This is a genomic window from Gimesia chilikensis, from assembly GCF_007744075.1.
GTDB lineage: Bacteria > Planctomycetota > Planctomycetia > Planctomycetales > Planctomycetaceae > Gimesia > Gimesia chilikensis_A.
Genome location: NZ_CP036266.1, coordinates 6,831,729 through 6,889,399 on the forward strand (window position 1 = coordinate 6,831,729; position 57,671 = coordinate 6,889,399).

The following is a 57,671-nucleotide window of genomic DNA, read 5'->3' on the forward strand; positions in this document are numbered from 1 at the left end:
TACCGTAGTCCAACTGGTTGAAACACGTATTACTGGCACTTTTGCGCGGCCTCAGAGCTCTTATATTTTATAATCTGGGGCAATCCCGACTGAAATTTGAGTTTTGATTCACTGACACCGGCCGGGGAGTTGAGAGCGACTGTTCTGAGTGCAATCAGTAGTGCCCCAGCAAAACCGAATAAGACTTATTCGCTGCCTTAAACTGCGAATCGAGTCTCTCCTGGTTGCATTTAATATTGTGGTCCATGGTTGATAAACCAACGAACTGGACCAATTCTGCATTGCGCTCGAACGTATGGTGTGGCGACTGTCAACTGGTAATACATTGCCTGATTCTATCGTTAGCTGCTAGAATCGAAGTCCGAGATTGATAAGGAAACCATTATGCCCACTAAAAAACAGATTCAACCCGGCGAAAAAGTGCCGCTCAAACTGACAGCCGCCGAGCGGAAGCTGATCTTGGGTGATCTGCCGTGCGTCGAACAGGATTACGAGCAAATCATTCAGGAAACTCCTGTCGGCAAACCAGTAATGATCACCCTCGACGCCCTCAACGACTTCGGCGATTACATCGCTGCCGAGTTTAACCACTGCGACGACGAGAAGCAGCAAAAGAAACTCAATAACATCTTCGACAAGATTCAGCGCTTGCTTGACGCGTACACGGATGAAGAGTCTCCGCAGATTCTGAAGATTGAGGACGCATACAGGGAAAAAATGCTCTCAGATCAGATTGTGGAGATCGTAGATTTTGTGGGTACGACGTTCGTGGCTGCTGAGCAACTTCGCATTAAAACAAAGCCGCTCGAAAACTTCTGGTTGGAACCTGACCAACGAGATATGCTTTTACTGGTTCCTGGTCTGTCAAAGCGCATCAAGAACAAACTGGTGAAGGAAAAGCCCCTTACTGTGGTGGAAGTTGCCAACATGACATTATCACTGGCAGAGGATCTGCCGAATGGTGAGATACAGAATCAGGTTGCACTGCTGCTGGTGGCCAGTCATCTGATGGATCGGCTTGAAGAGGGAATCATGGCGAGAGCCGAACAACTGGAGAACATGGAGGCACAGTCCAGGCCGCAGACAAACCCGGATCTGCTCTATCAGTTCAAGGTCACCCTGCTCGGACTCGAACCCCAGATCTGGAGGCGAATTCAGATTCAGGACTGCACTCTCGATAAACTGCACGAACATATCCAGACCGCTATGGGCTGGGGCAACATGCACTTGCACCAGTTCGAGATTAAGGGGGAACGGTACGGTGACCCTGATCTCCTGGACGATGGTTTCGGTGATTTTGTTTGCTTCGACTCAACAGCCACAGTACTCAGTCAAATCCTCCCCAGGACTAAAAAGCGGTTTTCCTTCAAATACGAATATGACTTTGGAGATGGCTGGGAACATGAAGTCTTATTTGAGGGACAGCCTCCGCTGGAAAAGAACAGGAAGTACCCACTCTGTCTGGAAGGAGAACGGGCCTGCCCTCCCGAAGACATTGGCGGAGTTTGGGGCTATGCGGAATACCTGGAGGCTCTGGATGATCCCAAACATGAGCGGCACGAAGAGTTCAAGGACTGGATTGGTCCGTTTGATTCTCACAAATTCGATCCCAAACAGGCGACCAGGGACATGAAGAAGGGGCTACCGGAGTGGAGAGAAATGTGAGCTTACATTAATGTGCCTATTATCACACCGATCCCCCCCCCTGCCGATCTCGCGAGCTTCGACAGTCTTCTCAACCGGTCCGTGCGGATTGAATGAGTTGTGTATGCCCGGCCGTCGTTCTACGGTCCCGAGTCGGCACTCAAATAACTCGCAAGCAGGCATTCAATCCCCATAGTCGAAAACGCTCCTGCGGTTCAGTCCAATAGATCATATGCCGCGTGTTGAGTACCCCGGAAAACCACTCCACCTGAATGCTAACACGCTGCATATAATCCTATTTATTATGACACGATTTGGGCCAAAATTTAGGTTCTTGAACGAAATCGATACTTAGGTCGCTACTTCTTTGGTGATTGACATGGAGAATCAGTCAAATATGAAAGCCTGCTTTTTTAATTAGACCGTAAGCAGTTAAAAATATGGTTATCCACAGAGGAACAACAAACGACTCTACTCATTTACGAACTAAATTCCGGAAATGGTTCTATCTTGGTCTTGTCTTGAACAAGAAAATGTTGGATTAAATCTGCCGCAATATTTATTATGAAGCACTCTCAAATAAGGGGACTTATAATGAGCGAAGACTTCATTAAATTGACGAGACAGCAACTCTATGAGCGAGTTTGGACAGAGCCCATGTCGAAGCTTGCTCCCCAGTTTGGACTTTCAGATGTGGGTCTCAAAAAGATCTGTCGTAAGCATCAGATCCCTACACCTCCAATTGGGCATTGGGCAAAGATTGAATTTGGAAAATCATCTCCCCAGCCTGAACTTTCCCAGATCGATGAAGAAGATCTCCAGGAAATACGACTGTTCCGCAGGCAATTTGATAAACCCGCAACCAGTTCTGTCCCAGCACCGGATATTAAAGTAAATGAAAAGCTGGTCCGTCCTCATAAACTAGTTGATCTCTCCAGGCAAAGATTGAGAAACGCGGAACCAGGATACAGGGATCGTGGATTGCAACCCGTACATGGCGAAGAATGCCTGGGGATCACGGTTTCAAAGAAATCACTCACGCGAGCTTTACGTCTGCTGGATGCTTTAATCAAGTACTGGGAATCGACTGGCGGAACGGTATCTGCTGGAAAGCCGGGAACTAGGTTTTCGCGTGGCGAAGACATAGTAGAACTCTGCCTGACGGAGCAGACCCGTCGGCACGAAATCCCAAATCGCTATAGCTGTAGCTACCAATATGAAGCAACTGGAAAACTGACCTTCAATATTGACTCATGGGGAGATGGGCTCCGTAGAACCTGGTCGGATGGAAAGAAGCAACGTCTTGAGGATGTACTGGGAAAGGTGGCGTTGCAATTGGATGTCTGGCTCGATGACTTCCGTGTTCGGCGACTTGATAGAGAATGTGAGGAACGCCAAGAAAAGCAGGCCGCTGTAGTTCGTCAATCACGAAAAGAGTTTTCAAAAAAGGAAAAAGAACGACGTGAGAATCTTGATTCCTGTGTAGACAGGTGGTCCAAATCACAAAGAATCAAGACGTATTTGACTACCCTGGATGATGCCGTGGAAAGTGGCCGTATTGAATATGATGATGAACAGTTTCATAAATGGCGTGAATGGGCTCAGTGGTATGCGATTGAGTTGTGCCCTCTCACACCCAACCTGCCCGCCCCATCAATCCATCATGTCCCCCCACCGCAGAACACTCCTATACAGGAACTCGATCTGACCTCAGATGCACGTTCCTGTTTTGAACAAGCCAGGATCATGGATACTGATGAATTGGATTCGCTCACGAAGGAGGAACTAAGAGACCGCTGTGGGAAAGATATCTGGAGTCTGTATCGCGAGGCCACACGAATTCTGGAAGGGCTTGGCTATGATGTTAGCGATCGTAAGAACGGCTATTTCTAAGCTGGCTGATTGGGAATAATATCAACATGTAAGCCTTCGGACACCCTTTTATATAAAATCACTTGATTTCTTTAGTGGTTTTTCTAGCTATTCAATTCAAAAAATCACATCCTAGTAAGACCTAAGTCAATGAATACGAGAACAAATGGCAATTCTTGTACTCTGGCTCTTTTTCCTTTTATAACGGATTTTCTTTAAACTCAGTAGCAATACTAGAATAAAGAACCATTCAGTAATGAAGTTGGAACAAATCAAAAAAGAAGTTGAAATGGGAAAATCTGTTTATTGGAAAAATCACTCATACAAAGTGGTCTTAACCTCGAAAGGGGAGTGGTTCATTAAGTGCCTAATAAATAATCATTGTATTGGTTTAACTTGGGCTGACGGTGTCACCCTCAATGGCAATGAAGAAGATTTTTTCATGCCAGATGTAAATTAGTAGAAGTACCTAGGTGGAAGCCCATTAGTCAAAGCCTTGCAGGTAATAGCTAACAATCTGATGTGAATTAATTGAAGAGCTATAGGCCTGCTTTATTTCGCAAAGTTCTGGAGGCTGAGTATGGTCTTGGAGGAAATAGATGAGTAACAGGGGCACAAAAAAAAAGAAAACTGGCTCACTTTATTCATCAATAAGTGCAGTGGACTTGTTTTGTGGTGCCGGTGGCTTAACTTGTGGACTCGAAAAAGCAGGCATTTCTGTCAATCTTGGGATAGATATCGACCCAGCTTGTATATATCCATACTCCACTAACAATGATGCAGAATTTCTCTTGAAATCTGTCGATGATGTCAAAGCCTCAGATCTATCAAGTGCGTTTAAAAATGCCGACTTGAAACTTCTGGCTGGTTGTGCACCATGCCAGACATTTTCTTTATACAACCAAAAAGCTGACTCATCGGACGGACGTTGGTGGTTGCTGATGCAATTTTCACGTTTGATACGAGAAACCGCTCCGGAACTTGTAACAATGGAAAATGTTCCGGGGCTGATGGAACAGGATGTTTTTAAAAAATTTGTGGACGATTTAGAAAAACAAAAATATCACGTCAATTTTCAGATAGTGAATTGTGCCGAATACGGATTGCCACAACAGCGAATTCGTTTGGTTCTTTTGGCATCTAAACTGGGAACAATCAAATTACTCAATACAAAGGAGTTTAAGCGAAAGCCCAAGACCGTCAAAGAAGCCATTGGTAAATTGCCATCTATTGAGGCAGGCACAATTGATACTAAAGACCCTTTACATCAGAGTGCCAGCCTCTCAGAAATCAACTACAAGCGAATTCTCGCTTCAAAACCAGGTGGAACTTGGCGAGATTGGCCTAAGAAGCTTGTGGCCAGTTGTCACAGCAAAAAAAGTGGTAAGACCTATCCGAGTGTGTATGGTCGAATGAGTTGGGACGAACCTGCTCCAACTATTACTACTCAATTTTTCGGCTTCGGTAATGGTCGGTTTGGTCACCCAGAACAAAACAGGGCAATTTCGTTGCGTGAAGGTGCCGTACTGCAGAGTTTTCCCAAAAAATACAAATTTACGGCTCCTGGTGAGCCTATTAGTAAAAAAACACTGGGGCGTCTTATTGGTAATGCCGTCCCAGTAAAACTTGGGGAAGTCATTGGTAAAAGTATTTTGAAACATGTAACGGAATATGACGCATCCGTTTAGAAAATTTAGACAGAGAGGACCATGACAAACACCATTGATCACTCAGAACAATTTAAGGACGCTTCTTTTGCTCTCCCTGAACCGGGGCAACTAGTGGAGGTCCGAAGGCGTCAATGGGTTGTCAGTGACATTCAAGGTCAATCATTTGAAGCCAAAATAGAGCAACATCTTGTAACACTGTCTTCCTTGGATGAAGATGCACTAGGGGAGGAACTGCAAGTCATTTGGCAGATAGAACCTGGTGCCCAAGTTCTCGAGAAAGCAGGGATGCCTCGAATTACAGGGGTCGATTCAGAAGCCAAATTGGACGCTTTTCTGGATGCCGTCCGTTGGGGGGCGGTGACCAATGCCGATAGATCGTTCCTACAGGCTCCGTTTCGAAGTGGGATAACCATCGAAGATTACCAGCTAGACCCATTGGTGCGGGCTATAGACATGGCCCGTGCCAACCTGCTGATAGCGGATGACGTCGGTTTGGGAAAGACCATCGAAGCAGGCCTTGTAGTACAGGAACTGCTTGTCCGTCATCGTGCAAGAACGGTTTTCATAGTCTGCCCAGCGTCACTGCAGGTCAAGTGGCAGCTTGAGATGTGGGAGAAATTTGGATTGGAATTCCGAATTGTCGATACCGGCTACATCAAGCATCTGCGACGCGAACGAGGGATACACGCCAATCCATGGACTTCTTTTCCGAGGCTTATCACTTCCATGGATTGGATGAAGAGCGGTGAAGGACTTCGACTTGTCAAGGACTGCCTGCCGCCGACCATTACCTACCCGAGGAAGTTTGATATTTTGATCATAGATGAAGCTCACAATGTCGCACCTTCGACCGCTTCCAAATATGCTCTGGAAAGCCAGAGAACTCGCTTAATCAGGACCATCGCTCCCCATTTCGAACACAGGCTGTTTTTGAGCGCTACACCGCACAATGGTTATCAGGAATCGTTTACCTCATTGCTGGAGTTATTGGATGATCAGCGATTCGCCCGATCAGTGATGCCGGACGAGAAGCAGTTGCAGCGTGTTATGGTCAGACGGCTTAAGACGGATCTTGTCGATGCTGACGGAAACCGATTGTATGCGGATAGAAAGTTGATGCTTCTGGAAGTCGATTATTCGGAAGAAGAACGCCAAATACACGACCTCCTGAGACAATTTACAGCCGCTCGTGCAAAGAGCGTAAAGGACAGTTCCTTTGAATTCAGCTCCGACTTTGTGCATAAGCTTTTGAAAAAGAGGCTTTTCTCTTCTCCGATGGCTTTTGCCGGAACTCTGGCCAAACACAGGGAAAGCTTAGAACGCCCCAGGTCTAAACAAAAAACTGGTGTTATGGACGACAGGATCCTCAAAAAGGCCATCCTGAAAGCGGAAGAGGATTTTACCAACGACCAACTCTACGAAGATGCCCAGAACGAAGCGGTGGAAGTTGCCGGTGAATTGTCGGTCCCTCTCGATCAGGATCAACGGCAGATGCTCGACACACTGACCGCATGGGCCGAAAAGTCAAAAAATCGAGTGGACGCCAAAGCGATGGCCGTCATTGACTGGCTCGAATCGCATCTAAAAACCAATGGTAACTGGAACGGAAAACGGGTGATTCTATTCACCGAATACCGAGCAACACATGTGTGGATGGAACAAATCCTGACCACCCATGGTTTCGGTGGTGAGCGTATGATGTTGATACATGGTGGTGTCGATCAGAACGATCGCGAAAAGATCAAAGCGGCTTTTCAGGCTCATCCAGATATTTCACCTGTCAGAATACTATTGGCCACTGACGCGGCCTCCGAAGGTATCGACCTACAAAACTACTGTAACTACATGATCCATATTGAGATTCCTTGGAATCCAAACGTCATGGAGCAGAGGAACGGTCGAATTGATCGACACGGTCAGAAGGAGTCGGAGGTCTTCATTTGGCATCCTGTGGGAAAAGGTTTCGAGTCGAATAAATCCATTCAGCAAAATAAGGTCGGTCAGATAGAAGGCGATCATGAATATTTGATGAGAGCGGTGCTCAAGATCAATACCATTCGGCAGGATCTTGGAAGTGTCGGTCCGGTCATCGCCCAGCAAATAGAGGAAGCCATGCTGGGCAAAATAACGGTTCTCGACACCGCCGACGCTGAAAAAAAGGCGGCAAAGGTTAGAAAATATATTGCGACCGAGCGACATCATCAGGAAAAAATAGGCAAACTGCATGAAAGGCTCATGGAGGCGAAGACCGATTTTCACCTTTCGGCCGACCATATACACAGATCCGTTTCAATCGCATTGGACCTCGCTGAAAAGCCCCCACTGAAACCATTCGCTTTACCGGGAGCACCCGATGGTAGCGTATTTGAGGTACCTATTCTTCCCGGTTCGTGGGGACGTGCTATAGCAGGGCTAGAACATCCCCATACAGGGGAAAGAAGGCCAATTACCTTTGATCACGAGGTCGCTAAAGACCGTGACGATGTCGTTCTGGCTCACCTGAATCATCGACTGGTCCAAATGTGTCTCCGGCTTTTACGGGAAGAACTGTGGAAGCTAGATGACGTAAAAAAACTGCACAGAGTGAGTGTCAAAGCCGTCACTGATAGCGAACTTTCGACCCCCGCCGTGCTTGTCTGGTCCCGTCTGGTCATTACCGGGGGTGACCACCACCGCCTTCATGAAGAGATAACGATTTCTGGCGGTGAACTCAAAAGCACGGGGTTTTTGAGAATTCCTCAGCAAGGACGATTACAGGAGTTGTTAACAAAGGCCGTGTCTTTCGATCCGAAAAATAGCCTTCTCGATATTCTTACCGAGCGATTCGAAAAACAGGAAAATAGTATTAGGGGAACCATGGAAGCCCGTTCAAGAGACCGACTTCGTTTCCTTGAAAACACGCTGGTACGCCGGAAGGATGGCGAAGTAGCCGATTTGATAAACATTCTCGATGAACTCGAAAAAAAAATACGGCATGAATTAAAAGAGGATACTCTCAAACAACAGATGGTTCTTCCCGGATTCGAACCCGAGGAACGAAACCAAATTCGCAAGGATATCGAAGCGCTGCGGATTCGACTGGCAAGAATTCCCGAAGAACGGGAGCTGGAAAAGGCGGCGATAGAGAAACGTTACGCAGGATTACCCGCTCTGGCCGATCCGGAACACAACGATAGAACCGAACCACTCGAAGCGTATGCCGACCTTCTCTGGTTTCCGACCGGTGGAGGTAAAACCGAGGCATATCTGGGTGTGGCGGCTTTCACCATGGCAGTCCGAAGGTTGCAAGGAGATTTGGGAGGCTTGGATGGATCACGCGGTCTCGCAGTGATTATGAGATACACCCTCCGTCTGTTGACTCTCCAACAGTTTCAAAGAGCGACCACCCTAATCTGTGCCTTGGAGTCGATGCGTCGTGAAGATCCCAGGAGATGGGGAACGACTCCTTTCACCATTGGACTCTGGGTTGGAAACCGGGTCACGCCAGGAACAACGGAGGAGGCCCATCAGGCCATTCAGAGTTTTAGAGACGGAAAACGTTACGGCAGTAATTCCCCGGCCCAGTTGACCACGTGTCCGTGGTGTGGTGCCGAGATTGCCGAGGGGCGGGACATCGAGGTGAAAAAAGATGTTGGGCGGACTTACATCTATTGTGGAGACAAGTTTGGACGCTGTGATTTCGGTAGAAGCAAGTCCAAGGATCTAGGAATTCCTGTTCTGGTGGTGGACGATGAAATTTATAGACATCCTCCTTCCATGCTGATTGCCACGGTAGACAAGTTCGCCATGATGGCGTGGCGTGGACAGGTGCGAACCCTCTTCGGCCGTGCCACACAGGAATGCGGCCGACATGGCTTACTCTGGCCCAATGCGGATTGCTCCGGCAATCACAACGCCAAAGGTAATCTGTCCAGGGTTACCGTAAAAGAGATTACTCCGATACGTCCACCGGACTTGATCATTCAGGACGAGTTCCATCTGATCAGCGGGCCGCTTGGAACTATGGTTGGTCTTTACGAAACGGCCGTGGATGAGCTCTCTACATGGCAGATCGGTGGCAAGGCGATTCGTCCCAAGATCATCGCATCGACGGCTACCGTTCGCAAGGCAGACGAACAGGTCAACAATGTATTCTTGAGGCAAGTTGCGGTCTTTCCGCCTCATGGATTGGATGTTGAAGACAATTTCTTTTCGGTCCAACGTCCTATTTTTGAAAAACCCGGACGTCGTTATATGGGGATTTGTTCTCCGGGAAGTTCCCGTCCCGCCGTATTGATTAGAGTTTATGTGGCAATGCTTACCGCTGCACAAGCATTGTTCGAACGTTTCGGTCAAGCTGCCGATCCATATATGACTGTTGTCGGATATTTCAATTCACTTAGGGAACTAGGCGGTATGAGGAGATTGGCCGAGGACGATGTCCAGACTCGTTCCTACAGGGTTCAGATGAGCGATGTCAGTCGACCGGGACTGGAACAGAGGTCGGTCAGGAATGTGGATGAGTTGACCTCCCGTGTTTCGAGCAAAGACATACCGAAAAAGTTGGATCAACTGGAAGTGAAGTTCAATGCCACTCTGGAAAATGGAAAATACGTCACGAAGTGGAAAAAAGATGAAACTCGGGCTATTGATATTGTTCTGGCAACGAATATGCTGTCAGTGGGGGTAGATGTCAATCGTCTCGGTATCATGGTTGTAAATGGACAGCCAAAGAATACGGCCGAATATATTCAGGCAACTAGCCGTGTTGGCCGCTCCTTTCCTGGACTTGTCTGTACCGTTTTGACATGGTCTAGGCCGCGTGACCTTTCTCACTACGAGAGCTTCGAGCACTATCATGCGACTTTCTATAAACATGTGGAGGCACAATCGGTAACCCCATTCGCTCCGAGAGCTCTGGATCGTGGTTTGACCGGGACGCTGATCAGTTTGATGCGTTTGGATAATTCTCAATTGAATCCAAATCTTGGTGCTATGGAACTCGATAATGTCGCTTCCACGGAAATAACAGACGCCAAAGAATGTCTTTCTGGTAGGTCATGGAAAGCGACCGACAAGAAATCCGTAAAGCAAAATGTCGAAGTCATGATCTCCGACCGTGCTGACCGTTGGGTTAAAGAAGCGGGAAAATCCGGAAGACGTTTAGGTTACGAAACTGAAAGACGACAAGGAGACATTGCCGCTTTGTTGAAAAAACCGGGAATGGTCTCTTGGGATGAATTTACGGTCCCCATGTCAATGCGCGAAGTAGAACCGGGGGTAAAATTGATAATGGATGTTGCGACAATACCGGAACTCCCAGAATGGAGAATAAGGAGATTGGATGAAAGCGACGGAGGAGAAGTATGAGCACACATGCTGTAGGACAAGTCAGGCCAAGCCAGCTACTATGGACCTATGGACCTGGAGCGTTAATTGACCTTCCTAATTTGTCTGTGATCACTATGGGATTAGACAGATGGGATATCGATAGATGCCCTCCAGTGGAAGAGGCGAGATTGCTGGATGCAGTAAGACGGGTTCTTGGAGCACAGGTTTCACATTTGAGAATGCCACCATTCTTGAATGATGAAGATGCAAGCCCGTTCTCTGCTGAGGGCAAGGTTGGTGTTCCTGTCAGACCATTTCCCCGCTGGCTGCGTTGTGTGAGATGTGGACTTCTATCCGAATATGACTTGGGGCTTTTCAGTATAAAGGCAAACCCTTACAGACCCGAACAGACGCATTTTGTTCATACCAATTGCGAAAAGGGAGCCAATGCGGATGCAGTGCCAGCACGCTTTCTTTTGGCCTGTCGCAATGGCCATCTGGATGATTTTCCTTGGCACTGGTTCGTTCATGCTGGGCCATCTCCGTGTATCGGATCGCTTCGTTTTTTTGAACGAGGCGCTTCATTACAAACCGAAAACCTGTGGGTAAAATGTGACACCTGTGGTCAGTCAAGATCTCTCGTTCACGCATTTGGACGTGAAGGACAAGATAATCTGCCTGCTTGCAGAGGTCGTCATCCACATCTAGACAAGTATGATTCTATCTGTGAAGAACAACCCCGGGCTGTTCTTCTTGGGGCGACGAATAGTTGGTTTCCAATTACACTTTCGGTTCTGGCTATCCCACTGGAAAAGAACCAGCTTTCACAACTGATACTTGATGGATGGGATTATTTCTACGAAGTCGAATCTGTTGACGAAGTCAAGATAGTCGTCAAGACTTTGACAAAAGCCAACAGTCTTCCTGGTATAGATAAATTCCCAGCGGAAGAAATATGGCTAGCGATTCAAGATCGAAAAGACGGTAATACTGCTGAGCATGTTTCTGATGGTGACATTAAGGGCCCCGAGTGGGATGTTCTTATATCTCCAAATCCACCGACGGATTGGCCCCATTTTTTGAGTAGCGAGGTCGCGAGGCCAGACGCATACAAGGATGCTCTAGATTCAGTCCTCTTGCTCGAACGATTGAGGGAAGTGAATGCATTGATTGGATATACTCGGGTTGAGGCCCCTGAAGAGTCTGCAGACGAGGATGAGAGACCTCCGATGTCCGATCTTTGCAAAGGAAAACCGAATTGGGTACCAGCCGGTGAAGTTCATGGAGAAGGGATATTCATCCGTTTTAATGAGAAAGCAATTTCTCAATGGGAGTCATCTGATGCAGTCTTGCTCAGAGACCAAAAAATCGAGCTAGGTCATCGTGGCTGGAGAAATGCACGAGGATTAGATCCTGAAATTAGCTACCCCGGTATTAGATATACGATGCTGCACACATTCTCGCACTTGCTGATCAGGGAACTGGCATTGGAATGTGGCTACAACGCCGCAAGTATCCGTGAACGGATCTATGCTGACAAAGATAATAAAATGGCCGGAGTTCTTGTCTATACTGCAGCAGCAGACTCGGATGGGACTCTTGGTGGACTCGTAGATCTAGGGAGACCAGAAAGTCTTGGAAGGTTGATAGAACAAGCGTTGAACAGGGCAAAGGTATGTTCGTCTGATCCATTATGTTCCGAGCATAATCCAAATGAAGACCGGTCTCTCCATGCATCAGCTTGTCATGCTTGTACATTCGTGGCTGAAACATCCTGTGAAAGAGGTAATCGCTATTTGGATAGAGCACTGTTAGTGGAAACATTCGAATGCAAAGACACAGCTTTTTTTAGTAAAGCCACTAAAAACACATAGTGCCAAACCGAGAATTGAGAGCAATTTCAGATGATGGGGAAATCTTGAATACTGATTTATGGAAAACCATAGCGGACATTGGGATCGAGCTTCATCCTGACCGGGTCAACACAATAGCGGACAAACTAGCTAATATTTCTTCAATAGACGAATTTTACCAGGTGAGCTCCAGTTTCGGCCCTGTTTCCAATAGAACGATGATGGACGCATTGGAGAAGGCATGGCGAAAAGATCCCGAGGTCTTGCCTTTGGAACTCGCTGCAGCATTGCGTGGGGCTTCTGGAACTGCCGCCATTATGGAAAAGCGTGAAGCGGTCGAGATGGTCTGGACTGGTCCGTTTACTGGTTTGGTAGCTTCTCGACATACTGAGCAGGTTCTGCTTGAGGTGATAGGTGCTGCCAAATGGAGACTTTTCATTGTCAGCTTCGTTGCTTATGACATTGATTCGGTCAAAAAGGCACTACAAGAAGCTATTGGCAGAAACGTAAAGATCAATATCTTACTTGAATCTTCAAAAGATCATGGAGGTAAGATAGATATTGATTCGATAGATGCCTTCAAAAAAGCTATACCGTCAGCAAATATGTATGCGTGGAAATCCAAATCAAAATCTTCAGATCAATGGAATGGTGCAGTTCATGCAAAATGTGCTGTTGCCGATGGATCTCTTGCTTTCATTACAAGTGCCAATCTCACCAGAGCGGCCATGGAGAAGAACATGGAACTCGGTGTCTTGGTGCGTGGAGGAAATTTACCTGAAAAGCTTGAATTACATCTAGATGCAATGGTGTCTACCAGAGTGATAGAGAAAATATGATGGACACCGTTGACAGAAATACTCGATCCAAGATCATGAAAAGTGTTCCACAAAAGAACACGAAACCCGAAATGCGTTTGAGAAAGGCATTGCATAGAATGGGGTTTCGATATCGGCTGCATGACAAGAGGTTGCCCGGCTCTCCTGATCTTGTATTTCCAAAACACAAAGCAATCATTTTTGTGCATGGCTGCTTTTGGCATCGGCATGGCTGTAAACAAACGACGACCCCCAAATCACGAAAAGAATTCTGGAAAGCAAAATTCAAAGCCAATATTCAGAGAGATAAGAAGAATATTCTAGAGCTTGAAAATGCAGGTTGGCGAGTGATAGTCGTATGGGAATGCGAGCTAAAAAACAGCGATCAAAATGATCTTTTCGAAAAGATACAGGATTTTTTGCTTAACGTAAAAACGGTATAACCAGGTAATCCTCTGGAGCATCTAAGTCAAAGTATCAAAAATCGGAAAAACACTTACAATGTGTGACTCATATCAAGAATTACTGCAATGCTCTCTTGGTGTTACTGCTGAAGCTCTATCAATCGCAAATCTCGGAAAGATGCTCAACGAACGCTACTTGCATCACCATATGTCTCACCAGCTGCAGGAACAGTGTGGTCTCCTAGAACTTCATAATCCTGGGATTAGACCTCTGCTGCATCCAGAGTGGCCCACTTGGAAGAAATCGACTGGATTGGAGTATGGTCAGTACCAGAGACGAAGTGGAGAAGGTGAATTAAAGACGAAAAAGACTTTTCCAGTAAAAAAAGAAAAAGGTGGGGCGGGTTTTATAGACTTTGCGCTGGGGGACTATGCGTGTCCGACTATTGCAATTGAAGTTACGACAAAATTTGGTTGGTGTCATGAAGAAGTTATTTACGACATGATGAAATTGATTGATGGAAGAAATAGCTCGTTCAAGGCTGTGATATCCTGTAATATCATCCTGAGAGAGAATGGGCTTGCAGAGAATGGGCTTGCAGAGAATGGGCTTGCAGAGAATGGCTATAAGACCCGCCTAAGACTAAGAATGAATCAGGCACTCGCAAAGGCAAGAGACAGGCTGTGGGGATATTTGTGCAATGACGGACGTAAAATATTCTTTTTTGCATCAGAAATTGCATCCGACAGTCGCAGATATTGGTTTTATGAAAGTCACTCAGACGAGTTTATAGAAAGCGAACAATTACCACCAATTTTATCAGACACCATAAATAATTAGACAATGAATAGCGGACCGCCTGAATTTTAGGGAAGACGCAATGATTGATTATACAGAAATCGACTTTAGAACGGATGGGTGGGAGCAGTTTGCAAGGGATTTCCTTGTGACAAGGGGTTTTTTCATAGAGTCTACCGTAGATCGTGGTCCGGATCACGGAAAAGACTTATTGGTAACGGAAAACCTAAAAGGAAACCTTAGTAGTTATCAATTTCGTTGGCTTGTTAGTTGCAAACACAATGCGACAAGCGGAAAATCAGTTTCCGAAGACGACGAACCGAACATTCTTGAGCGTCTTAAGCATTTCAAGGCCGATGGCTTCATCGGGTTCTATTCGACATTAGCCTCGTCTGGCCTAAATAGTCGACTCCAGGCGTTGCGCGAGAATAAGGAGATTAAAGACTATTCAATTTTTGATGGTCGTCTTATCGAAAATCTGCTCATGACTACTGGGTATTCACCACTGATGTTACAGTATTTCCCAAACTCATACAAAAATATTCGGCCTTTACATCTCATTCTAGACGAGTACCAACCGCTAAAATGTAAGGTGTGTGGTAAAGACCTGTTAATGGAGTTGTATTTAAAAGAACATGTTGGGAACCTTGTGCATGCCAAGGTAGGATCAGAATTCCACGAAGCCTACGTTGTGTGCAAAGTTGAGTGTGATGAAGTAGCGGAGAAGCAGCAACATGCACTTGAACGAATCACTCAATGGGCTGACCTAGATGATTTGGTTATGCCAATAGAATTTCTGAGGCACATATTTACAATGGTAAATCGAATTAGATCCGGACAAGACCGTTATACAGACGAGGCATTTGACCAAGCTAAAAACATACTTATTTCTCTGGCCCAAAGAGTTTTGCGTCACACAACTGCAGAGGAACGTCAACGGTTTGTTGAGTTGTCACAAATTCCATTCTAATGAGCAATTCCATGAAAACTCATTAGCCCCAAATGAAGAACCACCTGAAATTATTTTCTAATTTTTAATCACGACTTTTATGTATTAGATAGGATAGATAACTAATGAAATAAAAAGCACCTCAATCATAAATCTAGGTAATTATCGTTCGGATTTTAATACTTCATAGTGGTTCATCAACCAACCTCTGGCCATTGATATAGCAGGGCGAATTGACATTGCTTGAGAAAGTTGGATTCTTTTCGTATAAGGACGTGAATGGGTATAAGTTGCAGTCATTCCCAAACCATGGCTCGCTCCATTAGTCGCGGAAGTAGAATGTCCCATCAATTCACTACGGATCAAGGGATCTACGTTCCCATCCTGTAAGCTCGTGGCAAAAAGATGTCGTAGCGATTTAGGGGCGGTGAAATGGGGTAGTTCCAATAGCTTTGTCAGCTTGATGAATTCCGATCGTATCCGATCGGTTTTCAAAGCACCGCTATCGCGCCAGATTGTTCGTGAGATTTTCATCCACTGGTTTCTATTGATAGCTTTGCTGGAGGTGGTCACTTCTTGAACTACTCGTTGTTGGAGCGTGGCTTCAAGTTGGTTTTCAGTATGGTCATTCAGCTCAGGCCGTACAATGGCTGATGTATAACGGCGTTGCATAAAGACTGGACCAGTGACTCGATCACCAACTGTGATTTTCAGAACATCTCTCAGTTCATCGATCAATGGGATATCACGTTCATTACGTGTCTTTACTTGCCAGCCTAAATGAGGTTTGTTTCTGATGAAGAGCATTCCTGTTTTCAGATCGAGATCGTCTGGTAACAGCAAGTGCGTGAGCTCTCCTGGCCGTAGTCCCGTAAGCATAAGCGTGAGAAAGATAGGAAACTGCCAGTCGTCACAGGCTTCCAGAAACGCCTTTTCCTGATCGGGACTGAAGATGGAAACAGCTTTGGCATTTTCAATCGGGATACGGTCCAGGTCGAGACAGGAGAACGGGTTTTCGGCATAGGGAGACAGGTGCCGTCGTTTAATTGCGTAGCCGAACATGCTACGGCAGCATTGCAAAATATATTTGATGCCTTTGTCGAGCAGGGGACGCTTCTGTGAATTCTCATGCCCATTTGGAGCGACATCGATCGTCCGCAGATAATGCACAAACTCCTCAGCATGTCTAGCCTGGAACTGAGATGTTTTCGATGCGACCCCTTTCTCTCTGACGAAGTTGATGAGATGAGTTGTTGCCGCACGATAACGCCGGATGGTCTGTAGAGAAGAACGCAGAACCTGTTCGTGGTGGTTGAGCCATCTGGTTTGCAGTTCATCGATCTGGACCGGCTCAAAATTGAAAACGGAATGCGTGTGTGACTCCAGTTGAGAATTGATCTGGGCTGCCATTTGACGTGCATGGTCTTTGTCCGGACCAATCCGGGGACGTAAACGTTTTCCGTTTTCCTGGTAGGTGAGATACCAGATTTTACCACGCAGATCGCCGCGGACTTTGCCGATACGGAACGATGTCTTCCGATTTTGTTTTGATGATTGCTTCATCAACAGAACCTTTCAGAGAACCCCCATGCCACAAAACGCCACAAAAAGTGCCACAAATGGGAAGCTCTGGAGCGGTCCAGAAAAAGCAAATGCCGCTGAGTTATAGGGTTATAACTCAACGGCAATCAAATAAGCGGAGAGAGGGGGATTCGAACCCCCGGTACCTTGCGGCACACCGGTTTTCGAGACCGGCACATTCGGCCACTCTGTCACCTCTCCGGACGGACCGCGGTACCCATACAGGGACTGCGGAGCCAGCGTGTTTCACAGCATATAAGTAACGTGGCTCAGCGTCAAATTCCAGCCGGGACTGACTTTGCTTTTCCTGTAAAGACAAACCGAATCGCTTTGTCGTTCACTCTACAGTCGGTCGGGAGTCCAACTTTCTCCTCTTTTTTCACGTAGGAAACAGTGAATGTCTGCATTAAAAGGAAAGACCGGAAGGCCAGTCAGGCGCAGGAACAGCTTGAATTTGGACGATTCCGTGCATCTTTCTTGCAGACTCCCCGACGTCGGGATATGCTGGTATTCATAGAGATTTTCTGTAAAGAAAGGTTCCCTTTCATCTTGGAAAAATCATCTCTCGCAGAAAATAACTATCTGACAGCGAACATTTGATAAACGAAGTAGGTATGATGTATGCCGGGGTATGCCCATTCTGTGGGGTGCTTTCGACAGGCGTGATGTCACAGGTATCGATTCCTCATCTCTCACGACCTCGGTTCATCCGTTCATTAGCGATGGAATTTAGAATATGCGTCTTTTCCATTTTGTTTCGATCGTGACTCTGTTTACGGTTTTGACTTTCGCGTCCTCTCTCCCTGCAGAAGAACAGTATCTGGAATTTGTGCAGGGGTTGCGTGAGAAAAATTATCACGATATCGCACTCGATTACCTGAATCAGATCGAAGCAGCCAAGGAGACTCCTAAAGAGGTCCGCGAGCTGATTCCCTTCGAACGTGCCATGACGCTGATGCTGTTCTCGCGAACCCAGAAACTTCCCGAAGAACAGGAAGAGACGCTGAATAAAGCACTGGCGCAGCTGGAACTGTTCGCTAAGCAGAACCCGAATCACCCCAAAGCGGGTACCGCGAATACGGAACGGGGAAAGATTATTCTGGAGAAAGCGGAAGTCGAAGTCCGCAAGGCAGAATCCCCCTCAGAGCAGAACAACAAGAAGGCCCATCAGGAAGCAGCCCGCAAGCTGATTGCCCAGGCACGCAGTATCTTCCAGAAAGCATACGATCAGCACGAAAAGACCTGGAAATCGTTCCCGGCAACCTTTATCGACAAAAACAAAGAGCCGGAAAAATACGAAGCCCGCGCCAAAGCGGAAATACAATTCATGAGTGCGCAGCTGGACCTGGCTCAGTGTACTTATGCAGAAGCTCAAACATACGATCCCGGCAGTGCCGACTTCAACCGGCTGCTGAAAAAGGCTTCAGAAGAGTACGCCAAGATTCACGAACGTTACCGCAGTCAGGTGGGTGGTCTATATGCCCGCATGTGGCAGGGGAAATGTTTTGAAGAGCAGGGCGAACTGGGCCGGGCCCTGGGGATTTATAATGAACTGTTGGGGCACCCGGGTAAATCGCAGCCTATCCGGCAGTTAAAAGACAACATTCTGCAGTTCCGCCTGATCTGTCTGAATGATGAAAAGAAAAAAGACTATCAGCTGGTCATCAATGAAGCCGAGCAGTGGCTCAAGGAAAACCGGTCCCGCAGACGCACCGCCGTCGGCCAGGGAATCACCTGGGAACTGGCGCGGGCACAAGAAGCACTGGCCACCCAGGAAGGGGTGAAACCAGCGGACCAGGAACGCATCCTGCGTCAGGCACTGACCAACGCCCGCTTCGTGAATGCTTTCCGCGGGAAGTTTCGTGACGTTTCCCGCCTGATGATCGGCCGAATCAACGCTAAAATTCAGGGACGGGCAGGCGGCGATCCTGAAGACTTCGCCACCGCTTATGGCCTGGGACAGGATCGTATTCAGCAGACCAAAACGCTGAAGGAGAAGGTAGCCGCAGCGAAAACACCTGCCGACAAGAAAAAGGCGCAGGTGGAACTGGACCAGTTCATGGAAGAGACCGCACGTCTGCTGAAGCTGGGCCTCAAACTGGCAGACAAGAAAACCGATCCCAAAGAACTCGACCACGCCCGCTTCCTACTCTGCTACACCTACTATAACCTGCGGCGGAGCTATGAATGTGCAGTGCTCGGAGAATTCGTCGCCAACTACCACGACAAAGACAGCTCCCAGGTCGCCCTGGACGCCGCTTATCTGGCGTTGGCAGGTTATCTGCAGGCCTATAACGATTCCCCCAAAGAGCAACGTTACGTCGACAATCAGCACATGGAGAGTATCTGTAACCTGATCACGGAAAAATGGCCGGAAAGCGATCGGGCCAACGATGCGAAAATTCAGCTGGGTAACATCTACAGCCAGACTGAGCGTCCGGTAGAAGCAGCCAAATGGTATTCCAAGGTTCCTGCTTCGGCCCCTCAATATGTCGACGCCCAGATCAAAGCCGGACAGGCTTACTGGAACAGTTATCTGACGGCACTGGCCCGTCGTTCTGACGACAAACCCGCGAATCTGAATGAGTGGGCCTCACTGGCTGAGAAACACCTGCGAACGGGGATTGCTGCCACAGAGAAAAAGGTGCCGGCTAAAGATCCTGCTCCTGAAATCCTGACCGCAGCCAAGACTTCTCTGGCACAGATCGCATTGGACAAAGGCAACTACCAGGAAGCCATCGACATCCTGGGGAAAGATCCTCATTCGGTGCTCAAAGCAATTTACGTCGCTAAAGGCAAAAAACGCCCTGCCAGAGGAGTGCAGAGTTCCGAATTTGCCAACCTGGTCTACCAGTTACAGTTACGTGGTTATATTGGCCTGCAGCAGATCGATCTGGCCCGAAAAGCGATGCAGCAGTTGGAAGAATCCGCCTCCGGTTCCGGAGGAGAAGCGATTACCGACATGTATCGGCAACTGGGTGAAAAAATCACTGAAGAAATTGAACGGCTGAAAGCGACCGGCGATACAAAGCGACTGGCAGACGTACGGAAATCACTGGAAACCTTCCTGAACGATATCTTCAAGCGGAAAGATCAGACTTACGGATCACTGGTCTGGATTGGAGAGACTTATTATGGAATGGGACTGGGAGCCAGCGAAGATCCCGCCACGGCCCGCAAGTATTTCGATAAAGCGGCAGCCGCCTTCGAAGAAATTAAGAAACGGCAGGCAGCCACGGGCGATTTCATTCCCGGCAATTTCGAAGTCGGCATTACTCTACGACTGGTAAACTGCAAACGGGAACAGGATGAGTTTGAAGCAGCCCTCACACTGCTCACTCCTGTCTTAAAGGAAAAAGACAAGTCTCCCGAAGTTCAGTTTGAAGCAGCCAAGATTTTGATGGACTGGGCCGAAAGTGGACAGGGTAATTCCAACGAAAAGTATATGCAGGCAATCAACGGGATGCAGCTTGAGAATGGTGCTTTGATTCGTGGCTGGGCCTATCTGGCACGGCTGCTGTCAAAGTCCATGGCTTCCTCCGGGCGAGACGACCTGAAGAAGATGTATTACGACGCCCAGTACAACAGCATCGACACGCGTCGCAAATACGGTATTGCCAGCAATGATGTTTCACAACTGGAGATGGCCAAATCGGAAGCAAACGTCTTTGCTCAGATCAGCGTGGATCTGCCCGATGATGTCTACGAGCGATTTAATCAACTTTACCGACAGGTCCAGACCGACCTGGGTGAAGACCCGCAGGATCTGGAACGACGCAAAACAGCTACGGAAACAGTGGCCAGCAATCAGGCAGCTCAGCTGCAGGAAGCTCCTCCAGCGAATACTCAGCAGCAGGTGGCACAGCAGTCACAAGAGGAGGCTGCTGCCCAGGGAGGCTCCAGCACCATTCTGTTCCTGGTCGTGATTTTACTGGGAATCGGTGGTGCCGCGGCATTCTTCTTCTTTGGTCTCAAAGGGAAGAAATCGCGGCCCTCTTACCAGTTTGCTGCCAGTGGAACTGCATCTGCTGATATCAATATTGCTCCGCCTCCAGCGTCTCCTAAACCGAGTCGCTCCAAACCGGAAAAAGCCTCTCGACCGGCTCCTGTGATAGACAAACCACAGCCTAAGAAACCGGCTCCTGAGAAAACCGCGAGTAAAGAGACAAGCAGTAAAGAGAAATCTTCTTCCAGCAGTTCCGGAAAAGAGAAACGGAAACTGACTCCTGAAGAGATTGCAGCCCGCAAGGCCAAGTTGGCTCAGATGTCGCCCGAAGAACTGGCGGCACGCAAAGCCGCGATTGCCAAGAAAAAGGCGGCCCAGGCCAAACAGCAGAAGAAATCAAAACCCGGCTCAGACAGCGAATCCTAGAACCATGGTTCCAGGACCGCTCAGCGAAACCGGTCGTTATATTGACTGATTGATTTAGATAAGACAATTTGAGAAAAGTTATTTCATACCGTTGGGGAGTAATCAACTTATGAAACGTTCCATCTGTTTCAGTTTGATGGCGTTAGCAGGCTCACTGCTCTGGGGCACCGCATCCGCGTCTGCTGCAGATACCGTTTATACTAATTCAGGCAGTCCGCAGCTGGGTGATGTCAGTGGCTACACCAAGACGGAACTGTCACTCAAACGCGGTTCGACCACCGAAAAGATCCCTGCAAATGATATCGAACGGATTCGCTGGGACGGGGAACCGCCGCAGCTGAATATCGCCCGTAACCAGGAACAGAACGGCAACTATACTGAAGCCCTGGCCGAATATAAAAAAGCCGAGTCTGGCGCAAGCGAGAATCTGAAGAAGAACCTGCAGTTCATGATCGCCCGGGCCAGCCTGAAAAAAGCCCAGTCCAATGCTGCAGAGCTGGACAACGCGATTAAACTGCTCGACGCTTTTATCAAAGCCAATCCGGATCACTTCCGCTATTACCCCGCGGAAAAGCTCCTCGGGGAAGCCTATCTGGCCAAAAAAGATTATGCCAATGCGAACACCGCTTTTGGAAAAGTGGAACGGTCTCCCTGGAAAGACTACCAGATGGATGCCAAAAATATGAAGGCACGCGTCATGCTGGCCCAGGGGAACACCAAAGGTGCTCTGGACGCTTTCAATGCCGTCGCCAAAATGGATGGCAAATCCGAAGGAGAACTGGCCAGCAAAAGGGCTGCTCAACTGGGCAGCGCCTTATGTCTGGAAAAAGAGGGGAAACCCAAAGAAGCGATCCAGCTGCTGGATGACATGATTAAGAATGTCAATTCTCAGCAGAAAGCCCTGCTGGCAGAAGCTTACATCAAAAAAGGTGACTGCTACCAGGCACTGGGTGAATCCAAAGAAGCTCTGATTGCTTATCTGCATGTCGACGTCCTGTTCCCGTCAGAACCTGGTCTGCACGCAGAAGCGCTGTACCACCTCTCCAATCTCTGGGGAAAAGTGCAGAAGCCAGAGCGGGGTGCGGAAGCACGAGCCGTCCTGCAGCAGCAGTATCCGGACAGCGAATGGTCGCAAAAAGCCTCAGGAAGCTAATATTCGTTACGAATGTCAGTTTGCTGGCAAGAAACCGCATGTCTACCCTTTACAAGCCAAATTTGGCCAATAAATAATAACGACCACAAGCATTTACGACTTCCAGGTACAAAAACGAAATATCCACGATTAACACTCCTTTCAGTAGACCGGAGAACACAACGATGATGATGGGGAATTCCTTGGAACGGAATCAGACTTCACTGACTTACCGCAGCCTGAGCCTGTTTTTACTGCTAGCCGTCCTGATGACACCGCTGGGGCTGACCGCCCGCAGCTTTGCATACCAGGATGAAGCTGCTCCTGCCGGTGAAGCACCTGCCGCTAACGAAGCCCCCGCTGGTGAAGCACCCGCGGCTGGAGAAGCCCCTGCTGGCGAAGCACCTGCAGCCGGTGGAGCTCAGCCTGCTGCCAACGGTCCCGCACCTGCTGCTGCCTCTGAAAGCTTCCTGTCCTGGATGATTCGCGCTTCCGGTTTCTTCGGTCTGATCCTGTTGCTGCTGTCCTTCCTGATGGTTGCCTTGATCATGGCTAACGTACTTTCGATTCGTCGCGACAACCTGATGCCACCTGATCTGATCGGTGCCTTTGAAGAAAAGCTGAATAACAAAGATTACCAGGGAGCCTTCGAGCTGGCAAAAAGCGATGACTCATTCGTCGCCCGCGTACTGGCAGCGGGCCTGAGCAAACTGAACCAGGGTTACTCAGAAGCCGTCGAAGGGATGCAGGAAGTCGGCGAAGACGAAAACATGGCTATGGAACACAAGCTGAGCTACCTGGCTCTGATTGGTGCCATCGCTCCCATGATCGGACTGATGGGTACGGTGTATGGTATGATTTTGAGCTTCCAGACCATCGCTAACTCGGCAACTTCCCCCAAACCTTCCGAACTGGCTGACGGTATTTCGACCGCTCTGTTTACCACACTGGAAGGTCTGACCGTTGCGATTCCCGCGATGATTTTCTACAGCCTGTTGCGAAACCGGGTTGCCCGCTTCTCACTGGAAGTCGGCATGATCAGCGAAAGCCTGATGAACCGTTTCTCTTCCAGCAGTAAATAAACCGCTAATTTCCAGCAGAGTCACTGTCTCTTAAACTGAGCAGTGACTTCTGTCGGAGAAAAGAGTGAACCGATGAAAATCAAATCAAAGAAGCCGGCTGTGGCTGACGTTGACATGACCCCCATGATCGACATCGTCTTTCAGCTCATTGCATTCTTCATGGTGATTACCAACTTCGAGCAGATCCAGGCAGACGAACGGGTGAAACTCCCTTCCGACTCCCTGGCCAAACCGCCCGAAGTCAAAGCCGCTGATGAACTGGTTCTGAACATTGGCTTCGAACGTAATTCTCAAGGAGAAATTACCGACCCCGAAGCCTATATTTTTTATAACGGTGAACCAATTCCAGTACTGAAATTCGGCCCTAAACTGGAACAGGAAGCCCGTATCTACAAGCAGAAGAACCAGGATCCCAAAGAGGTACCTGTGATTCTGCGGGCTGATGCGCTCGTTAAAACGGGGCTGGTTCAGGATTTGATCAAGCTCGCCCAGGAGAACGGTTTCACTAAGTTTGCCTTCAAGGCGACGCAGAAGATTCAATAACGCTATCTTTCAACGCATCAATGCATGCAAGTATTCAATAACAGGAACAGGTTCCTATGAAGTTACGCAGCTCAGGCCGGGAAGCAGAAAAAATCGAGCCCCAGATGGCGCCGATGATTGACGTGGTTTTCCAGCTGTTGATCTTCTTCATGCTGACGCTGAACATTGTTGAACCCGAAGGGGATTTCAACGTCAACATGCCGATCACGGACAGTAATACTCCGGCTGAAGACCCGAATATTTTCCCGGATATCAAAGTTCGCCTGGTCGCCAATGAAGATGGCTCGCTGAATACGATCCGTCTGGGTCAGGTCAATCTGGGTAACGGTCCCAATGTCTTTGCCGGTCTGAATCATGAGATTTTGAAGATCATCGGCAAACCGGGTAACCCGATCACCAAGGATATGGAAGTCGAGATCGAAGCTGACTACAACCTGCATTACGAATACACCCTGAAGGCCGTCAGTGCCTGCACAGGGCGGCTCGATTCTTCGGGCAAGCATATCATTCGTTATATTGAAAAGATCAAATTTGCCCCTCCCGTCGGTGGTCCCGCGGCGGGCAGTTAAGCAGAGAATTTTTCGCTAAAATGCTTACAGATATCCAAATCTGTGAGCATTTTTTCATTGGTGGCGACTCTCTTTTTTAATGACACCAATGTCCAACTCAAGCCACACCTGAAATTCATGCAGGAAACGGTTCTAACCGAATCTTTTTCAGTAGCAGGTAATCTGGGGTTAGGCTATAGTGTACGATCATCCTTAACCCGTAATACGGGCGTAAGGTTTATAATAACAGCTTGATCTATGCCGGCTCACCAGCCGGAAACAAGCTGCAGCATGTTGTGTGTTTGGGAGATCACACAATGATTTTGTTGCCTCGGTATCTGTTACCGGGATGCCTGTTGAAGAACTTTTATTGGTTTCTACAAAATTTGATGAAGGAAGTGACGAGGTCCTGCATTGAAAATGAACCAGCACCAACCGGCCCATTCACGAACAGATTGCACCCCTCAGGACAGGGATCTTCTACGAGATCCTTCCCACCGGATGCGTTCTTCAGACGAGTTGATTAATCAACTGCATTGATTCAACCACTCTGATCACCGACTCAAAATCATTCCCAAACTCTCTGGATGTCTTACACCCGTTTCAGAGTTCAGGAATGTTTCTGGATCTACACCCCAGGCTGTCGAACAGTCCCCGGATGTGGAAGTATGCGATGCGTGTCAGCGTTCAGGAGTCATAGGGAACAACTAACTAGAAGTTTGCCTTATACCTGAAGTGACCTAATACCAATGTTGTTAATCAGTATTCGAGTGCTCTACGCCTTTGTCTGTGCGGGAGCCATCGCAACGTACGTCAGCTCTAACCCGCCCAGCCCCGTGGATCAGTACCCCCTGATCGCATTTGTGCTGCTTATGATGTTGACCCAGGGCGTCACCTGCCTGGACCTGCTCATCAGCCAGAAGCGAATCGAGGTGATGTCTGCCATTTATTTCGGCCTGCTGGTCGGCGTTCTGCTCAGCTATCTGCTGATCCAGGCATTAAGCCCGGTAATTTCCAAAACGCCATGGGGGGAAGGTGTGGTGATGATCTCGACGCTGACGCTCCCCTACCTGTGTATATCGTTTCTCTTACAGACGAAGGACGATTTCCGTTTCATCGTGCCTTACGTTGAGTTCTCACGGGAACTGAAGGGGGGCCGTCCCCTGGTGCTGGACAGTAGCGCCCTGATTGATGGTCGTATTGCCGACGTTGTGGAAACCAAGATCCTTGACTCAGAAATGGTAGTTCCTGACTTCATCCTGAAAGAGGTTCAGGATATTGCCGATAGCAGTGACAAAGTCCGGCGTGTCCGGGGCCGTCGCGGCCTGGATATTCTTTCTGCCTTGCAGAATAATCCGAACGTCGACATCTCAATGTACGATGCCAAAGAGACAGAAAAAGAAAAGGGACTCACCGTCGATCAGCGACTGGTGGTGGCAGCGAAAAAACTGGGGGGAAGAGTTGTGACTAACGACTTCAACCTCAACAAGGTCGCCAGTGTGCAGGGGGTCGATGTCATCAACCTGAACGATGTCGCCAACTCGCTGAAACCGCGTTACCTGCCTGGGGAACACATCCAGTTGAAAATCATCAAGGAAGGGGAATCCCAGGGACAGGGTGTGGGTTACCTGGACGACGGAACGATGGTGGTCTGCGAACAGGCCAATCACCTGGTGGGACGCGACGTGGATGCCGTGGTAACCAGTGTGCTGCAGAGCAGTGCCGGCCGCATGATCTTTGGCCGCGTCACCGAAAGCCGCTAACCCCATTCACAGCGGATGTCTGTTATGAATGAGCGCAAAACGAACCGGATCGGAATTGCCGTTGTGGAACACCAGCGGCAGTTCCTGATCGGTGTACGTGATCACTCGACAACTCTCGCAGGGCATCATGAGTTTCCAGGGGGGAAATGTGAACCCGGGGAAGCCCCGGACGTCTGCGCCGCCCGAGAGTGTCTTGAAGAGACGGGGCTTTCTGTTCGCCCCGCGGAGGAACTGCTCTACGTCGAACACGCGTACGATCATGCAGACGTGTTGTTGCATTTCTGGTTATGTCACCCGGAACCAGCTGTGCCCGCTCATCTGCTCACAGAAGACCTGAAAGGGTTCCGTTGGATCCCGGCTGAGGAACTGCCCGCCTTAAATTTTCCCGCCGCAAATGCGCCGCTGATCGATCTGCTGATCAACGCCTACGTTCGCAGCTGACAACTACTGAATTTACGCCTCGCTAGTGGAATTCCACCCGTCAGATCCGATTTGACAAGGCCGTTCCATGGCCTAAACTTCAGAGTCGTATTTAAACACCTCAATGGTATTAATCCCTATCTGAAGCGGGCTGGAATAGAATGGGCTATTCAATCACTCAGGCACAACCGAGTGACGATCAGGAAGAACTGATTTCCCTGATTAATCGGAATTTTGATAAAAATGATTCCCAGTGGTTCGACTGGTCGCATCGACAGAATCCCTTCGGGCAAAACTACTGCTGGCTCGCCCGGGAAGAAGGAGCCGGGAAGCTGATCGGTTCTACGGGGCTGCTCAGCCGACGTATGAATTATCAGGGAGAGCCTCTATATTTTGGTCAGGCCGAGGCGATTAACATTGATCCCGAACATCGCTCTGCCCAGGCTGCCATCAAGTTGCAACGAGCATTGGTTTCGCATCTTCCGGAAACCGACTTCAAGTTCGTGTACGGTATGACGGAAACCGCCGCTGCCGTGTTCCAGCGCTGTCGCTACAAAAAAGTCGGCACCTTCCAGCACTGGGTAATGCCGCTGCGAAGCGAGTATAAGCTCAAAAATAAAATCTCAAACCCGCTAGTGAGAAAAGGAGCAGCCACCTTTGTTGATCTGGGGCTGCGTCTCTATTCACTGGAGTCTCGAACGTTCCTGTCACCGCGACTCAACACCAATTTTGAAGCCCCCTTTGATGAACGGTTTCATGATCTGTTCACTCGGCATTCACAGGATTTGATCACAGTAGAACGGACGCGTGAATTTCTGGAATGGCGTTTCTGCCAGGAGCCGACTTCCCGATTCCAGATTATGACACTGGAAAACAGAGAGCAGGAACTGCTGGGATACATCGTGTATGTGATCGGCGAGACAGGCAGAAACGGAGACCACGCTGCCGGGATTCAGGACTTCTTCTACAAAGATGAATCGACTCTCAAGACCATGCTGGCTGCTTTTATTCAGCAGTGCCGACAGATCGGGATGGATTCGATCGTCATGAATTATTTCGGTCGACAGGAAATCGGGAAGCTGTTATCGCGCTTCGGATTTTTCCAACGCAAGTCGGCGACTCAGGTCTTCGTATATCAGAACCCTCAGTTCTCTGATTTACAGAAGGATACGATCCTCGACCCGGAACACTGGCATCTGACCAACGCCGAGCTGCTGTCTTAAGCAGCCACAGTCTTAGCAGTCACAAACTGGTTATTGTGCGTTATTGTTCCGTCTGCGCTGTTCGCGGGCTCGCATTTCGGCGGCCCCGGCCGAGTTGGTATGGTTACCAGCAGTCGCCAGGGTGGGGATACCATAACCGAAGCCTTTGAGGCCATTGAACCAGAGCTGATTCCCACTGAAGGGATCGAGACAGTAAGTGTATCCATCAATGGAGACAAACAGCTGTTCTTCATCCACCATGACCGCAACATAGCCGGAGCGACCTTTAGGCGCTTTCCAGCTCCAGATCAGAGCACCGGTGTCTCGGTCTAATGCCAGAACACGCGAGTTGAATCCGAGGAAGAGCAGATCGTTGATCTCGTAAGAGTCGGTTCTGCGTGGTCTCTGATCGGAGAACGCATTGTCATCCAGAAATCCGCCACTCATGGGAACAGTTCCTGATTGAGTTGTGAAACAGGTCTGGCTCCCGATTTTCTGCCGTTGTCGAAGCCACTCTGAGAACGGATTAATCGATGGGACGGATCACGGGTTTTGCAGCCGTTTTCTCTTTATTCAGCTTTTCCGGTCCCAGGGAAGGATCGATGGCAACTGCACGTTCGAAATCTTCAGCCGCCAGTTTATGCTTGCCCTGCTTCTTGTAATTTTCAGAGCGTTTCAGATATGCCTGGGCGACGACTTCGTCAATCCGGCGGGCACGTTCAAAATCGCGCAAAGCATGATCGAGATCGCCCCGTTGCATGAAGGCATCGCCGCGGACTGAATAAGCCTCGGGATTCGGCTGGATTTTGATGGAACGCGAACATTCCTGAATACAACGATCCAGCTCTTTCTCTTCAAGATAGAGTGCGCCCCGAATCAGGTAACCGCGGCCGGTATCCTGGGTCAGTTCGACGATCTTCGCGTAATCCTGCATGGCAGATTCGCGTTCTTCTGAAGCGAGAAAGAACTGTGCCCGTTCCAGCAGCAACTCGGTATTTTCCGGATCCTTAACCAGCTGCTCATTGATGGCAGCCAGTTGCTGTAACCAGACCAGCTTCTGTTTGTCCGCGTCTGCTTTTTTCTTGTCACCCGCTGACTCATAAGCCGTCATCCGTTGACGATAGAACTTCTGGTTCTGTGGGCTGAGTTCAATTGCCTTTGTGAAATCGGCAATCGCCTTGTCGTATTTTTCCTGCTTCTGCCAGGCCAGTCCCCGGTTATCATAAGCGTTCAGATACTTCGGGTTTTCCTGGATGACTTTGTTTAAGATCTTAATCGCCTCATCACCCTCACCCAGATTCATCAGTGTGAATCCCAGGTTGTTCATGGCGTCCAGGCTGTCCGGTTTGATCTTGAGCACCTGCTCGAAATCAGCACGGGCTTCCTTGAGCTTGCCAGACGTCGCGAAGAGCAACCCACGGTTATTGTAAGCATGGTGACTGTCGGGCTTGAGTTCGATCGCTTTGGTGAAATCGTTCAACGCGAGCTGTCCGCCGCCCCGGGTCATGAAAAACAGTGCCCGCGTATAATAATACTGGGCAACTCCAGGCTGCATGTCGATGGCTTTGGTCAAGTCCACGATGGCATTGGCGTCCTGCTTCAGGTCTGCCCAGGCGCTGCCTCGATGGAAATAGTATTTGGCGACCTGGGGATTCAGCGTAATGGCCGAGTTGAGTACCCGCGTCGCGTCAGGCAGCTTGCCCTGTTTAATCAAGGCACGTGCCTGCAGGAACAGCTCTTCCGCTTTCTTCTGAGCGGCCTGATCGACAGACGCCTGCTGTACCGCAGGTTCAGAGGCAGATGGTGTCTCGACTGGCTTCGCACCGGCCTCCGGTTTCACGGCGGCGGTGTCCTGCTGCGCAGCCTGCTTTTGCTCCACGGATTGTGCTTCATCTGATTTAACTGCTTGCTGTGCAGCTGGTTGCGACTCAGCACCACATCCACTTACCAGAAAGAAACCGACCAGCATCCCTGCAATCTGACGCTTCATTTTTGCTATCACCTACTTTGTGTATCCATACCTGTTGCATAAAATGCAATTAATCCTGCGAAGGCTTGTAAATCGACATTGAAAATCTGTCAATCCCAATTGATTTTCCGCCATTTTCATGAATGGACGTCGTGCTCCCGATCTTTTACAATCCGGGGACTACAATCCTGTCTTGAACTTTGATTTAACCTTAAAGGAACCTGTCACTTGCAGTTACCACGTAACCCGACCAGAGAAGTGAAAATTGGCTCAGCTGTCATCGGCAACGCGAATCCGATCGCCGTCCAGAGTATGACAGCGACCAAGACCAGCAACATCGATGCCACTGTTGCCCAGATTCACTCCCTGGAAGAGGCAGGGGCGGACATCGTGCGTGTGGCCGTCGATAATCGTCGCGAAGCAGCCGCCCTGATCGAGATTCGCAAGCAGACAACAGTTCCCATCAGCGTGGACCTGCAGGAGAACTACCGTCTGGCGGAAGTCATAGCCCCATACGTGAATAAACTCCGCTACAATCCGGGGCACCTGTATCACCACGAACCGGAAAAACCCTGGCAGGATAAAGTCCGCTTCATTGCCGAAATTGCCCGCGACAATGATTGTGCACTCCGCGTCGGAGTCAACTGTGGCTCGGTCGACCCTGCCAAGCTGGAAAAGTACGATCCTGCAGACTCGATCTCGCCTATGCTGGAAAGCGCCCTGGATCACTGTACGTTTCTGGAATCGATCGACTTCACTCGCTTCTGTGTCTCTCTGAAAGATTCGGATCCCGCAAAAGTCGTTGAAGTTAACACCCGTTTCGCTGCACAGCGGCCCGATATCCCGCTGCACCTGGGCGTCACCGAAGCCGGGATGCCCCCCGACGGGATCATCAAGACCCGCATGGCTTTCGAACAGCTGATCAGCAAAGGGATTGGCGACACGATTCGCGTTTCGCTAACTGTCCCCAACGACCGTAAGGGGGAAGAAATCGAAGCCGGCCGCGCGATTCTGAAAGACATCGCGGAAGGCCGGGTACGAACGGTAGTCGACTTTGATCTGAAGGGGCTGAACATCATCAGCTGCCCCAGTTGCTCCCGGGTAGAGAATGAAGTTTTCGTCGACCTGGCGGCTGACGTCAAGAAGATGACCGAGTACGCCAAAGACCACAAGCTGACGATTGCCGTGATGGGCTGTCGCGTAAATGGACCGGGCGAAACCGATGATGCCGACCTGGGACTCTGGTGTGGTCCGAATTATGTGAATCTCAAAAAAGGGAGTGAATCTCTGGGACGCTACTCCTATGATGAGATTCTGCCGCGACTCAAAAGCGAACTGGATGCCCTGATTGAAGAACAGACGGCCCAGATTTAAACTCAACGCGCGCGACACATATTGCTCATTTTTCCAATCTTTCTTCCCGGAAGGCATGAACGTCCATCATGGCCAATTCAAACTCTTCGAACGATCTGACCACCGCAACCATTCTTATCTTCGGAGCCTCAGGCGATTTGACCGCCCGTAAGTTAATTCCATCACTCTATGATCTGTGGAGTGAAGGTTACCTCTGTGAAAATCTGCCGATCATTGGTCTGGCACGTCGCTCTAAGACGGATGAAGAGTTCCGCAACGAACAGCGCGACACCGTCTCACAGTTCACCCGCACCGGGACAGTCACCGATGAAAAATGGGAACAGTTTTCGAAACGGCTCTACTACCGGGAAGTCGATATCACAGACGAGAGCGATCACGTCCACCTCAAAGACACGATCGAAGCGGTCGAACGGGAAACCTTAGGGGACACGATTTCGAAACGGGTTGCCTACCTGGCCACGGCCCCTTCACTGTTTTATCCCTCCGTGCAGGCACTCTCCCGCGCAGGGATGGTTCCCAAAAATACGAGCGAAGAGTGGTTGCGGGTCGTCATTGAAAAACCATTCGGTCACGATCTGGAATCGGCCCAGGAGCTCAGTACCCAGTTAAGTGAACTGCTCAGCGAAGATCAGATCTACCGCATCGACCATTACCTGGGTAAAGAGACCGTGCAGAACATTCTGCTCTTCCGGTTGAGTAACTCGATCTTTGAACCGCTGTTGAACCGTAATCATGTCGACCATGTTCAGATCACCGTAGCGGAGTCACAGGGGATCGAACATGGCCGAGGCGGTTATTACGATCGCTCGGGGGCCCTGCGGGATGTGTTACAGAATCACGTGCTGCAACTGCTCTGTCTGATCGCCATGGAACCGCCGGCCCTGTTCAGTGGCGAAGAAATTCGCGATGAAAAACTGAAAGTGTTAAAAACGCTGGCCCCCGGATCGAAAGGCCCGATCTCCGATTGGGCGATTGCCGGTCAATACACGGCCGGCCAGTCATTCGGACAGGCTGTTCCCGGTTATCGTGAAGAAGAACGTGTTCCCGCCGACTCCCGTCGGGAAACATTCGTAGCGATGGAAGTCATGGTTGAGAACTGGCGTTGGGAAGGGGTGCCCTTCTATCTACGCACCGGCAAACGACTGCCGGAACGTGTCAGTGAAATTGCCATCCAGTTCAAACACCCGCCGATGAACCTGTTTACGACCGTTGAATGTGATGGCGACATCTGTTCGCTGGTTGAACGCAAGCCGAACGAACTGATCTTCCGCATTCAGCCCAAAGAGTCGATCTCGATGAAGTTTTCAACGAAGCGGCCCGGGATGCAGTATCAGATCCAGCCGGTCACCATGGACTTTGCCTTTGAAGACGCCTATCACAAAAGTCTGCCCGAAGCATACGAGCGACTGCTAATGGATGTACTCCGCGGCGACTCCACGCTGTTTACCCGTAGTGACGAACTGGAGGCTGCCTGGAAATTCGTCACCCCCGTACTCGACCAGTGGGAGAAAGGTGATCATACACCAGAACCTTATTATGCAGGTACCTGGGGCCCCTCAGGTGCAACAAACCTGTTGAGCAAATCAGGCCGACGCTGGCGAACCCCTTCTACAAGCAAGAAGGAATAAGCAGACGCATCGTTAATCCGCGGAGTCAGTCAGCTCTGACTCCTGCGGTCCCGCTAACTTTTGCTTCAGTACCTGCAGTGGCTTTGAGAGCAGCAGGTACAGTACGACTCCCAGGACGGCTCCCAGCGTATCAGCAACCCAGTCCTTGACGCTCGGTTCCCGTTTTAATACTGGGATACCCTGTAACATCTCATCAACAATTCCAAACAGGCTCACGCCCACTACGATCAACAGCAGACGCTTCAGGGACAGTCGATCCCAGCGCAGTGACAGCCACCAGGTCAGTAGAAACGCCAGCCCTGCGTAAGCGATAAAATGCAGGGGCACATCGGTTCCCTGGGGGATCGTCCCTTTTTTCAAAGGGACGTGAGTCGCGGTAAACAGCACCATCAAGTATAGAATCAGCAGCGTACGAACCAAAAGTTGATAACGATGCATCACTTCCCTGCCCAATCGAGTGTCAACTGTTACCGAATCCCCTGCAGACAGATCATCTTCATCTGGAATCAAACCTTATAGGGGGCTTTCTGTCGTGCTTCCGGATGTGCTTCCAGATAGCTGGCGATTCGATCTTTGCGGGAGAGCGCTTCCGGAATGAAGTCGATGGCCTGTTCCAGACGATCGTTGGGTTCCGCACAGCTGAACCGCAGGAATCCATGACCGGCTTCGCCAAAACATTCGCCTCCCAGACACGCGATACCGAAATCATCATCGGCGCCTTGTAACAGATAGAGAGCCAGACCATGGCTTGTGATTCCCAGTTCGTTACAGACGGGAGCAACGTTCACGAACACATAAAATGTGGCATGGGGATCGAGGGCATGAAAATGCTCGATCTCATTCAGCTTGTTGGTCAGCAGCACGACTTTTTCGCGGAACTTCAACATGACCTCATCGCGTTCCTGCGAATCCTTGTTCAGCGCTGCTGCTCCCGCCAGCTGTACGATGGGGGGAGTACAGGAGAGGGTGGTGTTGACCATTTTGCCGATGGAGGTCGCGACCTCTTCTGAAGCGACGCAGAACCCAAGCCGCCAGCCACTCATGCTGTAAGATTTCGAAAAGGTGTAAGCAGACACACACTGATCCATCATTCCAGGCTGTGCCAGGATCGAATGATGTTTGCCCTGCCAGACCATATGACAGTAAGGCTCATCGCTGAAGACGGCAATGTTCTTGCCACGAATCAGGTCGGCAATCGCTTTCAGATCAGATTCCTCAATCACACCGCCGGTAGGATTGTGAGGTGAGTTCAGGAAGATTGCTTTGGGAGCAGGGTCTTCATTGATGAATTTCTCAATGTCAGCCAGATCGGGTCGGAACTCATTCTCCTGCTTCAGGTCGGAGAGCACCATCCGCGCGCCGCGGCGTTCAATGTTTGGCAGATAGGTCGGGAAGTAGGGACTGAAAACGAGTACGCCGTCCCCGGGGTTCAGAAAAGCTTCACAGAAGAACTGTTCGAAGACCTTAGCCCCTGGCCCGACAACAATATTTTCCGGCTTGGCATCAACCTGAAACTCACGGGAGACGAAATCGGCAGCCGCCTGACGGAACTCGGGAATCCCCGGAGAGGCACAATAGTGCGACTGGTTATTCTGAATGGCTTCAATTCCGGTGGCCTTCGCGGAAGCGGTACTGTCAAAGGGGCTGTCTCCCACTTCCAGTTCCACAACATCTTTGCCTTGCGCTTTGAGTTGTTTCGCAATTGCCAGAACACTGAAGGCGGTTTCCACGGTAAGAGACTGAGCAAAATCACTTAATTGTAAAGCCACGAAAGAATCCCCTTTGAGGTTGAAGTTATTCCGGAAGTGTTCTCAATGCTGACTACTTTAAAGGGGGCGCCCGTTTTTTGAAACTGGTTCGGCCCCCATTCTCTGAAACTGACTTTATTTCACGCGCGTTATTTCGTTGAGATCGCCTGCGCCAGCGGACGCAGAACCTGATCGATCACATAGTCTTTCATCAACTGATCCGATTTGGCTTTCAGATCATACATGGTGTCTTCGAGACGGGTGTCTGCCGACAGGCTACCGTACTGCCTGAGGGTAAAGAACACCGAGATCTGTTCGTCAGGAAAATCGTCACGGCGGACCTGGTAGGCGTTCGTACGGGTTTCGATCATCAGGCGTGCCTGGCAGCGACAGGAGTCATCCAGGCTGAGGGTAATCGAAGGTTCATAATTCAATGCCCGGGAACCGGGAATCTGCAACAGGCTGTCCACTGCCTGATTTGCTCCCAGCGCTTCCGCGACCAGCGCGTCGTGATTTCCCCGATAGGAAAAATCAAATCCGACGATATAGTCGAGTGCCTCACAGTCGAGCGGACTGACTGACAACATATAGGGCACTAGCTCCAGCATGAGCTGATGTTGAGTGAGGCAGTCGTCCGGGTCATTGGGATTAAAATAGCCACTGCAGACCCGTTGCGTTTCCAGGGACATCCACCGCTGCTGGCCGACCTCTTCCTTATCTTCCTCCAGAATGAAGCCGTTTTCTCCCCGGTTATAAAAATTGCGCATCGAGGGAAACGATTTCTGCACCCGCTCAAAAAAATTCAGTACTGTATCCCGTGAGGAAGGCAGCGTCATTTCCGTGCATAAATTCAGGTTCACGAAATAATCGTCGGACAGCATACTGTAAGGGTGCATAATCGTTCTATCATCTTGTATATTAGCAGCACGAGCCCAGTCAGGGTCCGAGATTCAGAAGCGCAACAGTCAGCCTATTCTACCGGAGGTTTTCAGATGGGTCAAAGAACAGTTGCAGATCCGCAGGGAGTTCGCAGTAGCGAACAGAAAACCAGTGTTGGTCAGTCATCTCCCCTGAAATGCTCCCTGTTTACCACCGAAACAGGCTGGTGTGGACTGTTGGGGAGGGATAATACGGTAACCCGACTCTGGATGGGACACCATTCCCGCGCTGATGCACTGGAATCACTGCAAAAAATCTGCGAGCAAAATCCTGAGCTTAAAGAGGAACAAATCGAAGAAGCCGACTGGTTTCCAGAACTACGAGAGCGACTTCAGGATTATTTTCAGGGAGCCCGGGTCGATTTTCAGGACATCGCTCTGAACCTGCCTCAACTGACGGCATTCCAGTCCCGAGTCATTCAGGCCCTGCAGCAGGTCGGTTACGGTGAGTTAATCACTTATGGAGAGCTGGCCAGTAAAGCAGGCTCACCACGGGCCGCTCGCGCGGTGGGAACGGTGATGGCCGGAAATCGAATTCCAGTGCTGATCCCCTGCCACAGAGTTGTTGCTGCGGGAGGAAAACTGGGAGGCTTTTCTGCTCCACAGGGAACTTCGCTGAAAGCGCATCTGCTGCAACTCGAATCCCGGGGATTCACAGAGTAAGCCCGCTTCCAGAGACTCTGCGAGCTATCGTCTCAGGCGGACTTTCGCAGTTCAGCTGATCTGTCTGACGCTGCGCGGGAGCGAGATGCTGCGGTTCGTTTTTTGCGTTCTGCTTCCTGCTGCTGATCGAGCATGGCCTGTTCAAACAGAAAGATCCGCTGCCCCAGGCGATCGATCCGCCGGGTGACGGAATTCGAGGTTTGTTCCATGCCTGCAGACACGAGCGTAATGACTCCCAGAAAGAGCAGCATTTGCCCGGCAGTACTGATCAACCAGCCGGTAGAAGCATAGTTGGCTGGTCCACCATAGTAACCCCAGAGCACGAGTGTCGTTCCAATCGTTAAGACTGCCACGCCACCATAGGCCATCAGCTGACCGACCAGTCCCAGCCAGTTCGGCTTCTGATCCTCTTCTTCGATCAGGCTCTGAATATCGCGAAAATCGGAATGCAGGCGCGGTGTTACTGGCTCGTATTCTTCTTCGACTTCTTCTGTGTTGTAAGCTTCCGTTTCTGAAGTTTCGTCTGTCCAGCTGGTAGAATCTTCCTGTACGAAAGCGGGTTCACTCTTCGGAGCCGCAACGGGGGCTTCCTTCACCTGCGGTGTTTCTGCTACTGGCGGTTTCAAATTTTCTGGCGGCTTCTGTTCTGTGGAAGCAAATAACGAAGAAGCGTCCTGCACGCGTGATTCGGCTTTTGTCAGAGGCCCGTAGGGGTCCAGAATATCGCGATTCGACCAGCGCGCCAGCAGTTCGCGGGCTTCTTTGGTTTTATCACTGATTCGAGCTGCAGCCGTACTTCCCATGTCATTTCCACAGATCGCGCAATGGATCCGCGTGGAATCGGAAGAGACTTCGGCAGCCACATCTGACTGGCAACTTGTGCACCACATAAGGCACCTGGTTTTGATAACTGAATAACTGGAGAGGACTTGAGAGTTCGCTGAAATGCTTTGTAGATGGGAGAGAGACAGGGATTATCAATACTTGGCCATTTGATGCAAGACCGTTTTTCATTTCCAGACCAGAGCTCAAGCAGGTCATGACCGCAGTTCACTTCGAGAATAGAAAAATATGCAGAGTGTGAAATACACCACAGATTGAACCCGGACCGCCTGCAATACTGAGGCTGTGATTCACCTGTTGTGATTCAAAACATGCCACAAGGGGACCGTCTGACACAGCCGCCCCCTGGTTCGAACCATGGCCCAACCTAAAAACGTCTGTTCGAGTAATTTTTCAGGAGAAACGAATGAATCTGGTCCGCGTATTTTTAACGGCAGCATTTCTGGCATCAACTGTCATGCTCAGCCATGCCGTGGAAGCCAAAGAAGCTCCCGTTGCATTAGATGGAAACTGTGCCGTCTGCCTGGTGAATGGAAAGAAAATTGTCAAAGGGAAACCGGAATTCAAAGTGGTCTTCGATGGCCAGACTTATCTTTTTCCATCTCAAAAAGTGAAACAGGAATTCGAGGCGAGCCCCGAAAAGTATGTGCCGGCACTCAAGGGTGACTGCACCGTCTGTTATGCCCATCATGATGGTCATCGCAATCCGGGAACCGTCGATCACATCAGCTTTTACCAGGGACGCGTCTTTCTGTTCCCCAACGAACAGATCAAAGCTGTATTTGATAAAGCACCTGCAAAATACTCAGACGTCGATCTGGCCTGTGACGGAAAATGCATCGTCTGCAAGGTCGATGGTGGAAAAGATGTGCCTGGTAAAGCGAAGTTTACTGCCATCCATAAAGGCATGCGTTACCAGTTTCCGAGTGAAGCTGTTATGCAGAAATTCCAGGCAAGTCCTGATAAATATATTTCCCAGCTTAAAGCTGACACCAGCACCAGTAGCACCACGGATGCTGCATCACAGCTTGTCTCAGTCACTGGAACCACCGGTTGTGCCGCCTGTCAGTTTGGCGTACATCCTAAACAGGATCCCGGAGAACTGGGACTCGCCGTTAAAAGTGAGGATGGAAAAATCTATGTGATCGAAGGTGCTCACAAATCCCATCCCAGCCTGTATGACAGCCGTTTTGAGAGCTTGAAGGTCAAAGTCAAAGGTAAAGAAATTGCATCTAAAGGCAAATTCGTCTGGCTCGCCCCTCAATCAATTGAAACCGTGAAATAAGCGAAGCAACAAAAAAACAGCCTGAGACCAATTGGTTTCAGGCTGTCTGAATACATTGATTATTGGCAACACCTGGCAGCGCCTGTTCTTCCTCTCTCTTCCAACCTGAGTTGAAGAACGCTGTCAGGTGTTTTTTAATTACCGGGCCAGGTAATAAGAAGGATTTGATGTAAAGCGCTCCCGCTCTGCATCACTGGAGAAGAACACCAGACGTTCCCGATAGACGCCTCCTGCGTAGGGATCACCTTCGACAGATTGATTTCGTTCCAGTTTCGATACACGACACTGTCCATCGAAAGCCGGCCAGTATTCCATCGGGTTCGCATCAAACTTATGTTTGTGTTCAAGAGAAGCGAAGCAAAGCTTACGTCCCTTGAATTCTGAAGTGAACTTCGCATTCCCTTCCCGCAGCTCCTGGTCGTCGAGCATGCTGACCAGACAGACTCCTTTGAATGCAAATTCGGGAACCACTTCCTTCTGGCTCATTTTCTTGATTTCTGCTGTCTGGGTTTTCGCAGGAGCAGCCTGCTCATGATTTACCAGGCAAATTTTCTGCAGGTGTCCCGACATTTCGCGGGCAGCCACATAACCTGACAGCTTTTTGACCACCTTCAGCTCGGGAGAAATAATGACCGTTGTAGGCAGACCGGCGACACCGATGGCTTCTACGAATTCCGGATTTTCATCTGCATCCACGCGAAGTGGAATGAAACAGGAATTGATGTGCTTAATCACCTTCTGATCTTTGAAGGTTTCTTTATCCATTTTATGACAGTAGCCACACCAGCTGGCTCCAATCTGAATGAACATTGATTTTTCCTGAGCGCGGGCCTGCAGGGCAGCCTGCTTCAGGTTGGTTTGCCAGCTGATTTCATCCGCTCTCAAGGCGGGAGTGAAAGACTGGAGAAAAACAAAACTTAATGTCAGAACGAGTAAGTTCCTGGCGCGCATAACAATCCCTTATGATAGTAGCCCAAAAATTCCTGCACGCTTTACATATCGGACAGATTTGATGATTCGTTCAGTTTGCAGGATTATTCTGGATCAGATTTTTGTAATTGATTTGAGGTTTAGAACGATTCGTAAGCTCAGATAAACACTGAGGATAACGCAGGGGATTTATCTCCCCCAGTTTCACAGTGCGACCGCTTTTGCAGGGTAGGTTGTGTCGGTAGTTTTTTCAGAGTTACCAACATACTTCATACGTAAAGTATTCATATTTTATTGGATAATTTTGTCATAAATCCGTCTGTGATGAAGATCGTCTTTCTGTGCGCCAGGGACTGTAAAGCAGCTTACAAAAGCAGTTCCAGCAGGCAGGACTTGCCTGTGACTTGAATACTCAAACTCTGAAATTCATGGAGTTTACAGCTCAGACTTTGAGAGCAGGAGAAGGGGGATTTTTCTTTGATTTGCCGTATCCTCAGTTTAAATTCAGAGTCAAATGTGAGATAACTCACAGAACAATTGAGGAGCGGGTTTTAGTCTTAACTCCTTGTCTGAAATTTCATTCTTTCCTGCGATAGAAACGTTGAGGTATTCCATGAAACGTCCTGATCTCAATCGACGTGATTTTAATCGAATGACACTCGCCGCCTTTGGTGGGATGGTCGCTGGCTCGATGACGGGCTGCCAGCCAAAATCAGAACCAGCTCCGCAGACACCAGCAACCGGTGACGAAGCCGGTAGTACAACCTCTGAAGGACACGATGATCACGACCACGATCATGCCGATGATGCAGGAGCGGCAAAGGGAAATAAAGATGTCAGCCTGCTGATGAAAGAGCCACACGTCTGTCGTGGACTGAATACCTGCAAAGGAACGAACGCAGGCATCAAAAACGACTGTGCTGGCCTGGGTGCCTGTGCTTCTGTCGCCGAGCATGCCTGCTCTGGTCAGAACGAGTGCAAAGGCCAGGGTGGCTGTGGCACCAACCCCGGTATGAATTCCTGTAAAGGAAAAGGGGGCTGTCATATTCCGCTGATGGAAGGTGCCTGGAAACTGGCCCGCGCTGAATTCGAAAAAGCGATGGAAAAAGCCGGCAAGAAAGTCGGTCCCGCTCCAGAACCTAAAAAAGAGTAATCTCGCATAAAGTAAAATTCGACAGGCTCCTGATCCAGCACATTGGATCAGGGGCCTGTTTTTTGAGCCAGATCACCACACTGTAAACACAACAGCACCCGGGAAATCGCTCAGAGGGAAAGACGAATGACAGAGCCGCGTCTTGGACATGAAAATCTCGGACTGGGAGTCGGTCTGCGGACCGTTCACTTCTCACACATTCTGGAACATCAGCCGGAAGTCGACTGGTTCGAAATCATTTCCGAAAACTTCATGGATTCACAGGGACGCCCCCGCCACGTTCTGGAGCAGATTGCAGAGCGCTACCCGATCGTCATGCATGGGGTCTCCCTCTCAATCGGCAGCACCGATCCCCTCAATCGGGACTATCTCCATAAACTGAAAACACTGGCCAACTCAGTTAATGCCCGCTGGATTTCAGACCATGTCTGCTGGACGGGAGTGGCAGGTCGGAACACCCACGACCTGCTGCCGATTCCCTACACTGAAGCGACGCTGACGCATATCGTCGAACGGATTCGTACTGTTCAGGAGATTCTTGAACGGCCCCTGATCCTCGAAAATCCGAGCAGCTATCTCGAGTTTCAAGATTCGACCATGAGTGAGTGTGAATTTATCTGTCGCATGGCGGAAGAAGCCGATTGTGGACTGCTGCTGGATGTCAATAACGTCTATGTCTCGAGCGTGAATCATGAATTTGATCCCGTCTCTTACGTAGAGTCAATTCCGGCAGAACGGGTCGTGCAGTGTCACCTGGCGGGCCACACGAACTGTGGCACGCATCTGATTGACACGCACAACGGCCATGTGGTGAATCCGGTCTGGAATCTGTTTCAATTGCTACATCAGCGTACGGGAGGCGTGGCAACACTACTGGAATGGGACGCTGACATTCCGCCTTTCCCGACCGTGCACGCAGAAGTCTTAAAAGCCCGGCAATACATGGATGAAAACCTGGTCATCCCAGCGCAGGATTCCCCGGAAAGCGGGTCTATCCAGTCTGAGGCAATCCCGCATCCGGCTTCATTTATCGCGGCAGAATTCGAATGAGTCAGCAACCACGCCATCTGGAGCAGATTCAGCGCTGGATGCAGGCCGTAATTACCTGGCCGGGTGAAATCCAGGATGGAATTGCTTCAGAGGATGCGCAGTCTGCGATCCCTCTCAACCCTGATGAACTCGAAACCGTGATTACCCGCTCCAGCCAATTGACCAGTCAGGAACGCATTGGAATCTATGCCAACGCCTATTACGCCCGGTTACTGGAATGCCTGAGTGAGGAATACCCGGCACTGATCGCGGTTCTGGGAGAGACCGCATTTGGGGCTTTCTGTATGCAATATCTGCAGTCGTGTCCCTCAACCAGTTATACCCTGGGGGATCTGGGCGCCCAGTTCCCTGAATTCCTCTCTGAAAACAGACCGGCTCGGGAACAGTCAGACGAACCGGACTGGACCGATTTCCTCGTGGAAGTCGCAACGCTGGAGCGACTTTACAGCGAAGTCTTCGATGGACCGGGCATCGAGCAGACGCCCCTGTTGACGCCGGAAAAACTGAACTCCCTCTCTCCCGAAGAGTGGCCTGAACTGAAACTGCAGTTAGCGCCCTGCTTCCGACTGTGCCGGTTCCACTATCCTGTGCACGAATTCATTACCTCTGTCCGGAAGTCAGAAGAGCCAGCCATTCCGGTCCCCCAAACCACCTGGCTGGCGATCACCCGCCGCAACTTTGTTGTCCGACGCGAGAGCATTTCCGAGCCTGAATACTTACTGCTTTCACAATTGCAGGAGGGACGGAGAATCGGAGAAGCGATAGCCGTGCTGATAGAAGCAAAACTGCTGGATCCCGAAGATCTCGTCGCTCATCTGCACGAATGGTTTCGCCACTGGACTGCCGCGGCGTTCATTATTGGATTTACAACTGAGTAAGTGGAGCAACTGCTGATCTCAGAGCGGATTTCCGGGACTTGAGACGAAATCAAGCGAATTCAATTTTTGCTTCAAAATCGTGCCTGTTGAAAAGAATGGGAAATTTAGATAGTCTGGCAAAAGAATTACTGCTCAAAATCAAGGGAATATCGGCTCCGCAGGCAGATACAAATCAACAAATCAGGATGTATTGTCGCCTGACAGGTCGCCGCCTCAAAGCACCCGCGTGCCCCGCATTGACACAAAAACGGCTCGGAATTACAGTCCCGACTTATAAAAATTACACACGGAATATTCTTTAGCTTATTTTCAAGAAAATGATCAGCAGCGGGGCTGTCAGGGAGGGCAGCAATATGAAGGGCATCATCATGTGTTGTGTTGCAATGTTGCCAGCCTTTGAAATCGCGGGGTGTACGCAACGAAACTCCCTGCCTCCTGTGACTATTAATTCCCCCGCTCCCATGCCAGCCCCTCAATACCCGGCTCAAGCAGCAAAGCCAGCCCCCACGGGGCCTCTGTTTACCACGCCTCCGACGATTGCAATCGAACCGTCAAACCCCTGGAAACCCGAAGCAGAGGTGCGTGACTGGGAATATATTGTGATTCATCACACCGCGTCGTCATCAGGCAGTGTCGAGAGCATTCACGAACTGCACAGCAAGAAAAAGGATAAATCCGGTAATTCCTGGCTGGGAATCGGTTATCACTTCGTGATTGGCAATGGCAATGGCATGCCCGACGGAGAGATCGAATCCACCTTCCGCTGGCGTGAGCAGATGCATGGAGCCCATGCAGGAAATAATGCGTACAACCAGAAAGGGATCGGGATCTGTCTGGTTGGAAATTTTGAAAATGAACCTCCCACAGACGCACAAATGGCTGCTGTGAAGAAGCTCGTGGGAGTACTCAAAGCGGAATACAATATCTCCAGCCAGAACGTACAGGGACACCGCGATGTGAAAGCGACCGCCTGCCCCGGGAAATACTTCCCCATGAGCGAAGTCGCCTCTGCCGTTGATCTGCCCGTTCTGGGATCAACGTCCCCACCTGAACCCACGAGAAAACCTGAGATCGAACTGGCTCAGGAATAGCCCTACCAGACAACCCCACATTTAAGACTACCCCCTGATTCACTCACTGAAAGCAAAATGAAAATGGATTATTCTCAACGTCTTAAATGGATTGAACATGTTTTACAGACAGAGAGCAGAGGGTTAGACCGTCTCGATACTTCAGGCAGCAACTCGGAACCGACCTCGGAGACAGAGACCACTCTGAATCTGCCGCTGAAGCATATTTCCCTGTTTCGCCCTGAACATTACCAGTCGGGTTACGCTTATCCGCTCGTGATCTGGTTGCATCCTGATTGTGGATCAGAACACGACCTGCATACCGTAATGCCCAAAATCAGTACCCGGAATTATCTGGGGCTTTCATTCCGGGCTCCGGCCATTGATCCCAAAGCACCACAGAACGGCTATCGCTGGCCCGACAGCCAGTTGTTTATTGAGTTGTTTCTCAGTCAGGTGGAACAGACGGTAGAAGAATTGAAAAAGGTATTCCACATCCATCCCGATCGGATTTATCTGGCAGGGAAGGGCACCGGTTGTTCAATTGCCACCCGCCTGCTGCTGCAGTCAGAGAACCTGTTTGCGGGAGCCGCTCTCCTGGAGGGACATTTCAGCAAGCATGATTTCCAGTACCAGGAAACCGGTAATCTCGCAGGAAAACGGATTCTGCTGGATCCACAGCACTCCCAGCAGCCCCTGTCCACACAGCGACTGATGAGACTCTGGAAAACCAGAGGCGCGGATGTCCAACTCCCGCATCCGTCTCAGCATTCAGGACAAAACCAGGGGCGCGAACTTCTGCGGGCCCTCGATTACTGGATCATGGAAGGAATTTCTACTGCGAAGCTGGCCTGAGTCATGTTCTCTGCCCACAGCTGATTGCGCCTGTACAGTTTCAATTACGACGATTAATCGGTTTATGCCGAAGTTTCCTGTCGTAATGCGTCCGGTCTGGCCGATGAATTAACTGGAACCCGGTACCGACACCGGAGTCCGACTGCTGAAATTTACGGGCAGCCTTTTGTGGACTGTTCGCTTTATTCTACCGACCGGCAAGGAGAGAACTATGATGGTGCGGCGTCTCATGCTCGCAGGGTTGTTCCTGTTTGTGGTTGGGTTGGCCACGTCTTTTTCCCCTGCTGATGCACAGGCAGCCGGACGCGGACAACCAACCGACTGGAAACGATTCTACTATTACCCCTATGTCTATTATCCCCAGAACTTCCAGCGACCTCAGGGGAGTTATGACAATCTCTATTACCGCTATCCGGAAAATATGAGAATCCCGGTTTACAACAAAGACTGGCACAACTTCTACCCCAGTGATCGCCCTTACCACAAAGGCAATCACTTCTATCTGGACGTCTTTTAAAAGACTCCCTGCGTGACTCTCTACAGCACGCCCCGTGATCTGAACACCAAAGCCTGCGAAGTATTTCGCAGGCTTTTTTAATTCCCCTCTGAGAACTGAATTTCCAGTCAGTTCCACTTTCCACAATCGACACTGACATTCTAAAATTACCCCAGAACGAATCCTGGCTCAGGAATCACAGTTTCACTTTTCCCAGGCAATAGACCTCCCCTGACCAGCCCTCCGATCCCAATTCAAAACGCCCGGCAGTTACAGCTTTATGTCAAACGAAAAAACGGAAGGTATCATCATTCGACTGGCCGACTTCAGCGAGTCGAGCAAAGTGGTTACCTGGTTTACGCGGGACTTTGGGAAAACTGCGTGTCTGGCGAAAGGTGCCAAGCGGCTGAAAAGCTCATTTGAGGCTGCTATTGACTTACTTGCCACATGTCGGATAGTCTTCATCCGAAAATCTTCCGGCGGGCTCGATATTCTTACCGAAGCCCAGCTCGTGAATCGTTTTCGACCTTATCCTGGAAATCTGTCTCACCTGTATGTGGGGTATTATATCGCAGAACTGCTGGATGCTCTGACAGAGGAGTACGATCCTCATCCGGAGCTGTACGATGCAGTCTGCGAAACAATACAGCACCTGCAGGAACAAGACGATTTCCAGAAACCTTTGATTAAATTTGAATTAACCATATTAGAGGAGATCGGTCAGCTTCCTCAGTTCGAATACTGTGCCGGCTGTAACGGCGAACTGGGGCCTGCTGAAGCGTATCTCTATGATGCCCACAACGGCGGAGTGTATTGCCGGGATTGTGAACAGCAGAGACACGGAAATGTGCGTGTCTCGCGGGGAACCATCTCGGTACTGCAGAAACTGTCAACTGAAAAAACGGTACTGTCCCAGCGACTGAACCTGTCCCTTCAACAACAACGCGAGATTCGACACCTGCTGTCAACTACCATGTCCCATATCCTGGGGCGTCGCCCCAAAATGGCGTCCTACCTCAAACTGTAATCAATTCATTTTCCTCAGGTGGAAGTCACGGATGACCATGTCCACTTATGATCGACTTAATAAAACTTCACGCGTATTCCGCACTGTAGTTCAGGCTCTGATTCTCAGCGTCTGTATCAGTGCCACGGGCTGCGCCATGTTCAGCGACCGTTCGACCGGATTATCCGCGTGGAAACCGCCCTGGTCTAAAAAAAGCGTGACCGATGATCCCACTATCGACAACGTACGCGGCCCTATGCAGCGCGTGCTGCAGACAGCGATGTGGAAAAAAGAACGGGAATCCAATTTCATCAAACCTGGCGTTGGTGCAACTGAATACAAAAAAGCCCAGGAATTGTTTGACGCCAAGAATTACAAAGAGGCTGAAAAAGAATTCAAGGCTATCGTCAAGAAATTCAAAAACGATCCCATTCGAGAAGACGCTCAATTCATGATCGCCGAGTGTCAGTTTGCCCGGAAGCGATACTCCTGGGCGCAGGACAGCTACGATCAGTTGCTGGTAGATTTCCCTTCTACACGTCACCTCGATCAGACGACCAAGCGGATGTTTACCATCGCACGCCACTGGTTACAGGATCCTTCGATCATTTCCGGTAGTGAAGTCCAGCAGGTTAACCTGGAGGAACCGGGCTCGGACTCCCCCGAACTGCCCGATGATGGTAAAAAACGCAGCAGCCGCTGGGCACTGGTGCCCAACCTGTTTGACCGCAGTCGCCCTGTGTTCGATACCGAAAACCGTGCTCTCGAAGCCCTCAAATCCATCTGGCTGCATGACCCCACCGGTCCCCTGGCCGATGACGCTCTGATGCTGACCGCCAGTCACTACCTGCAGAAGGGGCGTTACATGGATGCAGACCGAACATTCGGCCTGCTGCGTGAAGAGTATCCAAAAAGCCCCCACCTGAAGGATGCCTTCATGCTGGGAACGCACGTGAAACTCATGTCTTATCAGGGTCCCCGCTACGATGCCACCGTGCTCGACGATGCTGGAAACCTGAAAGAAACCACACTGCGAATGTTCCCCAACGCCGACAAACAACGGCTGAAGACGGAACTTCAGAAAATCGAATACGCGAAAGCGAAGCGTGAGTGGGAGACCGTTCAATACTGGATGCGCCGCAGCAAACCCAAGTCAGCTGCTGTGTACTGTAACCTGCTGATCGAACATTATCCCACGTCTCCCTTTGCCAATCAGGCCCGCGATCTGCTGGCCGAACTGGGACGCGATAACACGAATCATCTCTGGGCCAATTACGCGGTGCCAGGGAAAAAGTCAGCTGAAAAAGAACCAGAACCATCTCGCTTCTCACTTCCGGGCATTCCCGGTTTTGGCAGCGACGAACCCAAGGCGGTTCCCGCCCCGTCCAAAGCACCTGCTGAGCAGGCACCCGCTGAGGATACGGGACTTGAACCACCGGCCCGTTTGAGACTGGATGGACTGGACGAACCGATTAGAAGAATTCCGTCAGACGGAGAACCGGAACCGGCACGGATCCAACTATAAACCTCTCTGCCTGGCAGAATTGTATCACCCTGTATGACTTAGCTTATGAAACGTTTTGTGGTCAACCTGTTCGTGCTGCTGGTGCTGTCAGTCAATCTGCCAGGCTGCGGCTACACCGTCGGCAATTCGTATCAGCCCGACGTACAGACAGTGTATGTACCTATTTTTGAAAATCAGACTCTGCGTCGTGGATATGAGTACCAGTTAACCGAGGCCGTGCAGCGTAAGATTCAGTCACGAACTCCTTTCCGACTGGCCAAAGGCGTAGAAGCTGATACCCGGCTTACCGGGACCATCAGAAAAATCAATAAATCAGTATTGGGGACCACTCAGAATGACGATCCTCGTAATCTGAATCTGGAGTTTGTCGTGGATGTCACCTGGGAAGATATGCGAAGTGGCCAAATTCTGTCACAGCAGCAGGTTCCCATTACTGCCGATGTCGTCAACCTGGTTTCCCAGGCTTCGTTTGCACCGGAAGTCGGGCAATCCCTGGCGACAGCGACCCAGAGAGTCACCGATGAGCTGGCCAATCAAATTGTACAACTTATGGAAGCCCCCTGGTAATTTTGATTCACAAACACACATGGTCAGGATCTCTCTATCCTGATAAAATCCTATACCATTTCAGAAACCCAACAATTTAAACCATCCCCACCTTTCAGATGAACCTGTCTACTACACAAGTACGGATTGCGAAATCTCATCGGGCCTCAAGCCAGACCTGCAATTCAGGGAAGGATTTGGATATCAAATGAAGTCAAAACCTGTCTTACACCAATGTGCTCTCATGTTATTCTCCTGGGCGATGCTGACACTACTTGTGACCGCGTCTCTCGAGGCGCAGACCGATCAGCGAAAACCACGCCCCGACCCGGCCGGCGCAGTAATGCAGGTCCAGGAACTCCCCAAAGCGCTGGAAAACATTCTGGAGAAATGGGAAAAGGAATCAGGAAAAATCAATAAACTGGAAGGCGAACATGTTCGCATCTGGTATGACGATGTTTTCTGTGTCGAAAAACGTTCCGAGGGAAAATTCTATTACGAGAAACCAGATAAAGGCCGGATCGATATTACCGGCATGAAAATTGGTAAGAATGCCAAGCCGGGTAAAGTGAATCCCAAAACAGGAAAACCCTTCATATTACAACCTGGCGAAAATGAGAAATGGATCTGTGACGGACATCGGATTTTCAAAATTGATGAAGATGAAAAAGCGTACGAAGTCTTTCCGATCCCCCTGGAGCGTCGTGGTGCCAATATCATGGAAGGCCCCCTGCCATTCCTGTTCGGGATGCCTGCAAAAACTGCTAAGCAACGCTATTATTTAAAACTGATAGATAACTCACCACAACAAATTGTCATCGCTGTCAAACCACGTCGGCGGGCAGATGCGGCAAATTACCAGGAAGCCAAAGTCCTGTTGGATCCGAATACGTATCTGCCGCGAGCTGTGCAGTTAATTCACCCAGGCGGGAATCAGTCCACTGTTTACAGTTTCCAAAAAGTGGAAGCGAACAAAGCCAGAGGCATCATCGCTACAGTATTCGGAAACAGTCCATTTACACCGGACCTGGAAGGCTATCAGCTCCAGGGTAAAGTGGTCGCTCAAGCCGATGGCGGTCAGGAGCTACAACCTGCTCCGCAGCAACAGATCGCTCCTATTCAGCATGCTACTTTTAAAGTACCAAATATGGTCGGACATGACTTTAAATCCGCCAGAAAAGTACTGGAAGATATGGGCCTGAAACCTCAGTTTCACCGAGGCGATCCTGCAGGACAACCCAAACTGATCTACCAGGTTTATCAGCAGGTTCCCGTACCAGGTTCTGCAGCTCAGAAGGGCCAGACGATTCATCTGAAACTCTACGTCGATCCGAGTAAAGCACAAAACTGAGTCGGGTAAGAACAAGAAATAACTCATAGAAAAGCCCTGGGGAAACCACCCCGGGGCTTTTTCAGTTATTGCGGGCGCGCATCGCACGTTGAATATCCATGCGAGCGGAATCTTTCTTGAGCTTCTCTCGCTTGTCGTGCAGTTTACGCCCCTTGGCGATTCCCAGTTTCACCTTCACCAGGCCACGGGTGAAGTAGACGGTCAATGGAATCAGCGTCAGACTTGAGTTCTCGGACCGCTCAGCAAATTTGCGGATCTCGGCTTTCTTCATCAGCAGCTTCCGGGGACGCCGGGTCTGATGATTCATTGTGTTCGCCTGCGGGTAGAGGGCGATATCACAGTTAAAGAGCCAGACTTCTCCATCCTGCACGCGGGCAAACGCCTCTTCGATGGAGATCTTGTTCGCGCGGATGCTTTTGACCTCGCTCCCCGCCAGCATAATTCCGCAATCGAGTGTATCCAGAATTTCGTAATTGTGGCGGGCCTTACGATTCTGGCAGACGGTACGTGAATTGGGATCTTCTTTCGAAGCTTTCTTCTTTCCCTTTTTACCCATTACCAGAATCTCCTGAAGTCACCCGGATAATCGGGCGAACGATGCTATCTCTAAAGACGTACATATTAACCGAGAATGAACTGATTTCAATCAGCTTGAAATCACATGCGCGTCTGGTATCGACACGCAAACGTGTGATCTGGTTCACAGCAAATGACTTAATTGCTGTCTGGTCGCAGCTGAACCTGCAGGGCCCCCAACATTCGGGTAATCTGCTTTTCCTTTTTAGAAATGAAGGGAACATTATCCAGCACAATGGCCCGTGGCTCATTCCGTGGATGTAGTACCAGTCGGCCGGAACGCAACAGGAGATACTCAAAGATATCGCTGATTTCCTTGTCAATCTTCAGGTTGGGAGCTGAAAATCGTTCGAGGTCACTCAGGAATCCATGGTGATGCAGCAGTTCATTACCACGAACTTCCCAATAGTCAAAGCGAACATAAATGCCCACACAGATAAAGATCAGCCCCAGAATCCCGGAGAACATCCAGTACATCTGAGAATTGGCCCAGGGACGCAGACTTTTCAGGAAATTCGACAGTGCGGGGACAATTTCCGGGTTAAACCGCAGGATCATCCAGGCCCCCATAAACAGAGCCACGCCGAGGAAGAACAGCGTCAACGACGTGGTGCGGGGAAAGTCGAACGCCAGTACCGTCAGGTTAAAGCCAAAGACGCCCAGAAAGATCAGGGCCATGACTTCAGCCGTATGTTCCGATTTACCGCCCACATACGCGGATTCTCCAGCGAATGTCATGAAAATCGCTGCTGCGATTGAGACGATCAGGGTTGGATAGAGAAACACAATCTTGGGGTAGGAAATCAGATAGATACGGTCGGGGACATCATCTTTGTGCTGCCCGGCTCCCGGTTTCAGTTCCTCACCCATCGTGGAATCATCGGCCATGATCGAATTCCTTATCATTATTCACTGGTGCTGGAGTCTGACGCTGAAACGCAGACCCCGTTATTAATCGAATAGACTTCCTTGAGCACAACGCATTTTGAGCCGCCAGGGATCACTAAAACCTGCAAGCAGAACCCGATTCGAGCACTGTCTCGGTGGAAATGTGTAGTATCCCCGGCAATTCAGAACCGTTAGTGTTCCGCAATAGTAGACGTGCTGAATGCGGACTGCAAGGCTGTTTAGGGACTGATACTTAGGACCTGCCACCTTCTTTCCCGCCTGGCTGTGTTGTCGCTTGATGGACAAGAGCCACCGTGTTTGCCGATTATGCGTGCGACTGGCTCTATTTTGTATAAAATATACAAAGAAAAATATATATAATATATAAAAATCAAAAGTAAGGACTTACTCACCTCCCGATTCCTTGGTACATATTAATGTATGAAAATACGATTGCCTGAACCCGTTCGTATCGTTTCAGTTCTGGGATTTTTAACCCTGATCACTGTCTCTACGCCCACCTTAGAGGCGGCAGAGAAGGTTGACTACCTGAAACAGATCAAACCACTGCTGACCGAAAAGTGCTACTCCTGCCACAGTGCCCTCAAGCAGGAAGCTGAGCTACGCGTTGAAACTCGCGAGTTGATGCTCAATGGCGGTGACAGCGGCGCAGCCCTCGTTCCCGGCAAACCAGATGACAGCCTGCTGCTCTACCGGATCATGGCAGAGGGGGACGAACAGATGCCTCCGCCTGAGGAAGGTGCACGTCTCTCAGCCAAACAGATCGAACTCATCAAAACCTGGATTGAGCAGGGAGCAGAGTCGCCGGCTGAAACGATACCCGGGCGACCGGAAGACCACTGGGCCTTCCAGCCTCCCGTCAAAGCCAAACTTCCTGCAGGAAATCATTCAAATCCGATTGATGCACTCCTGGGGGCAAAACAACAGTCACAGAACCTGACCCCGGTCGCTCCGGCTTCCAGGCGAATTTTACTCAGACGTGTCTATCTGGATCTGATCGGCCTGCCACCTTCCCCGGAAGAGATCGCTCAATTCGTAAACGACACCAATCCCAAAGCCTATGAAAAAGCCGTCGATCGCCTGTTGGCCAGTCCCCAATACGGAGAACGCTGGGGCAGACACTGGATGGATATCTGGCGTTATACAGACTGGTACGGTCTGGGAAAACAGTTACGTTACAGCCAGAAGCATATCTGGCACTGGCGGGACTGGATAATTGAATCGCTGAATAACGACAGCAGCTACGCAGAGATGGTGCAGGACATGCTGGCGGCAGACGAACTCAAGCCGACTGATCACGATGCGCTGCGAGCCACCGGCTTCCTTGCACGGCACTATTACCTGTTTAACCGCACGACCTGGCTGGACAGCACCCTGGAACATACATCGAAAGCGTTTCTGGGACTCACCATGAACTGCGCCAAGTGTCATGATCACAAGTATGACCCTCTGACGCATCACGACTATTACCAGATGCGGGCCATCTTCGAACCATATCAGGTCCGCCTGGATCCCGTTCCGGGTGTCACGGACCTGGAACAAGACGGGCTCCCGCGGATCTTCGATGCACACAATGATGCCAAGACCTACGTGCATGTCCGGGGTAACGAAAAAGATCCTGACAAAAGCCAGGCCATGCCGCCTGCAACACCGGAGATTTTCACGTTCCGAGAATATAAGCCTGCACCGGTCTCTCTCCCCGCAACCGCACATCATCCTGCCCTGCAGGAATTTGTTATCAAAGACCAGTTAAAAGCCGCTGACGCGAAAATCGCTGCAGCACAGAGTAGTCATCAGAAAGCAGAGCAGCAACTGGCGGAACTGGAAAAGACAGCCCGGTCTCAGGTTGCTCAAACAAAAACGCCTGCTCCTTCCAAACCCTTTCTGATCGACGATTTCGCAAAAGCCAATACGGAACTCTGGGAACTCGGCCCCGGACAATGGGCCTATCAGGATGGAAAACTGATCCAGACAAAAACCGGCTATGGCCGCGCTTACCTGCGATCCAAGGCGAATCACCCCGAGGACTTCCAGGCTACATTCAAATTCAAAACTACAGGTGGTGATAAATGGCGGTCAGTTGGACTCGCATTCGATGTGAATGGAGATCGGGAAAAGTGGATCTACCTGAGTGCCGTCCAACCCGGTTCCAAACTGCAGGTCAGCTATAAAGAAGATGCAAAATCCATCTATCCCTCCGAGGGGCGCCACGCCTGTGAAGTCAGCTTGAATGAGAACTATGAAATGGAAATCAAAGTTCGCGATCGGCTGGTCAACGTCTCCCTCAATGGCGAACATGCAATCGCTTATACTCTACCGCTGGCACGGGAAGCCGGAAAAATCGATCTGCTGGCATTCGATGCTGCCGCGGAATTCGATTCCGTTAAGATTATCCCCTTGCCAGCTGATGCAGAAATGATTCAAGGTAAACAACCAGCCAAACCGAGCCTGGAAGTCGCGCAGGCCAGGACCAGAACCTCAGCAGCAGCCCTGCAGTCGGCAAAACTGAATAAAGCCTCTCTGGAATCCGCATTCGCTGCGGACAAAGCCACATATTCTGATCTGCCCGAAGAGAAACAGACCGAACTGAAACGCGCTGCCGCCCTGGCGGCCCGTCAGTATGAGCTGGCTCAGGCAAAAGAGAAACTGGCCCAGCTTCAGGAAAAACGGCAAGCGACCACTAAAGCAGCGGATCAGAAAAAACTGGACAAAGAGATTCAGACCGCAGACAGCAAACTGCAGGCAGCCCGGAAAGCGATTGAGGAACCAGGTGAGAAATACACGCGGGTTCGTGCTTCGCTTAAAGCTCTGGAAGGGCCAGCTGAAACGGAAGCTTCCCGTTCACAGCCTTACCCCACAACCAGCACCGGCCGACGCACTGCCTTCGCCCGCTGGGTCACTGATCGCCAGAATCCACTGACCGCCCGCGTGGCCGTCAACCACATCTGGTTGAGGCACTTCGGTCAGCCATTGGTGGAAGATGTAACCGACTTCGGCCTGCGTTCCAAACAGCCACTGCACCAGGATCTGCTGGACTGGCTGGCAGTCGATTTCATGGAACACAACTGGAGCATGAAACACCTGCATCGCCTGATGGTCACTTCACAGACTTATCAACTCAGCAGTTCAACCCGCGACGCCGATCCTCAGACACTCAAAGCCGATTCAGCCAATGCGTATTATTGGCGTCGGAACACTGTCCGCATGGAATCGGAAGTCATCCGCGACAGCCTGCTCTCCCTGGCCGGAGAACTGGATCTGACGCTGGGTGGCCCCACCATCGATCCCGACAAAAATACAGACAGCAAACGCCGCAGCCTGTATTTCACCTACTCCCGTGACTCCCAGGAAAAATTCCTGAGTATGTTTGATGCTGCTGACATCTTTGCCTGTTACCGTCGTCAGGAAAGCGTTGTTCCCCAGCAGGCACTGGCTCTGGCAAACAGTAAAGTTTCCCTGCAGATGGCACGTAAAATCACTGCTCGATTACGGAAACAGGCTCCCGAAGCCAATGACGAGGAATTCGTCAAGCGAGCCTATGAACTGATTCTGTGTGTCGAACCGACGGCCGAGGCCCAGTCACTCTGTCTGCAGGCTCTGGGTGAAATGCAATCCGTCCTCAAGACGTCCGGGCAGAAAGAACCGCTCTGGCGTTCCCGCGAGAACCTGGTTCACGCCTTACTTAATCATAATGATTTCATCACCATTCGCTGAAGGTGCCTCATGAATCATCCATCATATACTGATCAGACACAAAGCCCGTTACCCCGCCGTCATTTTATGGGCAGCCTGGGGTCCGGACTGGCCGGGATCTCTCTGGCTTCTCTGCTGCAGGAAGAGGCGCAGGCCTCCGGACATCATCCGCCGACCGGACAACCACACTTTCCTCCCAAAGCCAAAAGTGTGATCTGGCTGTTCATGCGGGGTGGCGTCAGTCATATGGAGAGCTTCGACCCCAAGCCGATGCTCACCAAATACGAAGGGAAATCGATCAGTGAGACTCCCTGGAAAGACGTGCAGGACCCGGAAAAGCTGAAAAAAGTCCGAGTGGTTGTGGTCAATGATGCCAATGGTCAGCAGCGTAATAAAATCTATCCGTTGCAGGTCGGTCATAAAAAGTATGGCGAAAGCGGCATCGAAGTCAGCGACTGGTTCCCCCATATCGGCGGCTGCGTCGATGACATTTCGATCGTGCGTTCAATGTGGACGACCGATGACAACCACGGTGCCCAGGTGCAGTTCCATTCCGGCCGTCACATGCTCGATGGGCGTGTGCCTACCATTGGCGCCTGGGTCAATTATGGTCTCGGCACTCTGAACCAGAACCTGCCACAGTTTATTAATATGGGCCCGCGTTTCTTTGACGTTCGCGACGGTCATTACCTGGGCCCCGCCTATGATTCCGTTCCTCTGAAAGTCGACCCGAAAAATCCACTCCCTTATGCCAAGCCGGAACTGGATCTTTCTCATCGGGAACAGCAGATTGAGTTTTCTCTGGTCAACCAGTTGAATCAACTGAGTGCCGAACAGTATCCGAACGATACTACGCTACAGGCACGCATGAAATCTTACGAGCTGGCGTTCCGCATGCAGACCGCCGTTCCGGAGGTGATTCGTTTCGATCAGGAAACCAAAGAGACCCAGGATCTCTATGGACTCAACAACCCGGAGACCAAACCGTTTGGCATGCAACTGCTGGCAGCCCGTCGGTTCGTCGAGAAGGGAGTTCGGTTCATCCAGATCATGCACGGCCCTGGTGCCGCTGGTGCCTGGGATTCGCACTCCAACCTCCAGAAAAGCCATTCCAAACTGGCCAAACAGGTTGATCAGCCTGCTGCTGGTCTGCTGAAAGACCTCAAACGCCGCGGCCTGCTCAAAGATACGATCGTCGTCTTCGCCACCGAATTCGGACGGACCCCTGGGTCGCAGGGAAGTAATGGCCGTGATCACCATCCCTACGGATTCTCAATCTGGATGGCCGGCGGTGGACTGAAAGGGGGCGTTGCACACGGGGCAACCGATGAACTCGGCTTCCACGCCGTGGAAAAACCGCATTATGTGACCGACGTGCATGCCACACTGATGAAGCAGCTCGGCCTGAACGCCCGCCTGCTGGAAGTGCCCGGCCATAAGCGTATTGAAATGGATTTCGGTCACCCCATTGATGAAATCATCGCATAAACCAGCACCTCCATCACCAGCCGAGCCGCTTTTCAAGGGATTCATCGGGCATCTTTTCTACTGACCGGTCGAATCCGCTCAAGGAACCGGTATAATAAGACCGTGCGATTCAGAATCGTACGGTTTCCTTATTTACCAGGTTGCTGCGAAAGGGTTTCCCATGCTGCGTTCTGTCTGTCTCGCGCTGACACTGTTTTCATCCCTGCTGTTGCTGAATATCGATCGGGCAACTGCGAAAACCTACCGGGTGTATTTCCTGGGAGGCCAGTCGAACATGGATGGATATGGCTATGTCAAAGATCTGCCGAAAGACTTGAGTGACCAGGTCTCCGGTGTGATGATCTTTCACGCGAACCCGGCACCAGATGCCGTCCCCGTCGATGGCCGCGGTATCTGGGCTCCACTGAAACCCGGTCATGGAGCCGGTTTCAAGTCGGATGGAACTTCGAATACATATTCTAATCGATTCGGAGTGGAGCTGACGTTCGCCCGCAAGATTAAGGAACTGGCCCCCGATGAACCGGTGGCACTGATCAAGATCTCGCGTGGTGGCACCTCAATCGCCATCGATGCCGCCGGCAAATTCGGTTGTTGGGACCCAGATTTTAACAGTGGAACCGGTGCAGGGCAGGGAATCAACCAGTACGACCACTTTCTGGCAGGCATGAAACGAGCCTTACAGACACGTGATATCGATCAGGACGGAGAGCCAGATACGCTGGTGCCGGCTGGAATTGTCTGGATGCAGGGAGAAAGTGATGCTGCCTACACGGAAGAGATTGCCAAGCAGTATGAAGCCAACCTCAAGCGACTGATGGACTTAATACGCGCAACACTACTGACAGATGACCTGCCCGTTGTGATTGGACGTATTTCTGATTCCGGAGATAATCCGGAGGGAAAGGTCTGGAATTATGGTGAAATTGTACGCGATGCCCAGGCGTCGTTCGTCAAAAAAGACAGACATGCGGCCCTGGTAACCAGTACAGACGGATATGGTTATTCGGATCGTTGGCACTATAATTCAGCAGGTTATCTGGATTTAGGCAGTAAATTTGCCCAGGCCCTATGGAAAGCCCCCCAGGATTAGTACTATCCTGCGTGAAGACTTTCCTTTTTATATTCTATTTGAGAGTGTGATGTTCGATGTCTGCAACCAAACCTGAACTGCTTTCCCCAGCCGGAACCCGTAAAGCCATGCAGTACGCTTACGCCTTCGGGGCGGATGCCGTCTACGCGGGACAGCCCCGTTACAGTCTCCGTGTACGGGAAAACGAATTCAACAAACTGGATGTCATGGCGGATGCGGTCGCCGAAGCACACAAGCTGGGCAAAAAATTCTACATCGCCAGCAACATCGCCCCTCACAACCTCAAGGTCCGCAGTTACCTCAAAAATATGGAACCGGTCATCGACATGCAGCCCGATGCGTTGATCATGTCGGATCCGGGACTGATCATGATGGTCCGCGAACGCTGGCCCGATGTGCCGATCCATCTTTCAGTGCAGGCCAACGCAGTCAACTATGCCACCGTCAAGTTCTGGCAGAAATTTGGTCTGACCCGGATCATTCTGTCGCGGGAACTGTCCATCAAGGAGGTGGCTGAGATCCAGAAAGAATGCCCCGACATGGAGCTCGAAGTCTTCGTGCATGGCGCACTGTGTATTGCCTATTCCGGACGTTGCCTGCTATCAGGTTACATGAATCATCGCGATTCCAACCAGGGGAACTGCA

The 57,671-nt window shown here is 50.2% G+C and carries 46 protein-coding genes and 1 tRNA gene (1 of these 47 only partly in view); 36 read left to right on the top strand and 11 right to left on the bottom strand.

The features are described from left to right. Positions 1 to 384 precede the first annotated feature (384 nt). The 10 genes from HG66A1_RS32225 (at position 385) to HG66A1_RS25880 (ending at position 15,340) form a co-directional block, all read left to right on the top strand. Positions 385 to 1,665, top strand: coding sequence for a plasmid pRiA4b ORF-3 family protein (locus HG66A1_RS32225; protein WP_197996804.1), 1,281 nt, complete (start codon positions 385 to 387; stop codon positions 1,663 to 1,665). Between the two features lie 573 nt (positions 1,666 to 2,238). Next, complete coding sequence (locus tag HG66A1_RS25840) at positions 2,239 to 3,537, top strand: hypothetical protein (protein WP_145191044.1); 1,299 nt, start codon at positions 2,239 to 2,241, stop codon at positions 3,535 to 3,537. Between the two features lie 235 nt (positions 3,538 to 3,772). Continuing rightward, positions 3,773 to 3,976: a hypothetical protein gene (locus HG66A1_RS25845; protein ID WP_145191047.1), complete on the top strand. Its 204-nt coding sequence runs from the start codon at positions 3,773 to 3,775 to the stop codon at positions 3,974 to 3,976. Between the two features lie 139 nt (positions 3,977 to 4,115). Beyond that, complete coding sequence (locus tag HG66A1_RS25850; protein WP_145191050.1) at positions 4,116 to 5,204, top strand: DNA cytosine methyltransferase; 1,089 nt, start codon at positions 4,116 to 4,118, stop codon at positions 5,202 to 5,204. 21 nt (positions 5,205 to 5,225) lie between these two features. Further along, positions 5,226 to 10,535 carry a DISARM system SNF2-like helicase DrmD gene (gene drmD / locus HG66A1_RS25855; protein ID WP_145191053.1) on the top strand — a complete coding sequence of 1,770 codons (5,310 nt, stop codon included), beginning with the start codon at positions 5,226 to 5,228 and terminating at the stop codon, positions 10,533 to 10,535. Beyond that, positions 10,532 to 12,370, top strand: a complete 1,839-nt coding sequence (gene drmB / locus HG66A1_RS25860) for a DUF1998 domain-containing protein (protein WP_145191056.1) — start codon at positions 10,532 to 10,534, stop codon at positions 12,368 to 12,370. Before drmD ends, drmB begins: the two co-directional genes overlap by 4 nt. Positions 12,371 to 12,414: 44 nt before the next feature. Then, the gene (gene drmC / locus HG66A1_RS25865) at positions 12,415 to 13,188 is read left to right on the top strand and encodes a DISARM system phospholipase D-like protein DrmC (RefSeq protein WP_197996805.1); all 774 of its coding nucleotides are present in this window, start codon (positions 12,415 to 12,417) and stop codon (positions 13,186 to 13,188) included. Next, complete coding sequence (locus HG66A1_RS25870) at positions 13,185 to 13,610, top strand: very short patch repair endonuclease (RefSeq protein WP_197996806.1); 426 nt, start codon at positions 13,185 to 13,187, stop codon at positions 13,608 to 13,610. The genes drmC and HG66A1_RS25870 overlap by 4 nt, the downstream gene beginning before the upstream one ends. Positions 13,611 to 13,668: 58 nt before the next feature. Beyond that, entirely contained in the window at positions 13,669 to 14,412 is a 744-nt protein-coding gene (locus HG66A1_RS25875) for a hypothetical protein (RefSeq protein WP_145191059.1), read from the top strand. A gap of 40 nt (positions 14,413 to 14,452) precedes the next feature. After that, positions 14,453 to 15,340, top strand: coding sequence for a restriction endonuclease (locus HG66A1_RS25880; protein ID WP_145191062.1), 888 nt, complete (start codon positions 14,453 to 14,455; stop codon positions 15,338 to 15,340). Positions 15,341 to 15,481: 141 nt separating this feature from the next. Here the strand turns inward: HG66A1_RS25880 and HG66A1_RS25885 are convergent, their stop codons facing one another. Together HG66A1_RS25885 and HG66A1_RS25890 are read right to left on the bottom strand one after the other, a co-directional pair. After that, entirely contained in the window at positions 15,482 to 16,882 is a 1,401-nt protein-coding gene (locus HG66A1_RS25885; protein WP_145191065.1) for a tyrosine-type recombinase/integrase, read from the bottom strand. Between the two features lie 134 nt (positions 16,883 to 17,016). Beyond that, positions 17,017 to 17,101 (bottom strand) — tRNA-Ser (locus HG66A1_RS25890). A 535-nt stretch (positions 17,102 to 17,636) separates the two neighbouring features. Between HG66A1_RS25890 and HG66A1_RS25895 the strand changes: the two genes are divergently transcribed. The 8 genes from HG66A1_RS25895 to HG66A1_RS25930 all read left to right on the top strand — a co-directional run bounded on the left by HG66A1_RS25895 (position 17,637) and on the right by HG66A1_RS25930 (position 27,983). Continuing rightward, positions 17,637 to 21,272, top strand: a complete 3,636-nt coding sequence (locus HG66A1_RS25895; protein ID WP_145191068.1) for a hypothetical protein — start codon at positions 17,637 to 17,639, stop codon at positions 21,270 to 21,272. A 109-nt stretch (positions 21,273 to 21,381) separates the two neighbouring features. Beyond that, positions 21,382 to 22,425: a tetratricopeptide repeat protein gene (locus tag HG66A1_RS25900; protein ID WP_145191071.1), complete on the top strand. Its 1,044-nt coding sequence runs from the start codon at positions 21,382 to 21,384 to the stop codon at positions 22,423 to 22,425. A gap of 164 nt (positions 22,426 to 22,589) precedes the next feature. After that, a complete protein-coding gene (locus HG66A1_RS25905; RefSeq protein WP_145191074.1) occupies positions 22,590 to 23,486 on the top strand; it encodes a MotA/TolQ/ExbB proton channel family protein in 897 nt (298 codons plus the stop codon). 72 nt (positions 23,487 to 23,558) lie between these two features. After that, positions 23,559 to 24,029, top strand: coding sequence for an ExbD/TolR family protein (locus tag HG66A1_RS25910; RefSeq protein ID WP_145191077.1), 471 nt, complete (start codon positions 23,559 to 23,561; stop codon positions 24,027 to 24,029). A gap of 56 nt (positions 24,030 to 24,085) precedes the next feature. Then, a complete protein-coding gene (locus tag HG66A1_RS25915; RefSeq protein WP_145191080.1) occupies positions 24,086 to 24,598 on the top strand; it encodes an ExbD/TolR family protein in 513 nt (170 codons plus the stop codon). 728 nt (positions 24,599 to 25,326) lie between these two features. Then, positions 25,327 to 26,340, top strand: a complete 1,014-nt coding sequence (locus HG66A1_RS25920; RefSeq protein WP_145191082.1) for a PIN/TRAM domain-containing protein — start codon at positions 25,327 to 25,329, stop codon at positions 26,338 to 26,340. A gap of 24 nt (positions 26,341 to 26,364) precedes the next feature. Continuing rightward, on the top strand, positions 26,365 to 26,781 hold the full coding sequence (locus tag HG66A1_RS25925) for a (deoxy)nucleoside triphosphate pyrophosphohydrolase (protein ID WP_197996807.1): 417 nt from the start codon (positions 26,365 to 26,367) through the stop codon (positions 26,779 to 26,781). 140 nt (positions 26,782 to 26,921) lie between these two features. Beyond that, positions 26,922 to 27,983, top strand: coding sequence for a GNAT family N-acetyltransferase (locus tag HG66A1_RS25930; protein ID WP_145191088.1), 1,062 nt, complete (start codon positions 26,922 to 26,924; stop codon positions 27,981 to 27,983). A gap of 30 nt (positions 27,984 to 28,013) precedes the next feature. Here the strand turns inward: HG66A1_RS25930 and HG66A1_RS25935 are convergent, their stop codons facing one another. After that, positions 28,014 to 28,409, bottom strand: a complete 396-nt coding sequence (locus HG66A1_RS25935) for a PQQ-binding-like beta-propeller repeat protein (RefSeq protein WP_145191090.1) — start codon at positions 28,407 to 28,409, stop codon at positions 28,014 to 28,016. A gap of 79 nt (positions 28,410 to 28,488) precedes the next feature. Then, complete coding sequence (locus HG66A1_RS25940; RefSeq protein WP_145191093.1) at positions 28,489 to 29,952, bottom strand: tetratricopeptide repeat protein; 1,464 nt, start codon at positions 29,950 to 29,952, stop codon at positions 28,489 to 28,491. A gap of 207 nt (positions 29,953 to 30,159) precedes the next feature. On the opposite strand from HG66A1_RS25940, the gene ispG reads away from it, so the two are divergent. Then, entirely contained in the window at positions 30,160 to 31,305 is a 1,146-nt protein-coding gene (ispG, locus tag HG66A1_RS25945) for a (E)-4-hydroxy-3-methylbut-2-enyl-diphosphate synthase (RefSeq protein ID WP_145191096.1), read from the top strand. A 68-nt stretch (positions 31,306 to 31,373) separates the two neighbouring features. Then, a complete protein-coding gene (zwf, locus tag HG66A1_RS25950; protein ID WP_145191098.1) occupies positions 31,374 to 32,933 on the top strand; it encodes a glucose-6-phosphate dehydrogenase in 1,560 nt (519 codons plus the stop codon). 12 nt (positions 32,934 to 32,945) lie between these two features. Here zwf and HG66A1_RS25955 read toward each other — a convergent pair whose 3' ends face one another. The 3 genes from HG66A1_RS25955 to HG66A1_RS25965 all read right to left on the bottom strand — a co-directional run bounded on the left by HG66A1_RS25955 (position 32,946) and on the right by HG66A1_RS25965 (position 35,577). Next, positions 32,946 to 33,371: a VanZ family protein gene (locus tag HG66A1_RS25955; protein ID WP_145191101.1), complete on the bottom strand. Its 426-nt coding sequence runs from the start codon at positions 33,369 to 33,371 to the stop codon at positions 32,946 to 32,948. A 68-nt stretch (positions 33,372 to 33,439) separates the two neighbouring features. Continuing rightward, positions 33,440 to 34,702 carry a pyridoxal phosphate-dependent aminotransferase gene (locus tag HG66A1_RS25960; protein WP_145191104.1) on the bottom strand — a complete coding sequence of 421 codons (1,263 nt, stop codon included), beginning with the start codon at positions 34,700 to 34,702 and terminating at the stop codon, positions 33,440 to 33,442. 128 nt (positions 34,703 to 34,830) lie between these two features. Beyond that, on the bottom strand, positions 34,831 to 35,577 hold the full coding sequence (locus HG66A1_RS25965; RefSeq protein WP_228030239.1) for a hypothetical protein: 747 nt from the start codon (positions 35,575 to 35,577) through the stop codon (positions 34,831 to 34,833). Positions 35,578 to 35,673: 96 nt separating this feature from the next. Between HG66A1_RS25965 and HG66A1_RS25970 the strand changes: the two genes are divergently transcribed. After that, on the top strand, positions 35,674 to 36,282 hold the full coding sequence (locus tag HG66A1_RS25970) for a methylated-DNA--[protein]-cysteine S-methyltransferase (RefSeq protein WP_145191107.1): 609 nt from the start codon (positions 35,674 to 35,676) through the stop codon (positions 36,280 to 36,282). A 32-nt stretch (positions 36,283 to 36,314) separates the two neighbouring features. On the opposite strand, the gene HG66A1_RS25975 is transcribed toward HG66A1_RS25970, so the two are convergent. Continuing rightward, positions 36,315 to 37,172 carry a hypothetical protein gene (locus tag HG66A1_RS25975; RefSeq protein ID WP_145191110.1) on the bottom strand — a complete coding sequence of 286 codons (858 nt, stop codon included), beginning with the start codon at positions 37,170 to 37,172 and terminating at the stop codon, positions 36,315 to 36,317. Positions 37,173 to 37,531: 359 nt separating this feature from the next. On the opposite strand from HG66A1_RS25975, the gene HG66A1_RS25980 reads away from it, so the two are divergent. Then, positions 37,532 to 38,410 carry a YHS domain-containing protein gene (locus HG66A1_RS25980; protein WP_145191113.1) on the top strand — a complete coding sequence of 293 codons (879 nt, stop codon included), beginning with the start codon at positions 37,532 to 37,534 and terminating at the stop codon, positions 38,408 to 38,410. 138 nt (positions 38,411 to 38,548) lie between these two features. Here HG66A1_RS25980 and HG66A1_RS25985 read toward each other — a convergent pair whose 3' ends face one another. Further along, entirely contained in the window at positions 38,549 to 39,361 is an 813-nt protein-coding gene (locus tag HG66A1_RS25985) for a DUF255 domain-containing protein (RefSeq protein WP_145191116.1), read from the bottom strand. 592 nt (positions 39,362 to 39,953) lie between these two features. Here HG66A1_RS25985 and HG66A1_RS25990 point away from each other — a divergent pair. From HG66A1_RS25990 to HG66A1_RS26035, 10 genes are all read left to right on the top strand, one after another. Then, a complete protein-coding gene (locus tag HG66A1_RS25990; RefSeq protein WP_145191118.1) occupies positions 39,954 to 40,493 on the top strand; it encodes a hypothetical protein in 540 nt (179 codons plus the stop codon). A 126-nt stretch (positions 40,494 to 40,619) separates the two neighbouring features. Then, on the top strand, positions 40,620 to 41,543 hold the full coding sequence (locus HG66A1_RS25995) for a DUF692 domain-containing protein (RefSeq protein ID WP_145191121.1): 924 nt from the start codon (positions 40,620 to 40,622) through the stop codon (positions 41,541 to 41,543). Next, complete coding sequence (locus HG66A1_RS26000; RefSeq protein WP_145191124.1) at positions 41,540 to 42,421, top strand: putative DNA-binding domain-containing protein; 882 nt, start codon at positions 41,540 to 41,542, stop codon at positions 42,419 to 42,421. The genes HG66A1_RS25995 and HG66A1_RS26000 overlap by 4 nt, the downstream gene beginning before the upstream one ends. 353 nt (positions 42,422 to 42,774) lie before the next feature. Continuing rightward, positions 42,775 to 43,512 (top strand): peptidoglycan recognition family protein, encoded by a 738-nt coding sequence (locus tag HG66A1_RS26005; RefSeq protein ID WP_232102050.1) that lies wholly within the window; start codon positions 42,775 to 42,777, stop codon positions 43,510 to 43,512. Positions 43,513 to 43,575: 63 nt separating this feature from the next. Next, entirely contained in the window at positions 43,576 to 44,346 is a 771-nt protein-coding gene (locus HG66A1_RS26010) for an alpha/beta hydrolase (protein WP_145191127.1), read from the top strand. A gap of 214 nt (positions 44,347 to 44,560) precedes the next feature. Next, on the top strand, positions 44,561 to 44,863 hold the full coding sequence (locus HG66A1_RS26015; protein WP_145193918.1) for a hypothetical protein: 303 nt from the start codon (positions 44,561 to 44,563) through the stop codon (positions 44,861 to 44,863). A gap of 259 nt (positions 44,864 to 45,122) precedes the next feature. Then, positions 45,123 to 45,869, top strand: a complete 747-nt coding sequence (gene recO, locus HG66A1_RS26020; RefSeq protein WP_145191130.1) for a DNA repair protein RecO — start codon at positions 45,123 to 45,125, stop codon at positions 45,867 to 45,869. A gap of 31 nt (positions 45,870 to 45,900) precedes the next feature. Next, positions 45,901 to 47,373 (top strand): outer membrane protein assembly factor BamD, encoded by a 1,473-nt coding sequence (gene bamD / locus HG66A1_RS26025; protein WP_145191133.1) that lies wholly within the window; start codon positions 45,901 to 45,903, stop codon positions 47,371 to 47,373. A 45-nt stretch (positions 47,374 to 47,418) separates the two neighbouring features. Beyond that, on the top strand, positions 47,419 to 47,940 hold the full coding sequence (lptE, locus tag HG66A1_RS26030; RefSeq protein ID WP_145043990.1) for an LPS assembly lipoprotein LptE: 522 nt from the start codon (positions 47,419 to 47,421) through the stop codon (positions 47,938 to 47,940). Positions 47,941 to 48,163: 223 nt separating this feature from the next. Continuing rightward, on the top strand, positions 48,164 to 49,270 hold the full coding sequence (locus HG66A1_RS26035; protein ID WP_197996808.1) for a PASTA domain-containing protein: 1,107 nt from the start codon (positions 48,164 to 48,166) through the stop codon (positions 49,268 to 49,270). Positions 49,271 to 49,331: 61 nt separating this feature from the next. Here the strand turns inward: HG66A1_RS26035 and smpB are convergent, their stop codons facing one another. Together smpB and HG66A1_RS26045 are read right to left on the bottom strand one after the other, a co-directional pair. Continuing rightward, positions 49,332 to 49,826, bottom strand: a complete 495-nt coding sequence (gene smpB / locus HG66A1_RS26040) for an SsrA-binding protein SmpB (RefSeq protein WP_145043994.1) — start codon at positions 49,824 to 49,826, stop codon at positions 49,332 to 49,334. A gap of 158 nt (positions 49,827 to 49,984) precedes the next feature. Next, positions 49,985 to 50,734 (bottom strand): FHIPEP family type III secretion protein, encoded by a 750-nt coding sequence (locus HG66A1_RS26045; protein WP_145043996.1) that lies wholly within the window; start codon positions 50,732 to 50,734, stop codon positions 49,985 to 49,987. A 453-nt stretch (positions 50,735 to 51,187) separates the two neighbouring features. Between HG66A1_RS26045 and HG66A1_RS26050 the strand changes: the two genes are divergently transcribed. The 4 genes from HG66A1_RS26050 to yegQ form a co-directional block, all read left to right on the top strand. Next, on the top strand, positions 51,188 to 54,469 hold the full coding sequence (locus tag HG66A1_RS26050; protein WP_197996809.1) for a DUF1553 domain-containing protein: 3,282 nt from the start codon (positions 51,188 to 51,190) through the stop codon (positions 54,467 to 54,469). Positions 54,470 to 54,478: 9 nt separating this feature from the next. Next, positions 54,479 to 55,936 carry a DUF1501 domain-containing protein gene (locus tag HG66A1_RS26055; RefSeq protein ID WP_145191141.1) on the top strand — a complete coding sequence of 486 codons (1,458 nt, stop codon included), beginning with the start codon at positions 54,479 to 54,481 and terminating at the stop codon, positions 55,934 to 55,936. A gap of 160 nt (positions 55,937 to 56,096) precedes the next feature. Then, complete coding sequence (locus HG66A1_RS26060; protein WP_145191144.1) at positions 56,097 to 57,026, top strand: sialate O-acetylesterase; 930 nt, start codon at positions 56,097 to 56,099, stop codon at positions 57,024 to 57,026. Between the two features lie 56 nt (positions 57,027 to 57,082). Further along, a protein-coding gene (yegQ, locus tag HG66A1_RS26065; protein WP_145191148.1) for a tRNA 5-hydroxyuridine modification protein YegQ crosses the window boundary here: on the top strand, positions 57,083 to 57,671 show its start. The gene runs 788 nt beyond the window's last position; the window shows 589 of its 1,377 coding nt (coding positions 1-589); its start codon is at positions 57,083 to 57,085; the stop codon falls past the right edge of the window.

What these genes read in the sequence shown, in the direction of transcription:
- HG66A1_RS32225 (WP_197996804.1), top strand. Translation starts at nt 385, where the DNA reads ATGCCCACTAAAAAACAGATTCAACCCGGCGAAAAAGTGCCGCTCAAA.
- HG66A1_RS25840 (WP_145191044.1), top strand. Translation starts at nt 2,239, where the DNA reads ATGAGCGAAGACTTCATTAAATTGACGAGACAGCAACTCTATGAGCGA.
- HG66A1_RS25845 (WP_145191047.1), top strand. Translation starts at nt 3,773, where the DNA reads ATGAAGTTGGAACAAATCAAAAAAGAAGTTGAAATGGGAAAATCTGTT.
- HG66A1_RS25850 (WP_145191050.1), top strand. Translation starts at nt 4,116, where the DNA reads ATGAGTAACAGGGGCACAAAAAAAAAGAAAACTGGCTCACTTTATTCA.
- drmD (WP_145191053.1), top strand. Translation starts at nt 5,226, where the DNA reads ATGACAAACACCATTGATCACTCAGAACAATTTAAGGACGCTTCTTTT.
- drmB (WP_145191056.1), top strand. Translation starts at nt 10,532, where the DNA reads ATGAGCACACATGCTGTAGGACAAGTCAGGCCAAGCCAGCTACTATGG.
- HG66A1_RS25870 (WP_197996806.1), top strand. Translation starts at nt 13,185, where the DNA reads ATGATGGACACCGTTGACAGAAATACTCGATCCAAGATCATGAAAAGT.
- HG66A1_RS25875 (WP_145191059.1), top strand. Translation starts at nt 13,669, where the DNA reads ATGTGTGACTCATATCAAGAATTACTGCAATGCTCTCTTGGTGTTACT.
- HG66A1_RS25880 (WP_145191062.1), top strand. Translation starts at nt 14,453, where the DNA reads ATGATTGATTATACAGAAATCGACTTTAGAACGGATGGGTGGGAGCAG.
- HG66A1_RS25885 (WP_145191065.1), bottom strand. Translation starts at nt 16,882, where the DNA reads ATGAAGCAATCATCAAAACAAAATCGGAAGACATCGTTCCGTATCGGC.
- HG66A1_RS25895 (WP_145191068.1), top strand. Translation starts at nt 17,637, where the DNA reads ATGCGTCTTTTCCATTTTGTTTCGATCGTGACTCTGTTTACGGTTTTG.
- HG66A1_RS25900 (WP_145191071.1), top strand. Translation starts at nt 21,382, where the DNA reads ATGAAACGTTCCATCTGTTTCAGTTTGATGGCGTTAGCAGGCTCACTG.
- HG66A1_RS25905 (WP_145191074.1), top strand. Translation starts at nt 22,590, where the DNA reads ATGATGATGGGGAATTCCTTGGAACGGAATCAGACTTCACTGACTTAC.
- HG66A1_RS25910 (WP_145191077.1), top strand. Translation starts at nt 23,559, where the DNA reads ATGAAAATCAAATCAAAGAAGCCGGCTGTGGCTGACGTTGACATGACC.
- HG66A1_RS25915 (WP_145191080.1), top strand. Translation starts at nt 24,086, where the DNA reads ATGAAGTTACGCAGCTCAGGCCGGGAAGCAGAAAAAATCGAGCCCCAG.
- HG66A1_RS25920 (WP_145191082.1), top strand. Translation starts at nt 25,327, where the DNA reads ATGTTGTTAATCAGTATTCGAGTGCTCTACGCCTTTGTCTGTGCGGGA.
- HG66A1_RS25925 (WP_197996807.1), top strand. Translation starts at nt 26,365, where the DNA reads ATGAATGAGCGCAAAACGAACCGGATCGGAATTGCCGTTGTGGAACAC.
- HG66A1_RS25930 (WP_145191088.1), top strand. Translation starts at nt 26,922, where the DNA reads ATGGGCTATTCAATCACTCAGGCACAACCGAGTGACGATCAGGAAGAA.
- HG66A1_RS25935 (WP_145191090.1), bottom strand. Translation starts at nt 28,409, where the DNA reads ATGAGTGGCGGATTTCTGGATGACAATGCGTTCTCCGATCAGAGACCA.
- HG66A1_RS25940 (WP_145191093.1), bottom strand. Translation starts at nt 29,952, where the DNA reads ATGAAGCGTCAGATTGCAGGGATGCTGGTCGGTTTCTTTCTGGTAAGT.
- zwf (WP_145191098.1), top strand. Translation starts at nt 31,374, where the DNA reads ATGGCCAATTCAAACTCTTCGAACGATCTGACCACCGCAACCATTCTT.
- HG66A1_RS25955 (WP_145191101.1), bottom strand. Translation starts at nt 33,371, where the DNA reads ATGCATCGTTATCAACTTTTGGTTCGTACGCTGCTGATTCTATACTTG.
- HG66A1_RS25965 (WP_228030239.1), bottom strand. Translation starts at nt 35,577, where the DNA reads ATGCACCCTTACAGTATGCTGTCCGACGATTATTTCGTGAACCTGAAT.
- HG66A1_RS25970 (WP_145191107.1), top strand. Translation starts at nt 35,674, where the DNA reads ATGGGTCAAAGAACAGTTGCAGATCCGCAGGGAGTTCGCAGTAGCGAA.
- HG66A1_RS25975 (WP_145191110.1), bottom strand. Translation starts at nt 37,172, where the DNA reads ATGTGGTGCACAAGTTGCCAGTCAGATGTGGCTGCCGAAGTCTCTTCC.
- HG66A1_RS25980 (WP_145191113.1), top strand. Translation starts at nt 37,532, where the DNA reads ATGAATCTGGTCCGCGTATTTTTAACGGCAGCATTTCTGGCATCAACT.
- HG66A1_RS25985 (WP_145191116.1), bottom strand. Translation starts at nt 39,361, where the DNA reads ATGCGCGCCAGGAACTTACTCGTTCTGACATTAAGTTTTGTTTTTCTC.
- HG66A1_RS25990 (WP_145191118.1), top strand. Translation starts at nt 39,954, where the DNA reads ATGAAACGTCCTGATCTCAATCGACGTGATTTTAATCGAATGACACTC.
- HG66A1_RS25995 (WP_145191121.1), top strand. Translation starts at nt 40,620, where the DNA reads ATGACAGAGCCGCGTCTTGGACATGAAAATCTCGGACTGGGAGTCGGT.
- HG66A1_RS26000 (WP_145191124.1), top strand. Translation starts at nt 41,540, where the DNA reads ATGAGTCAGCAACCACGCCATCTGGAGCAGATTCAGCGCTGGATGCAG.
- HG66A1_RS26005 (WP_232102050.1), top strand. Translation starts at nt 42,775, where the DNA reads ATGAAGGGCATCATCATGTGTTGTGTTGCAATGTTGCCAGCCTTTGAA.
- HG66A1_RS26010 (WP_145191127.1), top strand. Translation starts at nt 43,576, where the DNA reads ATGGATTATTCTCAACGTCTTAAATGGATTGAACATGTTTTACAGACA.
- HG66A1_RS26015 (WP_145193918.1), top strand. Translation starts at nt 44,561, where the DNA reads ATGGTGCGGCGTCTCATGCTCGCAGGGTTGTTCCTGTTTGTGGTTGGG.
- recO (WP_145191130.1), top strand. Translation starts at nt 45,123, where the DNA reads ATGTCAAACGAAAAAACGGAAGGTATCATCATTCGACTGGCCGACTTC.
- bamD (WP_145191133.1), top strand. Translation starts at nt 45,901, where the DNA reads ATGACCATGTCCACTTATGATCGACTTAATAAAACTTCACGCGTATTC.
- lptE (WP_145043990.1), top strand. Translation starts at nt 47,419, where the DNA reads ATGAAACGTTTTGTGGTCAACCTGTTCGTGCTGCTGGTGCTGTCAGTC.
- HG66A1_RS26035 (WP_197996808.1), top strand. Translation starts at nt 48,164, where the DNA reads ATGTTATTCTCCTGGGCGATGCTGACACTACTTGTGACCGCGTCTCTC.
- smpB (WP_145043994.1), bottom strand. Translation starts at nt 49,826, where the DNA reads ATGGGTAAAAAGGGAAAGAAGAAAGCTTCGAAAGAAGATCCCAATTCA.
- HG66A1_RS26045 (WP_145043996.1), bottom strand. Translation starts at nt 50,734, where the DNA reads ATGGCCGATGATTCCACGATGGGTGAGGAACTGAAACCGGGAGCCGGG.
- HG66A1_RS26055 (WP_145191141.1), top strand. Translation starts at nt 54,479, where the DNA reads ATGAATCATCCATCATATACTGATCAGACACAAAGCCCGTTACCCCGC.
- HG66A1_RS26060 (WP_145191144.1), top strand. Translation starts at nt 56,097, where the DNA reads ATGCTGCGTTCTGTCTGTCTCGCGCTGACACTGTTTTCATCCCTGCTG.